At 70.2% G+C, this 56735-nt stretch carries 52 protein-coding genes, 1 other RNA gene, 1 pseudogene and 1 riboswitch; of the genes and pseudogenes, 29 read left to right on the top strand and 25 right to left on the bottom strand.

What is annotated here, in order from left to right:
- The first annotated feature begins 50 nt into the window (after positions 1–50).
- The 5 genes from H036_RS0118910 to H036_RS0118890 all read left to right on the top strand — a co-directional run bounded on the left by H036_RS0118910 (position 51) and on the right by H036_RS0118890 (position 4030).
- Positions 51–449: a homing endonuclease associated repeat-containing protein gene (locus H036_RS0118910; protein WP_017936378.1), complete on the top strand. Its 399-nt coding sequence runs from the start codon at positions 51–53 to the stop codon at positions 447–449.
- A 99-nt stretch (positions 450–548) separates the two neighbouring features.
- Positions 549–1076 carry a maltokinase N-terminal cap-like domain-containing protein gene (locus H036_RS0118905; protein WP_017936377.1) on the top strand — a complete coding sequence of 176 codons (528 nt, stop codon included), beginning with the start codon at positions 549–551 and terminating at the stop codon, positions 1074–1076.
- A gap of 50 nt (positions 1077–1126) precedes the next feature.
- Positions 1127–2878, top strand: a complete 1752-nt coding sequence (locus H036_RS23750; RefSeq protein ID WP_017936376.1) for a putative bifunctional diguanylate cyclase/phosphodiesterase — start codon at positions 1127–1129, stop codon at positions 2876–2878.
- Positions 2879–2913: 35 nt separating this feature from the next.
- Positions 2914–3474 (top strand): sugar O-acetyltransferase, encoded by a 561-nt coding sequence (locus H036_RS0118895; RefSeq protein ID WP_017936375.1) that lies wholly within the window; start codon positions 2914–2916, stop codon positions 3472–3474.
- 7 nt (positions 3475–3481) lie between these two features.
- Entirely contained in the window at positions 3482–4030 is a 549-nt protein-coding gene (locus H036_RS0118890; protein WP_017936374.1) for a TetR/AcrR family transcriptional regulator, read from the top strand.
- Positions 4031–4115: 85 nt separating this feature from the next.
- Here the strand turns inward: H036_RS0118890 and H036_RS0118885 are convergent, their stop codons facing one another.
- The 3 genes from H036_RS0118885 to H036_RS0118875 all read right to left on the bottom strand — a co-directional run bounded on the left by H036_RS0118885 (position 4116) and on the right by H036_RS0118875 (position 6890).
- The gene (locus H036_RS0118885; RefSeq protein WP_017936373.1) at positions 4116–5729 is read right to left on the bottom strand and encodes an APC family permease; all 1614 of its coding nucleotides are present in this window, start codon (positions 5727–5729) and stop codon (positions 4116–4118) included.
- A gap of 148 nt (positions 5730–5877) precedes the next feature.
- A complete protein-coding gene (locus H036_RS0118880; protein ID WP_026146170.1) occupies positions 5878–6189 on the bottom strand; it encodes an AzlD domain-containing protein in 312 nt (103 codons plus the stop codon).
- Positions 6186–6890, bottom strand: coding sequence for an AzlC family ABC transporter permease (locus tag H036_RS0118875; protein ID WP_017936371.1), 705 nt, complete (start codon positions 6888–6890; stop codon positions 6186–6188). The genes H036_RS0118880 and H036_RS0118875 overlap by 4 nt, the downstream gene beginning before the upstream one ends.
- Positions 6891–6982: 92 nt before the next feature.
- On the opposite strand from H036_RS0118875, the gene H036_RS24635 reads away from it, so the two are divergent.
- The 4 genes from H036_RS24635 to H036_RS0118855 all read left to right on the top strand — a co-directional run bounded on the left by H036_RS24635 (position 6983) and on the right by H036_RS0118855 (position 13082).
- Positions 6983–9013: a putative bifunctional diguanylate cyclase/phosphodiesterase gene (locus H036_RS24635; RefSeq protein WP_017936370.1), complete on the top strand. Its 2031-nt coding sequence runs from the start codon at positions 6983–6985 to the stop codon at positions 9011–9013.
- Positions 9014–9115: 102 nt separating this feature from the next.
- Positions 9116–11185, top strand: a complete 2070-nt coding sequence (locus H036_RS24630) for a putative bifunctional diguanylate cyclase/phosphodiesterase (RefSeq protein WP_017936369.1) — start codon at positions 9116–9118, stop codon at positions 11183–11185.
- A gap of 70 nt (positions 11186–11255) precedes the next feature.
- Complete coding sequence (locus tag H036_RS0118860; RefSeq protein WP_017936368.1) at positions 11256–12443, top strand: alpha/beta hydrolase; 1188 nt, start codon at positions 11256–11258, stop codon at positions 12441–12443.
- A gap of 30 nt (positions 12444–12473) precedes the next feature.
- On the top strand, positions 12474–13082 hold the full coding sequence (locus tag H036_RS0118855) for a TetR family transcriptional regulator (protein WP_017936367.1): 609 nt from the start codon (positions 12474–12476) through the stop codon (positions 13080–13082).
- Between the two features lie 78 nt (positions 13083–13160).
- Here the strand turns inward: H036_RS0118855 and H036_RS0118850 are convergent, their stop codons facing one another.
- The 3 genes from H036_RS0118850 to H036_RS23735 all read right to left on the bottom strand — a co-directional run bounded on the left by H036_RS0118850 (position 13161) and on the right by H036_RS23735 (position 14843).
- The gene (locus tag H036_RS0118850; RefSeq protein WP_017936366.1) at positions 13161–13640 is read right to left on the bottom strand and encodes a pyridoxamine 5'-phosphate oxidase family protein; all 480 of its coding nucleotides are present in this window, start codon (positions 13638–13640) and stop codon (positions 13161–13163) included.
- Positions 13641–13707: 67 nt separating this feature from the next.
- Complete coding sequence (locus tag H036_RS0118845; RefSeq protein ID WP_017936365.1) at positions 13708–14304, bottom strand: hypothetical protein; 597 nt, start codon at positions 14302–14304, stop codon at positions 13708–13710.
- A complete protein-coding gene (locus H036_RS23735) occupies positions 14301–14843 on the bottom strand; it encodes a hypothetical protein (protein ID WP_157417631.1) in 543 nt (180 codons plus the stop codon). The genes H036_RS0118845 and H036_RS23735 overlap by 4 nt, the downstream gene beginning before the upstream one ends.
- 213 nt (positions 14844–15056) lie before the next feature.
- Here H036_RS23735 and H036_RS0118835 point away from each other — a divergent pair, with 213 nt between their 5' ends.
- A complete protein-coding gene (locus H036_RS0118835) occupies positions 15057–15299 on the top strand; it encodes a DUF6458 family protein (protein WP_017936363.1) in 243 nt (80 codons plus the stop codon).
- Positions 15300–15394: 95 nt separating this feature from the next.
- Here the strand turns inward: H036_RS0118835 and H036_RS0118830 are convergent, their stop codons facing one another.
- The 6 genes from H036_RS0118830 to H036_RS0118805 all read right to left on the bottom strand — a co-directional run bounded on the left by H036_RS0118830 (position 15395) and on the right by H036_RS0118805 (position 24007).
- Positions 15395–18352: a bifunctional [glutamine synthetase] adenylyltransferase/[glutamine synthetase]-adenylyl-L-tyrosine phosphorylase gene (locus H036_RS0118830; protein ID WP_017936362.1), complete on the bottom strand. Its 2958-nt coding sequence runs from the start codon at positions 18350–18352 to the stop codon at positions 15395–15397.
- Position 18353: 1 nt separating this feature from the next.
- Positions 18354–19091, bottom strand: coding sequence for a type 1 glutamine amidotransferase (locus tag H036_RS23730; RefSeq protein ID WP_017936361.1), 738 nt, complete (start codon positions 19089–19091; stop codon positions 18354–18356).
- Between the two features lie 14 nt (positions 19092–19105).
- On the bottom strand, positions 19106–20446 hold the full coding sequence (locus tag H036_RS0118820) for a glutamine synthetase family protein (protein ID WP_017936360.1): 1341 nt from the start codon (positions 20444–20446) through the stop codon (positions 19106–19108).
- 26 nt (positions 20447–20472) lie between these two features.
- Complete coding sequence (locus H036_RS0118815; protein WP_017936359.1) at positions 20473–21204, bottom strand: hypothetical protein; 732 nt, start codon at positions 21202–21204, stop codon at positions 20473–20475.
- Positions 21201–21839 carry a SatD family protein gene (locus H036_RS0118810; protein WP_017936358.1) on the bottom strand — a complete coding sequence of 213 codons (639 nt, stop codon included), beginning with the start codon at positions 21837–21839 and terminating at the stop codon, positions 21201–21203. The genes H036_RS0118815 and H036_RS0118810 overlap by 4 nt, the downstream gene beginning before the upstream one ends.
- A gap of 71 nt (positions 21840–21910) precedes the next feature.
- Positions 21911–24007: an NAD(+) synthase gene (locus H036_RS0118805; RefSeq protein WP_157417629.1), complete on the bottom strand. Its 2097-nt coding sequence runs from the start codon at positions 24005–24007 to the stop codon at positions 21911–21913.
- Between H036_RS0118805 and H036_RS0118800 the strand changes: the two genes are divergently transcribed.
- The 8 genes from H036_RS0118800 to H036_RS0118765 all read left to right on the top strand — a co-directional run bounded on the left by H036_RS0118800 (position 23990) and on the right by H036_RS0118765 (position 32367).
- Complete coding sequence (locus tag H036_RS0118800) at positions 23990–24211, top strand: hypothetical protein (protein WP_017936356.1); 222 nt, start codon at positions 23990–23992, stop codon at positions 24209–24211. The genes H036_RS0118805 and H036_RS0118800 overlap by 18 nt on opposite strands.
- 90 nt (positions 24212–24301) lie before the next feature.
- On the top strand, positions 24302–25099 hold the full coding sequence (locus H036_RS0118795) for an ABC transporter ATP-binding protein (protein WP_017936355.1): 798 nt from the start codon (positions 24302–24304) through the stop codon (positions 25097–25099).
- Complete coding sequence (locus H036_RS0118790; protein ID WP_017936354.1) at positions 25099–27660, top strand: ABC transporter permease; 2562 nt, start codon at positions 25099–25101, stop codon at positions 27658–27660. The genes H036_RS0118795 and H036_RS0118790 overlap by 1 nt, the downstream gene beginning before the upstream one ends.
- 133 nt (positions 27661–27793) lie before the next feature.
- The gene (gene panB / locus H036_RS0118785) at positions 27794–28660 is read left to right on the top strand and encodes a 3-methyl-2-oxobutanoate hydroxymethyltransferase (RefSeq protein WP_017936353.1); all 867 of its coding nucleotides are present in this window, start codon (positions 27794–27796) and stop codon (positions 28658–28660) included.
- A gap of 254 nt (positions 28661–28914) precedes the next feature.
- The gene (locus tag H036_RS0118780) at positions 28915–29811 is read left to right on the top strand and encodes an ABC transporter ATP-binding protein (RefSeq protein ID WP_036489268.1); all 897 of its coding nucleotides are present in this window, start codon (positions 28915–28917) and stop codon (positions 29809–29811) included.
- Positions 29808–30596 carry an ABC transporter permease gene (locus tag H036_RS0118775; RefSeq protein WP_017936351.1) on the top strand — a complete coding sequence of 263 codons (789 nt, stop codon included), beginning with the start codon at positions 29808–29810 and terminating at the stop codon, positions 30594–30596. Before H036_RS0118780 ends, H036_RS0118775 begins: the two co-directional genes overlap by 4 nt.
- A 26-nt stretch (positions 30597–30622) precedes the next feature.
- Positions 30623–31759, top strand: a complete 1137-nt coding sequence (locus tag H036_RS0118770; protein WP_017936350.1) for a sensor histidine kinase — start codon at positions 30623–30625, stop codon at positions 31757–31759.
- Positions 31756–32367, top strand: coding sequence for a response regulator transcription factor (locus H036_RS0118765; protein WP_017936349.1), 612 nt, complete (start codon positions 31756–31758; stop codon positions 32365–32367). Before H036_RS0118770 ends, H036_RS0118765 begins: the two co-directional genes overlap by 4 nt.
- 115 nt (positions 32368–32482) lie before the next feature.
- On the opposite strand, the gene H036_RS0118760 is transcribed toward H036_RS0118765, so the two are convergent.
- From H036_RS0118760 to H036_RS0118750, 3 genes are read right to left on the bottom strand one after another with little or no spacing between them, the layout of a single operon-like run.
- On the bottom strand, positions 32483–32686 hold the full coding sequence (locus H036_RS0118760) for a hypothetical protein (RefSeq protein ID WP_017936348.1): 204 nt from the start codon (positions 32684–32686) through the stop codon (positions 32483–32485).
- 17 nt (positions 32687–32703) lie between these two features.
- Entirely contained in the window at positions 32704–32925 is a 222-nt protein-coding gene (locus tag H036_RS23725) for a hypothetical protein (protein WP_017936347.1), read from the bottom strand.
- 47 nt (positions 32926–32972) lie between these two features.
- Positions 32973–33380 (bottom strand): tetratricopeptide repeat protein, encoded by a 408-nt coding sequence (locus tag H036_RS0118750; RefSeq protein WP_017936346.1) that lies wholly within the window; start codon positions 33378–33380, stop codon positions 32973–32975.
- 59 nt (positions 33381–33439) lie between these two features.
- Here H036_RS0118750 and rnpB point away from each other — a divergent pair.
- An RNA gene (rnpB, locus tag H036_RS24650) (RNase P RNA component class A) lies at positions 33440–33829 on the top strand.
- A gap of 3 nt (positions 33830–33832) precedes the next feature.
- Here the strand turns inward: rnpB and H036_RS0118745 are convergent.
- The gene (locus tag H036_RS0118745) at positions 33833–34789 is read right to left on the bottom strand and encodes a DUF389 domain-containing protein (protein ID WP_017936345.1); all 957 of its coding nucleotides are present in this window, start codon (positions 34787–34789) and stop codon (positions 33833–33835) included.
- A gap of 165 nt (positions 34790–34954) precedes the next feature.
- Positions 34955–35428, bottom strand: a complete 474-nt coding sequence (locus tag H036_RS0118740) for a pyridoxamine 5'-phosphate oxidase family protein (protein ID WP_017936344.1) — start codon at positions 35426–35428, stop codon at positions 34955–34957.
- A gap of 265 nt (positions 35429–35693) precedes the next feature.
- Here H036_RS0118740 and H036_RS23720 point away from each other — a divergent pair, with 265 nt between their 5' ends.
- Positions 35694–37091 (top strand): hypothetical protein, encoded by a 1398-nt coding sequence (locus H036_RS23720; protein WP_198290024.1) that lies wholly within the window; start codon positions 35694–35696, stop codon positions 37089–37091.
- Between the two features lie 218 nt (positions 37092–37309).
- Here H036_RS23720 and H036_RS0118730 read toward each other — a convergent pair whose 3' ends face one another.
- Entirely contained in the window at positions 37310–37681 is a 372-nt protein-coding gene (locus tag H036_RS0118730; RefSeq protein WP_017936342.1) for a winged helix-turn-helix transcriptional regulator, read from the bottom strand.
- 84 nt (positions 37682–37765) lie between these two features.
- Here H036_RS0118730 and H036_RS0118725 point away from each other — a divergent pair, with 84 nt between their 5' ends.
- The 4 genes from H036_RS0118725 (at position 37766) to H036_RS0118710 (ending at position 42340) form a co-directional block, all read left to right on the top strand.
- A complete protein-coding gene (locus H036_RS0118725) occupies positions 37766–38743 on the top strand; it encodes a zinc-dependent alcohol dehydrogenase family protein (RefSeq protein WP_017936341.1) in 978 nt (325 codons plus the stop codon).
- 166 nt (positions 38744–38909) lie between these two features.
- The gene (locus H036_RS0118720) at positions 38910–39758 is read left to right on the top strand and encodes a nitrilase-related carbon-nitrogen hydrolase (RefSeq protein ID WP_017936340.1); all 849 of its coding nucleotides are present in this window, start codon (positions 38910–38912) and stop codon (positions 39756–39758) included.
- Positions 39759–39780: 22 nt separating this feature from the next.
- Positions 39781–41238: a dihydropyrimidinase gene (hydA, locus tag H036_RS0118715; protein ID WP_017936339.1), complete on the top strand. Its 1458-nt coding sequence runs from the start codon at positions 39781–39783 to the stop codon at positions 41236–41238.
- Between the two features lie 49 nt (positions 41239–41287).
- Positions 41288–42340, top strand: a complete 1053-nt coding sequence (locus H036_RS0118710; protein WP_017936338.1) for a TIGR03842 family LLM class F420-dependent oxidoreductase — start codon at positions 41288–41290, stop codon at positions 42338–42340.
- 9 nt (positions 42341–42349) lie between these two features.
- Here the strand turns inward: H036_RS0118710 and H036_RS25055 are convergent, their stop codons facing one another.
- The gene (locus H036_RS25055) at positions 42350–43237 is read right to left on the bottom strand and encodes a GH12 family glycosyl hydrolase domain-containing protein (protein ID WP_157417627.1); all 888 of its coding nucleotides are present in this window, start codon (positions 43235–43237) and stop codon (positions 42350–42352) included.
- 418 nt (positions 43238–43655) lie between these two features.
- On the opposite strand from H036_RS25055, the gene H036_RS0118695 reads away from it, so the two are divergent.
- From H036_RS0118695 to H036_RS0118685, 3 genes are all read left to right on the top strand, one after another.
- The gene (locus H036_RS0118695; RefSeq protein WP_017936335.1) at positions 43656–46472 is read left to right on the top strand and encodes a DEAD/DEAH box helicase; all 2817 of its coding nucleotides are present in this window, start codon (positions 43656–43658) and stop codon (positions 46470–46472) included.
- A 30-nt stretch (positions 46473–46502) separates the two neighbouring features.
- Complete coding sequence (locus H036_RS0118690) at positions 46503–47216, top strand: VIT1/CCC1 transporter family protein (RefSeq protein ID WP_017936334.1); 714 nt, start codon at positions 46503–46505, stop codon at positions 47214–47216.
- 115 nt (positions 47217–47331) lie between these two features.
- A complete protein-coding gene (locus H036_RS0118685) occupies positions 47332–47550 on the top strand; it encodes a hypothetical protein (RefSeq protein WP_017936333.1) in 219 nt (72 codons plus the stop codon).
- 88 nt (positions 47551–47638) lie between these two features.
- On the opposite strand, the gene atzF is transcribed toward H036_RS0118685, so the two are convergent.
- From atzF to trxA, 6 genes are all read right to left on the bottom strand, one after another.
- Positions 47639–49291, bottom strand: a complete 1653-nt coding sequence (gene atzF / locus H036_RS0118680) for an allophanate hydrolase (protein WP_017936332.1) — start codon at positions 49289–49291, stop codon at positions 47639–47641.
- A complete protein-coding gene (locus H036_RS0118675; RefSeq protein ID WP_017936331.1) occupies positions 49288–51291 on the bottom strand; it encodes a 5-oxoprolinase/urea amidolyase family protein in 2004 nt (667 codons plus the stop codon). The genes atzF and H036_RS0118675 overlap by 4 nt, the downstream gene beginning before the upstream one ends.
- Complete coding sequence (locus H036_RS0118670) at positions 51291–51923, bottom strand: DUF1989 domain-containing protein (RefSeq protein WP_017936330.1); 633 nt, start codon at positions 51921–51923, stop codon at positions 51291–51293. The genes H036_RS0118675 and H036_RS0118670 overlap by 1 nt, the downstream gene beginning before the upstream one ends.
- Positions 51920–52624 carry a DUF1989 domain-containing protein gene (locus tag H036_RS0118665; protein ID WP_017936329.1) on the bottom strand — a complete coding sequence of 235 codons (705 nt, stop codon included), beginning with the start codon at positions 52622–52624 and terminating at the stop codon, positions 51920–51922. The genes H036_RS0118670 and H036_RS0118665 overlap by 4 nt, the downstream gene beginning before the upstream one ends.
- Entirely contained in the window at positions 52621–54165 is a 1545-nt protein-coding gene (locus H036_RS0118660; protein WP_017936328.1) for an APC family permease, read from the bottom strand. The genes H036_RS0118665 and H036_RS0118660 overlap by 4 nt, the downstream gene beginning before the upstream one ends.
- Positions 54166–54213: 48 nt before the next feature.
- Positions 54214–54321, bottom strand: a riboswitch (guanidine-I (ykkC/yxkD leader).
- 97 nt (positions 54322–54418) lie between these two features.
- Complete coding sequence (trxA, locus tag H036_RS0118655) at positions 54419–54781, bottom strand: thioredoxin (protein ID WP_017936327.1); 363 nt, start codon at positions 54779–54781, stop codon at positions 54419–54421.
- Positions 54782–54992: 211 nt separating this feature from the next.
- Between trxA and H036_RS24625 the strand changes: the two genes are divergently transcribed.
- Both H036_RS24625 and H036_RS23705 read left to right on the top strand, forming a co-directional pair.
- Positions 54993–56201 carry a sensor histidine kinase gene (locus tag H036_RS24625; protein WP_017936326.1) on the top strand — a complete coding sequence of 403 codons (1209 nt, stop codon included), beginning with the start codon at positions 54993–54995 and terminating at the stop codon, positions 56199–56201.
- Between the two features lie 332 nt (positions 56202–56533).
- Positions 56534–56735, top strand: a pseudogene (locus H036_RS23705) (HNH endonuclease); the annotation flags it as partial.

Raw genomic sequence — 56735 nt, 5'->3', positions numbered from 1 at the left:
TGCCCGACATGTGCCCTCGTCCTCGGGTTCGGATCGTCTACGGTGCTGCTGTGCGGACCCCCGACTTCTCCGACGGCCAACTGCTGGACGGCCTGCGCGCAGCCGCCGCCGAGCTCGGCGAGCCCCTCACCAACGGCGCGTACGACGCCTGGCAGCGCGGGCGCGACATAGCCGCGTCACCGGCGCTGCTGATCCGTAGGTTCGGGTCGTGGCGTGGTGCCTGCGAGGCTGCCGGGCTCAGTGCCAACGCAACCCGCTCGACGAGCCGGCGCTGGTCCGACGAGGACCTGCTTTCCATCGTCGCCGCCTACCTGGCCGCCGACGGCGCGACGGGGTCGTTCGCTGGCTATGCGGCCTGGGCCAAGGCGCAGGAGGACGTGCCGAGCGGCGCGACGCTGCGCCAGCGCGGTTCCTGGGCCGAGCTGAAGAGACGCGCGCAAGCCACGTAGCGCCCGCTGATCCGCATCGAACCGTGGAGTGGGATGCGCACCAGGTGCGCATCCCACTCCACGGTTCTTGTCTGCTGGCCCGCCGCTACAGTTGCCGGCATGGCGGTCATCCACAAGGCCACGATCAGCCCGACCAAGGGCGAGGTCCTCGAGCGCATCCTCGGCGCGCCGGTGACGGTGCGGGGCGCCTACCGGTTCGACGACCCGGACGGCGAGGTCGGCGTCGAGGGCTTCATCCTCACCGTCGGCGGTGCGACGAGGCACGCCGTCCTGACCTACCGCGGCACGCCGCTCGACGGCGCCGAGGAGCACCTGGCCTGCACGATGGAGCACAGCGTGCTCGGCACCCGCTGGGTCTACGACGGGCTCGGCGACCCGGTCGCTCGCGGCTGCTTCGGACGCGCACTGCGCGGCCAGCAGTCACAGGCCGAGGAGGAGGTGTGGGACGGTGCCGAGCACCTCGACACCCGCGAGCCCACGGTCAGGATCGCCACCGTCGCGGGCCAGCCGGCCCCGGCCGGCGCCGTACCCGTGATCGTGACCGAGCTCGCCGAGCAGGACACTGCCGGTGCGCGACTCACCGCCACCTGGGACGGCGGTACGGCGGTCATCGCCACGCTCAGCTGACAGCGGTTTCCCGCACATCCTCGCCCTCGCACTGGGACACTGACCCGGTGATGGACCTCGAGCGCCGCTTCCTGGGCCCCACCGCCGTCGCCCGCAGCCGGGCGTGGCGCGATGCCCCGTCCGTGGCGACCATCAACGTGCTGCGCTGGACGGGCGGGAGCCTCTACCTCCTCGGTGGCACCATCCTCCTGGTCGCCGCCGCCGCAGGGCTCGGATCCGATCGCGTCGACGACCGCAGCGTCGTCACGATCGCGGTGGTGGCCGTCGCGATCGGCCTGATCATCATCGCGATCGGACGCCGATTGCCGCGTGGCGCCTACCACCTGGTCCTCGTGGCCGGCACCGGACTCATCTGCGGGCTCGTCCTGCTGGGCCACGGCGACCCGGCATCGATCGCGCTGAGCATGCCGTTCCTGTTCGTCACGATCAACGCGGTCTTCCTCTTCCCGCTCTGGCAGGCACTCGTCCACGTGGTGATCACGGAGACGGCCTGCACGATCTGCCTGGCGTCGGTGGGCATCACGGCCGGTGCGATCGTGCTCATCCAGGGCTGCACGATCGGGACGACCGTCGTGGTCGCCTGGCTGGCACGCGCCGCCAGTGCGGCCGACCAGGACTTCCTCACCGGGCTCACCAGCCGCCGCGGCTTCGACCGACGGCTCGAGGAGGTGCTGCACGGAGCCGACCGCGACGGGCGCAAGGTCTCCCTCGCGGTCCTCGACGTCGACCGCTTCAAGCAGATCAACGACACCGCAGGCCATCCCGCCGGCGACCGGCTGCTGATCGCGTGCGCCCGCACCTGGGGGCAGTCGCTCCCGCAGACCGCCACCCTCGCCCGGTACGGCGGAGACGAGTTCGCGCTGCTCCTTCCCGACACCACCCTCGGTCAGGCCGCGGACCTCGCCGACCACCTGCGCAGCCGGGCGCCGGACGACGTCACCGTCTCGGTCGGCGTGGCTGCCTGGACGGCGGGCGACTCCGGCTCGGTGCTGATCAACCGCGCCGACGTCGCGCTCTACGAGGCCAAGATGACCGGGCGCGACCGGACGGTCGCCTACGGCGATCCGCTCCGCGCCGCCAGCGAGCTCGAGGCGGCGATCGCGGCCGGCGAGCTGGTGCTGGCCTACCAGCCGGTCGTGCGCCTGACCACCGGCGAGGTGATCGGCTGCGAGGCGCTGGCCCGCTGGCAGCATCCCCAGAAGGGACTGGTCATGCCGGACCAGTTCATCCCCCAGGCCGAGCGGACCGGCGCGATCCGCTCGCTCGGCGCGTGGTCCCTGGCCACCGTCTGCCAGGCCGTCATGACCACCGACGGGCCGCGACGCTCGGTCGGCGTCAACGCCTCCGCGGTGGAGCTGCGCAGCCCGGACTACGCGGCGATGGTGACGGCCACGCTGGACGAGTGGTCGATGCCGGGCGATCTCCTGATCCTGGAGGTCACCGAGGGCGCCTTCGACGACGAGCAGCCGCAGGTGCTGACCAACCTGCGTGCCCTGCGCGAGCGCGGCGTACTCATCGCCATCGACGACTTCGGGTCCGGCTACTCCTCGCTGCGTCGGCTCGAGCAGCTGCCGCTCGACGTGATGAAGATCGACGGCGCGCTGATCAGCGCGATCCGTGACGACTCGGACGAGGCTCCCATCCTGGAGGCCATCGTCAGCATCGGACGCAGCCTCGACGTGCGGCTGGTGGCCGAGCGGATCGAGACCGCTCACCAGGCGGATGTGCTGTGCAAGCTCGGCTACGACCTCGGCCAGGGCTATCACTTCGGCCGACCGGTGATCGGTGAGCTCCCGCGTTGACGCGTCAACATCCACTCATGCGTACATTCGTACATATGAGTGAGAAGACCATGCGCGAACGGATGCTGGCCGGCGACCTGTACCTCGCCGACGACCCCGAGATCGCGGCCGACTCACGCCGCGCGATGAGCCTGACCCACCGGATCAACACCACCGACCCGACCGAGACGGCACAGATCCGCGCGCTGTTCGGCGATCTGCTCGGCGAGTACGGCGACGGCGCCGAGATCCGGCCGCCGTTCCGGTGTGACTACGGCTACCAGACCCGGTTCGGCGCGCGCTCGTTCGCCAACTTCGGCCTGGTCGTGCTCGACGTCGCCGCGGTGACCATCGGCGAGGACGTGCAGATCGGACCCAACGTGCAGCTGCTCACCGCCACCCATCCCCTGGAGCCCGGGCCGCGGCGCGACAAGTGGGAGGCGGCCGAGCCGATCACCATCGGCGACAACGTCTGGCTCGGCGGCGGCGTCGTCGTCTGCCCCGGTGTGACCATCGGTGCCGACACCGTCGTGGGCGCCGGGTCGGTGGTCACCCGCGACCTTCCGGCCGGCGTGGTGGCGGTCGGCAGTCCGGCCCGCGTCGTGCGGGAGCTGTGAGGATCGGGTGACCCGCCCCCGTCGATACGATCCCGACCGGAAGCGGCGCATCCTCGATGCGGCCCTCGCCGTGATCGCCGAGCACGGACGCGCGGGGACCACGCATCGGCTGGTCGCGGCGGCCGCCGACGTGCCACTCGGGTCACTCACCTACCACTTCGCCGGCTTGGACGACCTGTGCCGACAGGCGTTCGCGCAGCATGCCGAGCGACTCTCGACGGTGTACGCCGGGCACTTCGCCGGCGTCGTCGATCGCGCAGGCCTGCTCGATGCGGTGACGGCGCTGGTCGAGGGCAACGCGGGGGCGGATCCGGCCGACTGGGCGATCGCGTTCGAGCTCTACCTGGCGGCGCTCCGCGATCCCGAGCTCCGCACGGTGACGCAGGGCTGGATGGAGGCGAGCCGAGCGACCCTCGGGCGGTTCCTCGACCCCGAGACGGCGCGCGGTGTCGACGCCCTGATCGAGGGCATGGTCATCCACCACATGCTCGCCACCGAGCCGGCGCCTGCGGGCGAGGTACGGCGGGTCTTCGCCCGCCTCATCGCCACGCCGTGATCCCAGCCCCGTGGCCAGCACTCCCCCGCACCTCGGCCACCGGCGGTGGGCAGAGGGGCACGCGTGTGCCCCTCTGCCCATGCACTCAGCTGGGGCGCTCCGCGCCGCTGTCCTCCAGCCCGTCGTGCAGGTGGCGGCGCAGCGCACGATCAGGTCGCACCGCCGCGAAGAACACGGCGCCGATCAGGGCGATCACGAACATCACCACCAAGGTGATCCAGTCGAGGTTGAAGTAGGCGCGCGGAGAGCTCACGCCGGTCGGGAGCACGACGTTGATCAGCATCAGGGCCAGGTAGATCAGCGCGAGCCAGGTCACCACCCGACCCCACCGCCCCATCGTGAACCGCCCCTCGGGCACCCATCCGCGCGATCGGGCGATCACCGCGGCGATCACGGTCATCAGGAAGGACAGGTAGATGCCGCTGACGCCGAAGGAGACCAGCGCGACCAGGGCGTTGACCCCGCCGGGGTAGGTGATGAAGCCGAAGTGCTTGTCGGTGGCGGGCGAGGCGAAGACCAGCAGCACGAAGAGCGCGCTGACCACCGCGCCGGCGATCAGGGCATTGACCGGGGTCCCGAAGCGAGGGTGCACCCGACGGATCCAGGACGACCCCGGCAGCGCGTTGTCGCGGGCGTAGGAGAACGCCAGCCGACTGCCGGCACCCTGCACCGAGGTTCCGCAGGAGAAGAACGCGAAGATGATCATCAGCAGCAGGAAGTCCTGCACGCCCGACGGCAGCTGCCCCAGGATGGCCGGCACCCCGCCGGCGACCGCGTCGCCGACGCCCTTGGCTCCGTCGCCCGGGATCGCCAGCAGCAGCGCCGCGGTCAGCACGATCGAGGCGATGCCGCCCCAGATCACCGCGAGCCTCATGGCGCGGGGCACCTGGCGGCCGGCGTCCTTGGTCTCCTCGGAGATGTCGCCGGCGGACTCGAAGCCGTAGTAGATGTAGACCGGCGCCAGCACCGCGATCAGCGCCGCTCCCAGCCAGCTGCCGTGGAAGTTCAGCCCGAGTGCGTTGGCCGACGCGTGCGTCTGCCCCTGCGTCGAGAACAGGTAGCCCAGCCCGTGGTGGAAGCCGTGGATCGCCAAGATGATGGCGATGCCGAAGGTGCCGACGATCTCGACGTACACGCCGAACTGCGCGACCCGGCCCATCACCTGGGCACCGGTGATGTTGAGGATGGTCTGGATCAGCAGGAGCGCCACGGTGATCCACAGGATCGTGAGGTGGCTGGTCGGATCGAGGCCCCAGCCGAACCAGTTGTGGGTCAGGGCGGCGAAGTAGGTGACCACGCCGGTGTCGACCGCCGCGACCGTGATCAGCAGCGCGAGCCCGTAGAACCAGCCGACGAACCAGCCGTAGCCGGGACCGACGGAGAACTTGGAGTACTGGTAGAGCGCGCCCGCCACCGGGTAGTGACTGGCGAGCTCGCCGAAGACCAGCGCGACCAGCAGCATCCCCGCGATCGGAATGAAGTTGAGCCAGATGTACGCCGGACCGCCCGTGCCCAGTCCGAGCACGAACAGCGAGTAGATGCCCACCATCGGCGAGAGATAGGTGAACGCGACCGAGAAGTTGGCGAAGAGTCCGAGTACCCGCCGCAGCTGCGGCTGGTAACCGAGGCTCGCCAGTCGTGCATCATCGACGTCGTGCTCCGCTCCATCCGGCGCACGGTGCTGTCCCTGCTCGCCCATCGACCGCTCCTCTCTCGTGGCTGTGTGGCCGCGACGCCCGAGCCGCCGTCATGACATGTGACCAGCGTCACATGTGGCTGCGTGCTCACACCCTAGACCCGATCGGGCCGGGTCGCCGTTGCCATGGCTGGGCGTGTCCCGGGGTGCCTCAGCCCCATCCGGCAGCGCGCAGTGCGGCCGCCGTACCAGCGGCGAGCACGACCACCACGATGAACGGCGCCCGCAGCACCAGGGCCACCACCGCCACGACGAGCCCGGCCGCGCGCGCGTCCAGCACCAGCCGGGTGCCGGTGGAGAACGTCTGCAGCACGACCAGGGACGCGAGCAGTGCCGCCGGCAGCATCGCCGTCACCCGGATGATCCGCGGGTGGGCGAGCCAGCGGGGCGGGATGGAGTAGCCGGCCAGCTTGCAGGCGAAGGCGATGACGGATGCGGCTAGGACCGCTGCCCAGGTGCTCATCGTGCGCCCGGCCAGACCCACGCGATGACCGCACCCACGGCAGCCGCGGCGAGGACGGGGATGCCCTGCGGGACGGCCGGAACCAGTGCGGCGGTGACGACGGCGGCGACGATCGCTATCGCGACCGGCTCACGGGCCCGCAGCCGCGGCCACAGCAGTCCCATGAAGGCGGCAGACGCGGCGGCGTCCAGACCGAACTGCTTCGGATCGCCGAGGGCGTTGCCCGCCAGCGCGCCGAGGAACGTCGTCAGGCTCCAGCCCAGATAGATGCCGATGCCCGTCACCCAGAACCCCAGGCGCCGCAGCGACCGGTCCTCCTGGGCCACCGCCACCGCCGTGGACTCGTCGATGGTGAGCTGCGCGACGGCGTACCTGCGCCAACCGGTGGGCCGCATCGTCGGTGCCAGCTGCAGCCCGTAGAGCGCGTTGCGCAGGCCGAGCAGCGAGGAGGCGCCGACAGCGGCGCCGACGCTTCCGCCGCCGCCGAGGATGCCGATCAGGGCGAACTGGGAGCCGCCGCTGAAGAGCAGTAGCGAGAGCAAGCAGGTCTGCAGCACGCTCAGCCCGCTGGTGACGGACAGCGCACCGAAGCTGACGCCGTACAGACCCGTCGCCACCGCCACCGACAACCCCTGTCGGACGACAGCACGCCGGGCCTGGTCGGTGTGGTCGGGGTGGGGCGTGGGCCGGCTGTCGTTCATCAGAGCGCCATCATCGCCGTAGGTCGCGTCGCACTGGCATCGACCCACGCGAAACGCATCGGTGCGGACCTTCGGTGCACTAGCCTCCGGCCATGGCCCGCAGCTCCGACCCGCAGCGGGAACGTACGGGCTCGACGATCCAGCTGTTGCTGACACACGGCGTGCTCATCCTGATCCCCGTGCTCCTGCTCGGGCTCGGCCTGTCCCTCGGCATCCGGGGCATGGCGGACAACCGCGGCCTGGCCGAGGCCCGTTCGGAGGCGCTCCTGGTCGCGCAGACCGCGGTGGCGCCCCAGCTCGACGGGCAGCCGCTCAGCAAGGGCCTGTCCACCCGCGAGCGCAGCGCGATGATGCGGCTGGTGAGCCGCGCGGTCGCCGATGGGCGCGTGTTACGGCTGCGGCTGCGTGACGAGCAGGGTGAGGTGGTGTTCCCCCGAGACTCCACCGCCAAGGCGAAGGGCAAGGCCGGCGGCGAGCTCGGCGACAGCCATGAGGACGATGACGAGGTCGCCGTGGCCGCGAACGGTGGCGTGGTGGCGCAGCTGACCCACGTGAACGCCGATGCCGACGACACCGGTCCGCTCGGTCCGGCTGCGGTCGAGGTCTACCTGCCGCTCACCGCCGGCGAGCCGGCCCGGCAGATCGGAGTCCTCGAGACCTACCTGCCCTATGCGCCCATCCAGGCCGACGTCAGAGCCGGCCTGCACGTGCTCTACCGAGACCTGGCGCTCGGGCTGGCCGGCCTGTTCGTGGTGCTGTTCGTCATCACGCTCTCCGTCAGCCGCAGGCTGCGGCGCGAGCTCGCGACGAACGCCTGGCTGGCCGGCCGCGACGCGCTCACCGGCCTGCCCAACCGGGCCCTGTTCGTCCAGCACGTCGAGGGCGCCGCCGCGTGGTCCGCGCGAACCGGCCGACCGGCTGTGGTCGCGGTGATGGACCTCGACCACTTCAAGGATCTCAACGACACCCTCGGCCATCCCAGTGGTGACGAGCTGCTCGGTATCGTCGCCCGCCGCCTCGGCGCCGGTATCCGACGATCCGACACCGTCTCCCGCCTCGGCGGCGACGAGTTCGGCCTGGTGCTGCGCGATCCCCAGGACGCGCGAGGGGAGCTCTCCCGCCTCGCGGCGCTCGTCGCCACCGAGGCGGAGGTCGGCGGACTGCCGCTGTCGGTCGCGCCGAGCGTCGGCTACGTCCTGCTCAGCGACGACCGGATCTCGGCCAAGACGGCGATGCAGCGGGCGGAGGTCGCCATGTACGCCGCCAAGGCCGACCACACCGTCATCGCCGAGTACGCCGCCGAGCTCGAGCGCTTCGTGGCGGCAGACATGGAGCTGATCGCAGAGCTGCCGCATGCGCTCATCAGTGGCCATCTCGTCCTGCATTACCAACCGCAGGTGGAGGCGGCCTCAGGGGCTGTCGTCGCCGCGGAGGCACTGGTGCGCTGGAACCACCCGAGGCACGGGCTGCTGCCGCCCGGACGATTCCTGCCGATGGCCGAGCAGACCGACCTCATCGAGCGCCTGACCGCCTGGGTGCTGGACGCCGCGCTGTCGGACGCCTCCCGGCTCTCGGCCCACGGCAGACCGCTCCCGATCGCCGTCAACGTCTCGGCGCGCAGCGTCGTACGCGAAGACTTCGCCCAGCAGGTGATCGACGCCCTGCAGCGCGCCGATGTGCCCGCCGCCCAGCTGGTCGTCGAGGTGACCGAGACGGCGCTGCTCACCAGTCCCGAGCGTGCCCGAGACGTTCTCGAACAGCTCGCGCGGGCCGGCATCCACGTCAGCATCGACGACTTCGGCCAGGGCCAGACCTCACTGGGATATCTCGCGGACCTGCCCATCGCAGAGCTCAAGGTGGACCGCGGGTTCGTGACAGGCATGGCGAGCGACCGCGTGCGGACCGCCATCGTCGAGTCGGTGGTCGACCTCGGCCACAACCTCGGGATGCGCGTCGTCGCTGAGGGCATCGAGACCGAGGCGGACCTCGCCGCGGTCCGAGGCCTGGGCTGTGACCTCGCGCAGGGCTACTACATCGCTCGGCCGATGGCGTTCGAGGCCCTGGTCGAGCTGCTGGGCGGCCAGGAGCCGGTTGCGGTCTCCGGAGGCGTTGCGAAGCCCTGACCGGCGACGCGGACCGTCACCAGCCGAATTCCGCAGCTGTTCCGCTCGGCGCCACGGTGCGGCTCCACGGTACGGCGCCTTGCGTGCACTACGTTCCGCAGCATGGCCCGCAGCACCGACCAACGCCGCCGGCGAGCCGGCTCGCCGGCGCGACAGCTGCTGACCTACGGCGTACTGATCCTGATCCCGGTGATGGTGCTCGGTGTCTGCCTGTCGCTGAGCATGCGGGGCACCGCCAAGAGCCGTGGCCTCTCCGAGGCACGGTTGGCCGCGGTGCTCGTCGCGCAGACGGCGGTGGCACCCCAGCTGGACGGTCGGCCGCTCAGCGCCGGAATGTCGAGCAACGAGCGCGATGCCATGGCGCGGCTGGCCGGCGTCGCCGTCGCCGACGGTCACCTCCTCCGCCTGCAGTTGCGCGACGAGCAGGGGGGCGTGGTGTTCTCCTACGACCAGAACAGCAGACGCAAGGCCGCGAAGCCGCCCGCCAGCCTCGGCGGCGACGTGACGGCGGGTTCAGGCGACGTGGCAGCCGTGATCACCCACCTGAACGCGGACGGCAGCGGCTCCGGCAACGGCTCCGGCGCGGCTGGTCCCACCGCCGTGGCGGTCTCCGTCCCGCTCTCCGCCGGATCGCCGGCCCAGGAGATCGGCGTGGTCGACGCCTTCCTGCCGTACGGGCCGATCGCGGCCGATGTCACGGCCAGCCTGCACGCGCTCTATCGCGATCTGGCGCTGTGGATGGTCGGCCTGTATGTCTGCCTGCTCCTGGTGGCCTTCGTGGCCAGCCGCAGGCTGCGGCAGGAGGTGTCGGCTGACGACTGGCTCGTCGGCCACGACGCCCTCACCGGACTGCCCAACCGCGCGCTGTTCATGCGGCGCGTCGAGGAGGCAGTGACGTGGGTCGTCGGCGTCGACAGGACCGCCGTCGTGGCGGTGATGGACCTCGACAACTTCAAGGACCTCAACGACACACTGGGCCACGCCAGCGGCGACGAGCTGCTCGGTACGGTGGCACGCCGCCTCTCCGCCGGCATCAAGCGTCCCGACGTGGTGTCGCGACTCGGCGGCGACGAGTTCGGCCTCGTCCTGCGCGCCCCGCAGGATCCGCACGCGCTCCTGACCCGGCTCGCCGCGCTCGTCTCCGCCGAGGCCGAGGTGAGCGGGAGATCGCTGTCGGTGGCTCCGAGTGTGGGATACGTGCAGTTCAGCGATGGGCAGGTCACCGCTCAGTCGTTGATGCAGCAGGCCGAGGTGGCGATGTATGCGGCGAAGGCCGACCACACGGTGGTCGCCGAGTACGCCGCCGACATGGAACGCTTCGTGGCTGCGGACATGGACCTGATCGCCGAGCTGCCGCACGCGCTGGCCAGCGGGCAGCTCGTCCTGCACTACCAGCCGCAGATATCGACCAGGTCGCGGGAGGTCGTCGCGGCCGAGGCGCTGGTGCGATGGAACCATCCGGTGCACGGGATGCTGTCGCCAGCACGCTTCCTGCCGATGGCCGAGCAGACCGATCTGATCGAGCGCCTGACCGCGTGGGTGCTCGACCGAGCCCTCAAAGACATGTCCCGGCTCGCCGCGCACGACATGCCGATCCGGGTCTGCGTCAACGTCTCCGCTCGCAGCGTCGTCCGTGCTGACTTCGCGCAGCAGGTCACGGATGCCTTGGCGCGTGCTGAAGTGCCGGCCTCGAGGCTGGTGATCGAGGTCACCGAGACGGCGCTGCTCACCAACCCCGAGCGCGCACGCAGCGTCCTCGAGCAGCTGGCACAGACCGGCGTGCACGTCAGCATCGACGACTTCGGCCAGGGCCAGACGTCGCTGGGCTATCTGGCGAACCTGCCGATCGCCGAGCTCAAGATCGACAGGGCGTTCGTCACGGGCATGGCGACCGACCAGGTGCGCAAGGCGATCGCGCGGTCGGTGATCGACCTCGGTCACAACCTCAGCATGCGGGTCGTGGCTGAGGGCGTCGAGACGGTGGACGACCTGGAGGCGGTCCGCGGCCTCGGCTGCGATCTCGCGCAGGGGTACCACATCGCCCGTCCGATGGCGCTCAGCGCGCTGGCGGAGCATCTCACGGCGAACAGAGCGCGCAACGTGGTCGGGGGGCAGGCAGCAGCATCGATGGCGCCACCGGTCCCCGGGCGGCGAGGATCGGATCGCTGGTAGTCACGCCGTGGACAGCTGGCCGTCCGGCCCTTCCTAGGCTGACCGACCGAGCGGGCCCTAGATTGGCTGCATGCGCGGACACACCCTGCGACAGGCTGCCCTCGCCGTACTGACGGCCAACGCGGTCCGCCCGCTCAACTCCGAGGCCACAGCCGTGCCGGCATTCGCGGCCGGCTGGATCACCGGGGAGCTTGCGCCCCAGCTCCTGCTCGCCGGGCTGGCGGACACTGCGGTGGCGGTCGCCAGACGGCGGGCGACGCCCCTCGGACTGGCACTCGCGGCCGCGACCACCGCCGGCCTGGGTTACCTCACCTGGCGCGCGAGCGGCACCGGCGCTGCGTTCAAGGAGGTCCTCGACGAGACGCTCAGCGCCGTCGATCCGGAGCCGACCCTGCACGAGCAACGTGACGCCAGGACGTCGCTGCGCACGCTCGCCCGGCCGTTCGCTCTGGCCGATCCGCGGGTCGAGGTGATCCGCGACATCCCCTACACCAAGGGTGGCGTGAAGGCGCGACTTGATGTCTACCGACGCCGCGAGAACGATGCCGAACGTGCCGCCGGGGCCCCGGTGCTGGTCCAGATCCACGGCGGCGCCTGGACGATCGGGCGCAAGGAGGAGCAGGGCCTGCTCCTGATGAACCGGATGGCCGCCCAGGGCTGGGTCTGCGTCGCGATCAACTACCGACTGGCACCCAGGTATCGCTGGCCCACCCAGATCGACGACGTTCGCAACGCGATCTCGTGGGTGCGTGACCACATCGCCGAGTACGGCGGAGATCCGGGCTACCTCGTCCTCACCGGCGGCTCGGCAGGTGGCCACCTGGCGGCCCTGGCGGCGCTCACCGCGGACCCGCCGGTGGCCGCCTGTGTGCCGTTCTACGGCGTCTACGACCTTGCCGGCGACGACCCCTACGCGGTCTACGTTCGCCGGTTCCTGACCCGGCGCGTCTTCGCGGACGGCGCGACCATCGAGGACTTCCGCGAGGCGTCCCCGATCGAGCACATCACTCCCGACGCCCCCGACTTCTTCGTCATCCACGGCGACTCCGACACGATGGTCTCGGTGCGCCAGGCCCGCGCCTTCGTGGAGCGGTTGCGCGAGGTCTCCCGGGCCGGCGTCACCTACGCCGAGCTGCCCGGCGCCCAGCACGCGTTCGAGATCTTCGGCTCGATCCGCGCACATGCGGCGATCGGCGCCGTGCAGCAGTGGCTCGAGTGGCATCGCGAGCACGTCGGCGGCAGCACGGTCGCGGACTGAGAGTCGACCTGAATGCGACGAGGAACCACGGTGACGAGCAGGGGGTCGGCCGAGAGGCGCACGCAGACCGGATCAGCGGCGCAGCGCGAGCGTCGGAGGCGGATCCTTGATGCGACGATCTCGCTGGCCTCAGCGGGCGGCTTCGACGCCGTCCAGATGCGCACCGTGGCCGATGACGCCGACGTCGCGCTCGGCACGCTCTACCGCTACTTCCCCTCCAAGATCCACCTGCTGGTCTCGGCGCTCGGCCGGGAGTTCGAGCAGGCCGAGCAGCGCACCGCCGTACGCGCGATCCCGGGCGCGACCCCGCACGAGCGGGTGATGTTCATCCTGAGCCGCACCACCAAGGTGCTGCAGAAGCAGCCGTTGCTGACCGAGGCGATGGTGCGGGCGTTCATGTTCGCCGACGCGTCCGTCTCCGGCGAGATCCACGTCGTCGGCAGGCGACTGACCACCATGATCTCGCGCGCCATGACCGGCTCCCCCGAGCACAACGAGGCGACCGAGGAGGAGGCCGCTGTCGTCCGGGTCATCTCCGACGTCTGGCTCGCCGCCCTCGTCGGCTGGGTCTCCGGTCGCAGCGCCGCCGAGGACGTGGAGAAACAGCTGGACGTCGCGGTCAGGCTGCTGCTGCGCTGAGGTGGCTCGCCGGAGCCAGCCTCGTCCGTCGTACGGTCGTCGACGCTCGACCCCGTCGAGCCCGTGCCTGCTCTCGCGTCATCCCTGACCGGGAAGCGCGGACATCTTGCGGTGGTCCCAGCTGGCGACCCGCTCGGGCTCGATGACGACGCCGACCCGCTTGGTCGCCTGCTTGTCGATCAGCTGGTCACCGAGCTCCCCCAGATCTGCGCCGCCCGCCATCCGGCTCATCACCTGCTTGCCGATGGCGCGGATCTCGTCGTACTCCTCCACCAGGCGGGCGGTGCCGCGGATGCTGGCGCCGCGCAGCTCGGAGTAGTCGCTGCCGTCTTCGACCAGCGCACTGACCCGTGGATCCCGGCGCAGGTTGGTGATCTTCTGCGAGGCGGCATAGGTCCAGAAGGTGATGCGACCGGCGTCGTCGAGCGCGTAGAACAGCGTTGCCAGGTGGGGCGAGCCGTCCGCTCCGATCGTGGCGACCTGGACCTTCATCTGCTCAGCGAGGAACCGTCCGAGCTCCTGCTCATCGAGTCGTACGGTGTCACGTCCGGCGGCCATGCCCAACCTTCCTACCGCGCGGAACCGCGCGACAATGTGAGAACACGTTCTATCCTAACGGCGAGTCTCAGGCCGACGCCATGTCGTCGATCAGCCAGCCGCCGCCCTGGTTGACCAGGGTGAGAAGCGCCCAGGTCGGGCTGGCCACGCTGTCCTTGCTGTTCGTGGAGGTCGCGGCCCGGTCGACGAAGACCAGCACCCGCGCGCGATCCTCGGCGGCCGAGACGATCGAGACGGCGCAGTCGCCGCCCTGGCAGCCGTCCTTGCCCGACAGCGACGCCACCGACGCCTTGACGGTCACCTTCGCCTTGGCCTGCTGGGCACGATCAGCGGCGGGCGGCAGGCCCCGTTCATACTTCTTGCGCATCGCCGGGGTCATCAACTTCTCCGCGGCGGCGATGTCCTGATCGGCTTGGGCGGCCCGGTAGGACATCGCCGTCGCGGCCAGCTTCCCGGCCTGGGCCATGATCTCCGCACGGGCGGTCGCCGACGAGAGCTCCCCGTCGGGTGCGGCGGAGTCGTCGTTCGCCTGACGTACCCCGTGCCACAGTCCGGCGCCGGCCAGCAGGACCAGCGCCACGGTCAGCAGAGTCCCGCGCGGCGGCGTACGCCCTCGGAGCGGCTCGCCCTCCGGGGGCGCCGACTCAGCCTTCAGGTCGTTCATGACGCCCCTGCCAGGTCGGCAAGCTTCCAGGTGCCGCCGGTTCGCTGCATCGTCACCACGAAGCGGTACTGGTGGCACCGAGCACCGTCGTGCGGACAGGCCCTGGTGGCCTTCTGGCCCTTGGTCGCGGTGTTCTCCACGACCGCGTCTGCGGCGACCAGTGCCTTGGCGGTGCTACCGGCGAGCGAGTTCACGCCGACGTAGCGGATGTCGCCGGTCGAGACGGCCTTGGCCCGCTGCGCCGCCGCCTTGAGCTCGACGGCCGTGGCGGCGTACTCCTTCTTGAACGGGCCCGTCGAGAGCGACTCCATCGTCATCGCCTTGTCGTCCATGTGCTGGTAATCGACGTCGAGGAAGGCCAACACGGACCTCGTCGCCGCGGCCTGCACGTCGCCGAAGGCGTCGACCCTCTTCTCCGCAGGTGTCTTCCACGGCAGCACCTTGTTGCCCCCGAGGAGCACGATCGCCAGCAGGATCAGCACGAGCGCGAGCAGCGCGGCCAACGCCGCATTGATGCGGGAGATCACGCGCACCCTCACCGTCTTCCCGTCACCGAGATCTGTGAGCCCCGTCACGGCATCGTACGGCCCGAATCGCCGTGCGCCATCTGAATCGCCGAAGGGCCCGGAGCCGGGCTCTCGCAGCCTCGGAACCCGCGACTGTTTGACGGGGATCAGACCCGGGCACTGGTGGGCGCACACATCGGCGAATCACGGCCCGCGGCACGCGGGCACGACCTGAAGGAGACCGTCATGGGTTACGGCGGAGGAGCATTCCTACTCGCAGTCGGCCTCGTCCTGGCACTGGCCGTGAACAAGCAGGTGCAGGGCGTCGACCTGAACACCGTCGGCTGGATCCTCGCCGCCGTCGGTGCGCTGGTGATCGTGCTCTCCGCGATCACCTGGAACCGAGGCCGGGCCGGCCGGACCGTTGCCACCACCACGCACGCCGACGGCACTCAGACCGTGCAGGAGCGGCGCACCAGCGAGTACTGATCCACCTAGGGCTCGCGCCCACGACCGTGACAGTGGCGGCCACCCTCAAGGGTGGCCGCCACTGTCACGTTTCACGCGAGATCCGAGGGCTCGGTTCAGTCGCCCCAGAACACCCGGTCCACGATGCCGCTGGCCAGACGGGTCACCCTGAGGTAGTCGTTGACCATCTCGTCGCTCGCGTCCGCGGGATAGCCGAGGATCGAGGCCACCGCTCGACGCTCGGTGACGTTGGTGGGCAGCTGGTCCGAGGGCCGTCCGCGCACCAGCGTCACCGCGTTGCGAACCCGGCTGACCCGCCGCCAGGCCTCGCCCAGCCCTTCGGCGTCCTCGGGCGAGACCAGGTCCGCCTTCACGGCCGCCGCCAGCGCCTCCAGCGTTCGCGGCGTCCGCAGCCCAGGTACGTCGTGGGCGTGGCACATCTGCAGCAGCTGGACGCTCCACTCGATGTCGGCCAAGCCCCCACGCCCCAACTTGAGATGGGTCGCCGGGTCCGCACCGCGGGGCAGTCGCTCGGCATCCACCCGACCCTTGATCCGGCGTACCTCCCGGACGTCGGCGTCCGCGAGACCGCCGGCGGGATAGCGCAGCGGATCGATCATCGCGGTGAAGCCCGCGCGCAGCTCGGGATCGCCGACGACCGCGTCCGCCCGTAGCAGCGCCTGCGCCTCCCAGACCATCGACCACTTGGCGTAGTAGGCGGCGTAGGAGTCCAGGGTGCGCACCAGGGCGCCCTGGCGACCCTCGGGACGCAGGTCGGCGTCCAGTGCGAGCGCAGGGTCCGGGCCGGGTGAGTTGAGGAGCGCACGCAGCCGCTCCACGACGGCGCGGGCGAAGTTGGCGGCGGTCTCGGCGGGCACGCCGTCAGCCGGCCGATGCACGAAGAGCACGTCCGCATCGCTGGCGTAGGAGAGCTCGAACCCGCCATAGCGGCCCATCGCGACGACCGCCAGGCTGGTCGGCGGCGCGGTCAGACCCTGCTGCGCGATGACCTCCTTGACCACGGCGCCGAGCGTCGACTCCAGCACCGCGTCGGTGAGCCGGCTCAGGGCAGCACCGACCTGCTCGATGTCGAGCACGCCGGCCAGCTCGCCTGCGCTGATCCGGAACAGCTCGCGGCGTCGGATCCCCCGCACGACGTGTACGGCGGCAGCCAGGTCGCGGTGCCGGTCGACCACACCACGCATCTCGGCGAGCAGGCTCTCGAAGGCGGTCGGCTCCAGCGACCCTCCCAGGATCCGCACACCCTCGGGCTCCCGCTCCAGCAGTGCGGTGGTGTACCGCGAGGTGGACAGCACCCGGGCGAGCCGCTCGGCGATCATGCCCTCGTCGCGCAGGGCGCGCAGGTACCACGGGCTCTCCCCCAGTGCCTCGCTGATCCGGCGGAAGCCGAACAGGCCCATGTCGGGGTCCGGTCCGTCGGCGAACCACTGCAGCATCACCGGCAGCAGCGTGCGCTGCATCGACGCACTCCGGCTGACCCCGCTGCTCAGCGCCTCGAGGTGGCGCAGCGCCGCGGCGGGATCCGCGTATCCCAGGGCGGTGAGGCGCTCCTCCGCCGCGGCCAGGGAGAGCCGCGCCTCCTCACCCGGGATGCGCGCGACCGCTGAGAGCAGCGGTCGGTAGAAGAGCTTCTGGTGCAGCCGGCTGACAGTCATCCGGTGGAAGGCCAGCTCCTTCTCCAGAGCGCGTGCCGGCTCCTGGAAGCGTCCCATCGAACGGCCCAGGTGACGCAGCGACTCCTCGTCGCGCGGGAGGACATGGGTACGCCGCAGCCGTCGCAGCTGGATGCGGTGCTCCAAGGTGCGCAGGAACGCGTAGGCGGCGTGCAGTGCCTCGCCGTCCTCGCGACCGACGTACCCGCCCTCGGTGAGCCGGGCGAGCGCGCTCAGCGTCGCCGGCACCCGCAGCGAGGCGTCGGCCCGGCCGTGCACCAGCTGCAGCAGCTGGACCGCGAACTCCACGTCGCGCAGGCCGCCGACACCGAGCTTGAGCTCGCGGTCGGCGTCCTTGGCGGGGATGTGGTCGACGACCCGACGTCGCATGGCCTGGGTGTCGGCAACGAACCCGTCGCGCTCGGCGGCCCGCCACACCAGCGGGGAGAGCTGCTCGATGTAGGCGCGGCCGAGCTCCATGTCGCCGGCGACGGGACGAGCCTTGAGCAGCGCCTGGAACTCCCAGGTCGAGGCCCAGCGTTCGTAGTAGGCGACATGGCCGGCCAGGGTGCGGCTCAGCACGCCGGACTTGCCCTCGGGTCGCAGGGCCGCATCGACCTGCCAGATCGTGCCCTCGCGGGTATGCTCGGAGCAGATCCGCATCACCGTGCTGGCCAGCTTGACCGCGATCTCGTCCCCGGCTCCCGAGGAGGCGAGGGACGAGTCGTCGCGCAGGGCGTGCAGGAAGATCACGTCGACATCGGAGACGTAGTTGAGCTCGTGCGCGCCACACTTGCCCATCGCGACGATCGCCAGCCGGACCTGGTCGGCGCCGTCGATCTCGGTGCGCGCGATCGCCAGCGCGGCGTCCAGCGTCGCGGCGGCCAGGTCGGAGAGCTCAGCGGCGACGTCGTCGACGCCCATCGCGTGACCGAGATCGCGGGCGGCGAGCCGGAGCAGCAGGCGGCGGTACTCGACGCGGAGTGCGTCGCGGGCGGCCACGGGGTCGAGACCCGCGACAGCGTCGAGCAGATGATCCCGGAGGAAGTACGCCGCCGGCCGGGTCGAGCCCAGCATCGGGTCGCACAGGTCGCGCCAGTGCTCGGGGTGCCGCGCGAGATGGTCTCCGAGCGCCTCTGAGGCACCGAGCACCGAGAGCAGTCGCATCGCGGTGCCCTCGTCGTCGGCGAGCTCACGGAGCAGCTGCTCCCGGTCCGGCACGGCCTCGGCCAGTCGCACCAGCGCCGCCAGGGCGAGGTCCGGGTCTGCGGTGCGGCCGAACAGCGCCATCAACGGGTCGGTGACGCTTCCGAGGTCAGCGACCCCTGCTACCGCGGCATCGGTGTCGGTGAAGCCGAGCCGCAGCAGCAGGCCCTTGCCGGTCGTGGTCCGAGGGCTCACATCACTCCCACAACGCTCCGTTGGCGGCCGAGTGACCGCGCACCATCCTGGCGAATGCGTGGGCCAGCGGGCGCCAGGCCCCGGCCAGCTCCTCGCTCGCGGACCTGGTCTGGGCGACCACCGCTTCCCCCGTCAGGCCGGCGGCGGACAGCAGGCCGGTGTCGGTGGCGGCCCAGCTGGCGACCACGCCGTCGTCGACCTCGGGGTGGAACTGCACGCCCCAGACCGTGCGGGCGAGTCGGGCAGCCTGGACGTCGCCGTGCTGCCCGCGGGCGAGCACCTCGGTACCCGGGGGCAGCCCGACCACCACGTCCTGGTTCCAGTGCACCGCCCGGCCGTCGCCGGCGATCCGGTCCACCAGCGGATCGAGCAGCACCTCGCAGCCCCACCCGACCTCCAGGAGGCCGATCTGCGGGCCGGCCTCGCGACGACCGGTGCTGCCGCCGAGTGCGAGCGCCGCCAGCTGATGGCCCAGGCAGATGCCGAGCGTGGGCGTGCCGAGCAGGGCAGCCTCCCGGATCCGCTCGCGGGTCAACGGCAGCCAGGGGTACCCCTGGTCGTCATCGGCGTCCATCGCGCCACCGAGCACGAGCAGCCCGTCGTACTGACGCACGCTGGGCTGCTCGTCGCCGCGGTGGGCCTGGCGCACGTCCAGCCGGCAGCCGGCCTCCTCCAGCCAGGTGCCGAAGAGGGCCGGCGGGCAGGTGGCGTCATGCTGCACCACCAGGACGCGCGCCATCGTTCTGCTCCGCCCTAGAGGACCGGCAGCATCCGGGAGCGCTCGAAGGCGCTGACCTGGGCGCGGTACTCGGACCATTCCTGGCGCTTGTTGCGCAGGAAGAAGTCGTAGACGTGCTCGCCGAGCGTCTCGGCCAGCAGCTCGGACTTCTCCGCGACCGCGATCGCCTCGTCGAGGCCGCGGGGCAGCGGGTCGATGCCCAGCGACGCCCGCTCGCGGTCGGTCAGCGCCCAGACGTCGTCCTCGGCCTCCGGCGGCAGGTCGTACTCCTCCTCGATGCCCTTCATGCCGGCGGCGAGCACCGCGGCGAAGGCGAGGTAGGGGTTGCAGGCCGGGTCCAGGGTGCGGATCTCGACCCGGGTGGACTGGCCCTTGGACGGCTTGTACATCGGCACCCGGATCATCGCGGAGCGGTTGTTGTGGCCCCACGAGATGTGTGCCGGAGCCTCGCCCTCGGCGACGATCCGCTTGTAGGAGTTGACCCACTGGTTGGTCACCACGCTGATCTCCGGCGCGTGCCGCAGGACGCCAGCGATGAAGCGGCGACCGGTCTGCGAGAGCTGGTACTCGGCGCCGGCCTCGTAGAAGGCGTTCTGGTCACCCTCGAAGAGGCTGACGTGGGTGTGCATGCCCGAGCCGGGGAAGTTGGTGAACGGCTTGGGCATGAACGAGGCCCACACGTTCTGGCTCAGCGCCACCTCCCGGATCACGGTCCGGAAGGTCATGATGTTGTCGGCGGTGGAGAGCGCGTCGGCGTAGCGCAGGTCGATCTCCTGCTGGCCGGGACCGCCCTCGTGGTGGCTGAACTCCACCGAGATGCCCATCGCCTCGAGGTAGTTGATCGCCTCGCGTCGGAAGTCGGCGCCCATCGACTGGGCGGTGTGGTCGAAGTAGCCGCTGGAGTCGACCGGGACCGGCTCGACGCCGTCCTGCGGCTCGTCCTTGAACAGGTAGAACTCGATCTCGGGGTGGGTGTAGAAGGTCAGGCCCTTCTCGGCCGCCCGGCTCAGCGTCCGCTTCAGCACATACCGCGGGTCTGCGTACGACGGGCTGCCGTCCGGCATCACGATGTCGCAGAACATGCGTGCGGTGGCCGGCCCCTGGTCGACGCGCCAGGGCAGCAGCTGGAAGGTGCTCGGATCGGGCAGAGCGAGCATGTCCGACTCGGTCACGCGAGCGAAGCCCTCGATGGCGCTCCCGTCGAAGCCGATGCCCTCCGCGAACGCCCCCTCCAGCTCCGCCGGGGCGATCGCCACCGACTTGAGGAAGCCGAGCACGTCGGTGAACCACAGCCGCACGAAGCGGACATCGCGCTCTTCGAGCGCCCTCAGGACGAAGTCCTCCTGCTTACCCATGCGCGCAGCCTAGTGGGCGGCGGTCCTCAGTGAGCGAGCAACACCACCGTGGCGAGTGCGACCAGCCACGAGACGAAGCTTCCAACCAGGAAGTACTCGGTCACCGCGGCGATGTCGAGGTCCTTGCGGGCGGCCTGCAGCTCGGGGAAGCGGAGCAGGCCCTTGGCCGCCACGACGACGCCGGCCGCGGTGTAGTCGCCGGCGAGCCCGAGGCCGAGGATGACCAGCCGCTCCATCGGGCCGAGCAGGCGCCCGCCCTTGAGTCGCGGCGCGGGCTCGCGCGCACCGGCCTGGGCGGGGTTGATCGTCTGGGTCGCCAGCAGCACCAGCCGGACCAGCACGTTGCCGGTCGAACCCTGCACGAGCAGACCGCCGGCGAGCAGGAGCGCCCGGTCGGTCGACATGGAGTGCAGCAGCGGGATCGGGGTGGCACGCAACCACGCGCCGATCGGTCCGTCGTGCGGGTGCACCCAAGGCGTGGTGAGCAGGGCGAGCGCCAGCGCCGCGGTCGCGAAGGTGAGCGGCAGCCATGCCCGGTCGGCACCGAAGCCGACCCGGACCACGAACCCCCACCCGACCACCGCCACAGCGAGGACGAGCAGCGCCAGCACGTCGCGGGCGCCCTCGAAGCCGGCCAGCGCACCGACCGCGACAGTGCTGGCGGCCGCGGCACTCTCCGGCAGCCATCGGACCGGCCAGAGCGCGTGCGCGAGGTCGGCCAGGCCGAAGCCGATCAGCAGCAGCGCCAGCCAGGTCATCGCACCCTCCCCAGGCTCCTGTCGACGTCCACCAGTACGGCCAGGCCGTCGCGGCGTACGCGCTGGGACACCGCCGAAGGGCTGATCCCGAGGTCGTCGGCGAGGTCGCGCTGGCTCATGCCGCGCAGCATGCCAGCGAGCACCGACAGTGAGACCGTGCCCAAGCGACCCAGCAGCTCGTCGCGGGCGGTCAGAGCGGCGTCGAGCGCGGCCGGATCGGGAGCACCGATGCTGTCCTCGGCGGGGAGGTAGCCGGTGCGTAGTCGACTCCGGGCGGCCTCACGCTGCTGCCGGGCGACCCGCTCGATCGCCTCCCGGGCCGACCACCAGCCCGGCCCGTCCTCGACCCGGGGCGCGTCGCTGAGGGTGCGTACCTCGCCCCACCCGATGCCGTGCCGCACGTCGACCTCGGGGGCGAGCAGGAGCCGCAGCCGCAGTGTCGCGCGAGTGGCGTCGCCCACGGCGGCGAAGGCGCCCTGGTACTCGTCGCCCACGGTGACACGCAGCGGCGTCACCGGATCGAGCTCGTCGTTGACCCGGGTCAGTGCCTCGACCAGGAGTCGATGGAGTGCATCGCGATCCGCCAGCCGGCGGGATCCGACGACATCACCGATGAGGGTTGCCAGTGCCACCATATGAAGAGAATAGCTTCATCTTTCCAATATGAAGGCATTTCCTTCATTTTCCTGAAAGGAAGCAATTCACCTCACCCCTGCGGCACGCGTGCCTCGAGTTCCGCCAGCCACACCGACGCGCTGGCGTCCGACGGCATCCGCCAGTCGCCGCGCGGCGACATCGTCCCGCCGTTGCTCACCTTCGGCCCGTTCGGCAGCGCGGAGCGCTTGAACTGGTTGGCGAAGAAGCGCTTGATGAACACCTCGAGCCAGTGCCGGATCTCACTGAGCTCGTACGCCGTCCGCCGAGCCACGGGGTAGCCCGCCGGCCAGTCGCCCTGATCCGCGTCGTGCCAGGCCTGCCAGGCCAGGAAGGCGATCTTGGAGGGGTTGTAGCCGTGTCGCACCACGTGGAAGAGGGTGAAGTCCTGCAGCGCGTAGGGCCCGACCATCGCCTCGGTGGACTGCGGCGTCTCCCCCGGCACCAGCTCCGGGCTGATCTCCTGCTCCACGATCGTCTCGAGCACCGCATTGGTCTGCACGTCGAACCGGTCGGTGGAGACGACCCAGCGGATCAGGTGCTGGATCAGCGTCTTCGGCACGCCTGCGTTGACGTTGTAGTGCGACATCTGGTCGCCCACGCCGTAGGTGCACCAGCCCAGTGCGAGCTCGGAGAGGTCGCCGGTGCCGACCACGATCCCGCCGCGCTGGTTCGCCAACCGGAAGAGATAGTCGTAGCGCAGGCCCGCCTGGACGTTCTCGAACGTCACGTCGTACACCGAAGGATCGACGGTGCTCGAGCCGGCCGAGGCGCCGAAGGCGTGGCCCATGTCCGTGAGCATCTGGGTGGCGGTGGGCCGGATGTCGAGGGTCTCGTAGGTCGTCCCGAGCGACGACATCAGCGCGTTCGCGCTGGCTAGGGTGCTCTCGCTGGTGGCGAATCCCGGCATGGTGAAGGCCAGGATGTCGCTGCGCGGACGCCCCAACCGGTCCATCGCGTCGGCAGCCACGATCAGGGCGTGGGTGGAGTCGAGGCCGCCGCTGACGCCGATCACCACCTTCGTACTCGGGCCGATCGAGCGCAGTCGCTGGACCAGCCCGCTGACCTGGATGTGGTAGGCCTCGTAGCAGTCCTGGGCCAGTCGCGCCGGGTCGTCGGGCACGAACGGGAAGCGGTCCACCTTGCGCTGCAGCCGGGTCGCGACCAGCGGCGGCTCCAGCTCGAACTCGATCACCTCGAAGGTGTCGACGTCACCGGTCTCGCCGCTCAGCGTGCGCCGGTTGTCGTCGAAGGTGCCCATCCGGATGCGCTCGGCACGGATCCGGTCGAGATCCACGTCGACGACCGTACGCCGCGGACCGTCCGGGAAGCGCTCGCTCTCCCCCACCAGCTCACCGAGCTCGTAGACCATCGTCTGACCGTCCCACGACAGGTCGGTGGTGGACTCACCCTGGCCCGCGGCGGTGTAGACGTAGGCCGCCTGGCACCGCGCGCTGCCGCTCTGCACCAGCAGCCGACGCGCCTCCGAGCGCCCGACGGTGATCGGGCTGGCGCTCAGGTTGACCAGCACGGTGGCACCGGCCAGGGCGGCCCGCGCACTGGGCGGCACCGGCACCCACATGTCCTCGCAGACCTCCACGTGGAAGGTCAGGCCCGGCACGTCGGTGGCGCGGAAGAGCAGGTGCGGGGAGACCGGGACCTCGGCTCCGCCGATGGCGATCGTGGAGTCGAGGTCGTCGCCGGGTGCGAACCAGCGCCGCTCGTAGAACTCGCGGTAGGTCGGCAGGTAGGACTTGGGCGCCACCCCGAGGATCTCGCCGCGATGGATGATCACGGCCGCGTTGAGGATCCGGTTGCCGTGCAGCAGCGGCGCGCCGACGACGATCACCGGCAGCAGCTCCTCGCTGGCCACCGCGATGGTCTGGATGGCGGCGACCACCGCGTCGAGCAGCGGCTGCTGAAGGAACAGGTCCTCGACGGCGTACCCGCTCAGGCACAGCTCCGGGAAGACGGCGACCGCCGCGCCGTCGTCGTGGCAGGCCCGGACCTGTTCGAGGACGGTGCGGGCGTTGGTCGCCGGATCGGCGATCGCGACCGGGATGGTGCACGCCGCGACCCGGGCGAATCCGTGCGCGTAGGGCGAGTAGAAGTCCACGAGGCGAGTGTAGGGATGGAAGAGTTGCCGCATGAGCGACGAGGGCGCGATCGCCCCGACCCTGAGGCGCCGTACACCGCCGTCATCTTCACCTCGCTGCGCACCGAGGCCGACGCGGCCGCCTGGAAGCAGGTCGCGGCACACCTGGTGGCGCAGAGGCGCGGCCAGGAGGCCTGGTACGCCGACTACCGGGTGCGGGTCGCCACCGTCATCCGCGACTACGGCCCGCCGCGCTGACCGGACCGGCACGGGGCCGGGGGTCGGCACGGGCCGAGATCAGGGGGATTCCTGATCGCGCCCCAGCCATATCTGGGGTTGGCTGGACCCATGACGCTGGAAGCGACGACCGAGACCACCCGAGACGCAGCCGCTCGGGCGGTCGACCTGCGCAAGAGCTACGGCTCCGGCGACTCCGAGGTGCACGCCCTCGACGGTGTCTCCGTCGAGTTCGAGCGCGGCGCCTTCACCGCCATCATGGGTCCCTCCGGCTCCGGGAAGTCGACCCTGATGCACTGTCTCGCGGCGCTCGACGCGCCGACCGCGGGCCGGGTCGTCGTGGACGGCACCGACGTCGGATCGCTCAATGACAAGGCCCTGACAGCGCTTCGGCGGGAGCGGATCGGCTTCGTCTTCCAGGCGTTCAACCTGATCCCGACACTCACAGCGCGGGAGAACATCCTGCTCCCGCTCGACCTGGCCGGCACCAAGCCGGACAAGGGCTGGTTCGACACCGTGATCGAGGCCGTCGGTCTGGCCGACCGGCTCGGTCACCGACCGGCGCAGATGTCGGGGGGCCAGCAGCAGCGGGTCGCGTGCGCCCGCGCGCTGGCCAGCAGGCCGGCGATCGTGTTCGCGGACGAGCCCACCGGCAACCTCGACTCCGCGTCCGGCGCCGAGGTGCTCGCGTTCCTGCGCCGCAGCGTCGACGAGTTCGGCCAGACCGTCGTGATGGTGACCCATGACGCCATCGCGGCGTCGTACTGCGACCGGGTGATCTTCCTCGCCGACGGCCTGATCGTCGACGAGCTCGATCGCCCCACCCGTGACGACATCCTCGCCCACATGACCGCGCTGCAGGACGCCGCGTTGAAGACGAAGGCGGCGACCGACGGGACGGGCACCTGATGTTCAGGCTCGTCCTGCGCAACCTGCTGGCGCGCAAGGTGCGGCTGGTGATGAGCAGCCTGGCGATCGTGCTGGGCGTCGCCTTCCTCTCCGGCGTGCTGGTCTTCAGCAACGGCCTCTCGAGCACCTTCGACTCGATCATCAAGGGCTCGACCCCGGACGCGACCGTCCGGGCGAAGGGGCTCGACTCCTTCGACGCCGGTACGACCGGTACCTCGACCGCGACGATCAGTCCCGCCGCGGTCGCGAAGCTGGCCGCACTGCCGCAGGTCGCGGCGGCGGACGGCAGCGTCGACGGCAACGGGATGAGCCTGCTCGACGACCACGGCGACCTCGTCGGCGGCACCGGCGCTCCCACACTCGCGTTCAACCACACCGGCGGCGTCAACATGGCCGGCGAGCCGATCACCGTGCTCGAGCAGGGCACCTGGCCGGGGCCGGGACAGATCGTGATGGACGCGGGGAGCGCGAAGCGGGCCGGCTACCACGTCGGCGACACCGTCTCCGTGCTTCCGCCGACCAGCAGCACCCAGCTCAAGGCCACCCTCGTCGGGACGGCTGACTTCAACGGCGGCTCGACCGCCGGCTCGACCCTGCTGATCTTCGACACCCCCACCGCGCAGAAGATCTTCCTGGGCGGCAAGGACGCCTTCACGTCGGTCTCGCTGACCGCCGCCCGAGGGGTGTCCCAGACCGACCTTGTCGCCGCCGCGAAGAAGGTGCTGCCGAGCGACTTCGAGGCCGTCACGGGCGACCAGGTCGTCGACGAGTCGCAGGACGCCATCAGCCAGCTGCTCGACGTGATCTCGGTCTTCCTGCTGGTCTTCGCCCTGATCGCGGTGGTGGTCGGCGCCTTCATCATCGTCAACACCTTCACCATCCTGGTCGCCCAGCGGACCCGGGAGCTCGCCCTGCTGCGGGCGCTGGGCGCCACCCGGCGCCAGGTCACCCGCTCGGTGCTTGCGGAGGCGCTGGTGATGTCGGTGGTCGCCTCCACCATCGGCATCGCGCTGGGCTGGGCGCTGGCCCGCGGCCTCGCCGCGGTCTTCCGCGCCGCCGGCCTCGACATCTCCGGCAGAGTGCTGACGTTGGACGCATCCTCGGTGCTGATCAGCTACGGCGTCGGCATCATGGTCACCCTGCTCGCCGCCTGGCTGCCGGCCCGGCGCGCAGGCAAGGTCGCGCCGGTGACGGCGATGCGCGGCGACCTCGCGCGTACGGCGGCACCGCTGCGGACCCGGGTCATCGTCGCGACCGTCCTGTTCGCGGTCGGCGCGGTGCTCGCGGCGGCCGGCTTCCTCGGTGCGCCCGGATCGCAGGCCGCCTGGGTCGGCGTCGGCGCCCTGGTGTGGGTGCTCACGCTGGCCGCGACCAGCTCGGTGGTCGGACGCCCGGTCCTGGTGCTGTGCCGGACCGTCTTCGCGCGGCTCTTCGGCGCCTCGGGCCGGCTCGCGGGCGAGAACGCGCTGCGCGACCCTCGGCGTACGGGAGCGACCGCGTCCGCCCTGATGATCGGGCTCGCCCTCGTCTCCACGATCGGCGTGCTGGCCGCGTCGCTGAACAACACCGTCGACGACATCGTCAACAAGGAGTTCACCTCCGACTTCCTGGTCCAGTCGGCGACCTTCGCACCGTTCCCGACGTCGATCGGCGACCAGATGGCGACGGTGCCGGGCGTGGCGACCGTGAGCCGGCAGCAGCTGGTCAGCGCCGACATCGTCGACCACGGCAACCTCGACACCGGGCAGACGACGACGCTGTCCGGCCTCGACGACGCGTTCACCGGGATCTATCGGCTCGAGATGAAGTCGGGCACCGAGCAGCTGAGCGGCAACGGCGCCGTCGTCGCCAGTGATCTCGCCAAGCAGCGCGGCTGGAAGGTCGGCAGTGCCTTCGAGCTCGCCTTCCCGGCCGGGAAGACACTCGATCTGACCGTCACCGGCATCAGCAAGCCGAGCGAGATCACCGGCCCGATCAGCGCGCGGCTGGCCCTGATCGACCAGGCGGGCCTGCAGCGGCAGGACACCACCTTGAGCATCATGCTCGCGCCCGGCGCGTCGGCGGCGACGGTGCTGCCCGAGCTCAAGAAGATCACCGATGCCGCCAAGATCGTCGACGTCTACGACAAGGGCAGCTTCGCCGACCAGATCCGCGGCCAGGTCAACCAGCTGCTCTACATGATCTACGGACTGCTGGCGCTGGCGATCGTGATCGCCATCATCGGCATCGTGAACACCCTCGGCCTCTCGGTCATCGAGCGGACCCGTGAGATCGGGCTGCTGCGAGCGGTCGGGATGAGCCGTGCGCGGCTGCGCCGGATGATCACCCTGGAGTCGATCGCGATCGCGGTGCTCGGCGCGGTGATGGGGATGGCGCTGGGGCTGGTCATCGGCGTCCTCCTGCGCCAGGCGCTCGCCTCGAAGCTGACCTCGCTCGGGCTGCCGCTGGGCCAGCTCGCGCTCTTCCTCGTCATCGCGGTGGTGGTCGGCATCCTGGCCGCGCTGCTGCCCGCGGCCCGCGCCGCCCGGCTCAACGTGCTCGCCGCGATCACCTCGGAGTGATGCCTCGTGCGCAGTATCGACCGCGTCGTGGAGTGACGAGGACCACAGCGCCTCGCGGCCCCTCCCAGACCTAGGCTGGACGCGGTCCGTGGACTCCACCGGGGAGCCGCGAGATGACGAGGAAGGCAGCTCCATGTCGAGCGAGCAGCACAGCAATCAGGGCGAGCAGGCGCCGTACGGCGCCCCCGCGACGGACGCACCTCCGGTCAAGAAGGTGCGCACCCACCACCTGCGGGAGTGGAAGCAGAGCGGCCGCAGGTTCACCATGCTGACGTCGTACGACGTCTTCACCGCCCGCGTCTTCGACGAGGCCGGCATCGACACCCTCCTGGTCGGCGACTCGGCCGGCAACACGGTGCTGGGCTACTCCACGACCCTGCCGGTCACCCTGGAGGAGATGATCATGCTCGCCCGGGGCGTGGCCCGCGGCGCGAAGCGCGCGCTGGTCATCGGCGACCTGCCGTTCGGGACCTACCAGGCCAGCCCCGAGCAGGCCTACCACTCCGCCGCGCGGCTGATGAAGGAGGCCGAGGTGGCGGCGGTCAAGCTCGAGGGCGGCGTGGAGATGGCGCCGCAGATCCAGCGGCTGACCCAGGGCGGGATCCCGGTGTGCGCGCACATCGGCTTCACCCCGCAGAGCGAGCACACCCTCGGCGGCTACCGCGTCCAGGGCCGCGGCGACGCCGCCGAGCGGATCCTGCGCGACGCCCACGCGGTGCAGGAGGCCGGCGCGTTCGCGGTGGTGATGGAGATGGTGCCCGGCGACGTGGCTGCCCGGGTCACCAAGGAGCTGGAGATCCCGACCATCGGCATCGGCGGTGGCAACCAGACCGATGGCCAGGTGCTGGTCTGGCAGGACGCGTTCGGCCTCAACGACGGCCGCACGCCGCGATTCGTGAAGAAGTACGCCGACCTCCACGGTGTCCTGCTCGGCGCCGCCCAGGAGTACGCCGCGGACGTCGCCTCGGGTGCTTTCCCCGGCCCGGAGCACACCTTCTGACGCGAGAGGACACCTTCCGCCCGTCGAGAGGTCACCTTCCGCCCGTCGAGAGGTCACCTTCCGCCCGTCGAGAGGTCACGTATCGCGGGTTGAGTGGCCACTCAACCCGCGGAAACTGACCCTTCGACCACCCGAAACTGACCCCTGGTGCCCCCGAAGGTGACCTCTCGACGGGCGCAGCGCTGACAGATGTCACCCCGACCTCGTGAGTGTCGACAGGCGCACACGAGGTCGGGGATCGCCAGACTGGAGCCATGACAGTTCCAACGGTGCGCCTCGACGGCGTCACCAAGACGTTCGGCAGCGTTCAGGCCGTGAACGGGATCGACCTCGAGCTCCAGCAGGGCGAGGTGGTCGCGTTCCTGGGTCCGAACGGCGCCGGGAAGACGACCACGATCGACATGATCCTGGGTCTCTCCCAGCCCACCAGCGGCACCGCGGAGGTGCTCGGTATCAAGCCGCGGGACGCGATCGCCCGTGGCCTGGTCAGCGCGGTGATGCAGACCGGCGGCCTGCTCAAGGACCTGACCGTCCGCGAGACGGTGACCTACACCGCCAGCCTCTTCGCCGACACGCTGCCGGTCGACGAGGCGATCGAGAACGCCGGCATCACCCACATCGCCGATCGCAAGGTGGGCAAGTGCTCGGGCGGCGAGCAGCAGCGGCTGCGGTTCGCGATGGCCCTGCTCCCCGACCCGGCGCTGCTGCTCCTGGACGAGCCGACCACCGGCATGGACGTCGAGGGCCGCCGCACCTTCTGGAACTCGATCCGGCGCGACGCCGACAAGGGCCGGACGGTCCTGTTCGCCACGCACTACCTCGAGGAGGCGGACCAGTACGCCGATCGCATCGTGCTGATCAGCAAGGGCCGCAAGGTCGCCGACGGGACGGGCTCGGAGATCCGCGCCCTCGCCGCCGGTCGCACCGTGCGCGCCACGGTGCCGGGCCTGAACGGGGCCATCGAGCAGGGCCTGCGCAATCTCGGCGGCGTCGACCAGCTCGACGTCCGCGGCGACCAGGTCCTCGTGCACGCCAAGGACAGCGACGCCGTCGCCCGCTACCTGCTCACCGAGACGGGCGCGCGCGACCTGGAGATCACCAGCAAGAACCTCGAGGATGCGTTCCTCAGCCTGACCGGAGGCGACCAGTGAGCACCACGACTTCTTTCGACATCGAGGCCCGCCGGGTCCCGCGGCGGGGCGGGTTCACCCTCACCCTGCTCGGACTCGAGCTCAAGCGGATGCTGCGCAACCGCCGTACCGTCGTCTTCACGCTGATCCTGCCTGCCGCACTGACGCTGATCTTCGGCGGTCAGAGCGGCTGGGACGAGAAGTCGGGCAGCGGCAACGTCGCGGCGTACATCCTGATCTCGATGGCCCTCTACGGTGCCGCGCTGACCGCCGCTGCGACCGGCTCGATGGTCGCCCTCGAACGCGCTCTGGGCTGGTCGCGGCAGCTGCGGCTGACCCCGCTCAACCCGGTGGCCTACATCCTCGTCAAGGCGCTGGTGGCGCTGTGCATGGGTGGTCTGGCGATCGTCGCGGTCAACGTGGTGGGCAAGCTGGAGAACAAGGCCGAGATGCCGACCCACGTCTGGATCACCTCGATGGTCCTGACGCTGTTCTGCACGCTGACCTTCGCTGCCCTCGGCGTCTTCATCGGCTACGTCGTGCCCGGCGAGAACGCCATGCAGATCCTCGGCCCTGGCCTGGCCATCTTCTCGTTCCTGGGCGGCGTCTTCATCCCGCTGGACCAGTACTCCCACCCGGTGCAGATGGTCGCCTACTGGACCCCGATGTACGGCGTGGCCGAGATCGCCCGCTCCCCCCTCACCCACGAGCTGCCGTGGTACGCGATCCTGAACGCGGTCGCGTGGTTCGTCATCTTCGTGGCCGGCGCCGCGTGGCGGATGAGCAAGGACACGGCGCGCGTGTGAGTGCGGGTGTGACTACCGTTCTCCCCGTGAACGAGGAGCGCGTCGCAGGCCTCGACGTCCCTGTCGGGCAGGCCTTCCCCTGGGCCTCCCAGCAGCGTCGGGGCCTCGGGCCGTGGGTCGGTGCGATCTGGCTGGTCTTCATGGTGCCGACGCTCGTCGACGGCTGGCGGGCCCGCGGGACGCTGCACGGCGTCATCGGGATGATCGCCACCGCGGCGTTCATGGTGCTCTACGCCTCCAGCTTCTTCGGCACCGACCGGGTGCGGCTGCGGATGATCGAGCGGCCGCCGCTGCGCCTGGCGCTCGGCTACATCGGTGCGCTGCTCGTCCTGGGCGTCGTCGCGACGATCGCGCTCGGGGCCAACGCCACCGCGACCGCCGTCTTCATCGCCGCCGCCGCGATGATGTCGCTCCCGATCCGGCTGACGATCGTGCTCGACATCGTGATGGTGACGGCGGTGATCGTCGCCGGTCAGCTCGAGGACTGGCCCGGTCAGGGCGGCGTCGCCTTCGGCGCGCTGATGGCCTCTCTGGCGATCCTCGGCATGCGGACGGTGGTCAGCCGCAACGTCCAGCTGTGGCAGGCGAACGCGCAGAACACGGTGCTCGCCGTCGATGCCGAGCGCAACCGGTTCGCCCGCGACCTGCACGACATCCTGGGGCACTCGCTCACGGTGATCACTGTCAAGGCCGAGCTGGCGCAGCGGCTCATCGACGTCTCCCCCGAGCGGACCAGGCACGAGCTGGCCGACCTCGAACGGCTCTCCCGCGACGCGCTGGCCGACATCCGGCGCGCGGTCGAGGGCTACCGCGAGCTCACCCTGCCTGGCGAGCTGGCCCGCGCCCGCGCCGCGCTCACCACCGCCGAGATCACGCCGAACGTCCCGCAGGCGACCGAGATCGTGCCGACCGAGCTGCGCGAACTGTTCGCCTGGTCGGTGCGCGAGGGCGTCACCAACGTGATCAGGCACTCCGGCGCTCGGAACTGCGAGATCCGGCTCTCGGAAGCCTGCGTCGAGATCCGCGACGACGGCAACGGCCCCTGCGGCGACCACGAGGGGTCGGGCCTGACGGGGCTGCGCGAGCGCGCCTCCGCGGTCGGCGCCGTCGTCACCACCCGCACCCTCTCCCCCGGCTTCTCCCTTCAGGTGGCTCGCCCATGACCTCCATCAAGCTCCTGCTCGCCGACGACCAGGCACTGGTCCGGGGAGCGCTCTCCGCGCTGCTCAGCCTCGAGGCCGACCTCGAGGTGGTCGCCGAGGTCGGCAGCGGCACCGAGGTGGTGCCGGCGGTGCTGGCACATCACCCGGACGTGGCGCTGCTCGACGTCGAGATGCCCGGCCTGGACGGCATCAGCGCCACCGCCGAGGTGCGGGCCGCCTCGCCGGACACCAAGGTCCTGATCGTGACGACCTTCGGCCGTCCCGGGTACCTGCGACGGGCCCTGCAGGCGGGCGCGAGCGGGTTCGTCGTCAAGGACACGCCGGCGGCGCAGCTGGCGGACGCCGTACGCCGGGTGCACGCGGGGCTGCGGGTCGTCGACCCGACCCTGGCGACCGATTCGCTGCTGGCGGGCGAGTCACCGCTGACCCAGCGTGAGACCGAGGTGTTGCAGGCGGCCAGGGACGGCTCCAGCGTCGCTGTCATCGCGGCGCGGCTGTTCCTGTCCGAGGGCACGGTGCGCAACCACCTCAGTGCGGCGATCGGCAAGACGAACGCGACCAACCGCACCGAGGCGGTCCTGGTGGCCGACGGGAACGGCTGGCTCTAGGCGGGTGCGGGGCGCGGGACCCAAAGTGCACGGTGACAGTTCGCGGTGCGAGTGACAGGACGCAGCTGTCACTCTCTCCCAGAACTGTCACCGTGCGGTCGAGCCGCGGCGCGGACTAGCCGCCCCAAGGGTTGATCCGGTCGGGGTCCTTGCCCTCCTCGCGGTCCATCTCGTCCCACGCCGCGTTGCGCTCGGCGGCCTTGTCCAGCGCGTGCTCGGCCTCCTCGCGTGACGGGTAGGGACCGAGCCGGTCGATCGGCGGACAGCCGTCAGCCCCCTCGACCGCGTGGTGCTTCACGCAGAACCAGAACTTGTCCATGGCTCGAACCTACCGGTTCACCACAGCCACAGGCCGCCGACGACCTGCGCGACTCCCCACACCACGAACCCGCCCGCAGCCGCCCACGCCGCCTTCACCGGCGCCGGCTCGAACCATCGGCAGGCGCGCGCGAAGAGCACCAGCCATGCCAGGACGAGGACAGCCACCGCCCACCAGGGCGAGATCAGGACCCCCGCCAGGATCAGGAAGAGCAGGCAGCTCAGCGCGCCGATGCCCACGGCGACACCTTCTCCATGGGGGCAACCTACTGGGCCGCTGCTCGGTGCTACTCGGCGGAGCGCGCCACCTGCTGCTCCACGCGGAACACCGCCGCCTGGTGGTCCCAGTCGCCGCTCATCACCGCGGCGAGGCGCAGCGGGCCGAGGGCCTCGGCGTACCTGCTCTGGCGCTCGAGCGCCCGGCCGAGCGCGTGCTGGGCCCACACGTCGCTCGGGTCCTCCTCGACGAGGCCACGCAGGACGTTCTCGGCCTTCTGCAGCTGGGCGCGCTGGAGGTAGGCCCACGCCTGCAGCGTGCGCAGGCCGGTATTGCGCGGGTCGTCTGCCAGGGCGGGCTCGATCAGGTCGAGGGCCTCGCGCGGGAACCGGCGGCTCAACAGGTCGTGAGCGGTCCGGTACGCCGACTCCGGGCCCTGCCCGGGGAAGATCACGACGGGTGCCATCAGCTCGTTCATGGGCCGTTCAACGCCTGAATGTGGCTGCGCATTCCGACGCGGTAGGGTGTGGCCGCGGACGGGCTGGCCGGGCGACCGCGTTGCTTCCTGCTTCGGCAGGGAGCGCCGAGGAAAGTCCGGGCTCCGTAGGGCAGGGTGGTGGCTAACGGCCACCCGGGGTGACCCGCGGGACAGTGCCACAGAAAGCAGACCGCCGCCACGCCGACCGAGCTTGTCGAGGTCAGCGAGGCGGTAAGGGTGAAACGGTGAGGTAAGAGCTCACCAGCGGTCTGGGTGACCAGACCGGCTAGGTAAACCCCACCCGGAGCAAGACCAGACAGTGCTCGCCTGAGGGCTGCCCGCCTGAGAGTACGGGTAGGTCGCTCGAGGCCGCCGGCAACGGCGGTCCTAGATGGATGGTCGCCGGCTCGCAAGAGTCACAGAACCCGGCTTAAAGGTCAGCCCGTCCGCACCTACCCGTGATGTCGTGCGAGGACCCGTCGGCGATGGCGAGCCACCCGACTCCAGACGACCTGCTGGAGTTCGAGTGTCAGCCACCCGGCGAGAACCATGCCGGATATGTTCAAAGCCAACTGCGCGGCACTGCCCAGCACCTCGTGGCGAGCCCCGAATGCGATGCCCAGTGCGACGTTTCCGGCCGCGGGGACGGTGGTGACGGAGATGAACACCCCTGAGAGTCCGCCCACCTTGGCGCTGGTGAGCGAGAGAACACCTGCCGCAGCGGCGATCAGGGCGACGATGAACGACCACTTGTCCGGGCTGTAGATGAAGCTCGTGCCGGGCCGCTTCCCTGTCACGTCTTGGGCCGTCACCCAACCGAGCCCCCGAGCAGCGAGCGCAGCGACCGTGCTGGCGGCAATCGAGACCGTGAACCCCACGACCAGCGTGCGCGCTGCCCCCGCGAAGAGGCGACGACGGCGTCGGACAAGGGCGAGACCTAAAGCCGCGATCGCCACGAACTCCGGGCCGAGCACCATCGCACCGATCACCAGGATCTGGGAGTCGACGACGATGGCGATAGACGCCAACAGGGTCGCGAGCGTCATGAACGCCAAGTACGTCCAGTTCAGCTCGGTCTCCTCGTAGGCGCGCTGTGTAACCTCGGGCCACACCACGGCATCGGCGCCCGCCCCCGGGGTCCGACGCTCGGAATCCAAGCCGGCACGAGAGATCCAGGTCGTGACCGGTTCGATGTGGATGGTGCCGAACTCGGGGATGCCGAGTGCTGAGAGCCGGTCGACGACGTCATTGGTGGCCTCGCGGGCAACATCCGCTAAGACGATGTCGCCCTCTGGAACCAGCGAGGCGCCGCGCATGAGTGCGAGCTGACTGACCGCAGGATCACCAGCGAGCACCTCGACGACTCGGTCGGTCAGGTTTGTGGGCGAGGTGACGCGCAGATGCTCCACGGTCGGGCATCCCCTCTCAGGTCGGGCTTCGAGAAGGCCTCAGTCTCGTGGACGCTCGCGCAAGTGGGCCAGGGGTCGGTCGCGATGGCGAGCGACAGCACGAAGCCGCCGGCGAGTGGATGCCGGCGGCTTCGAGAGTTCCGCGGTGGTGGTGGCGGTGACGCACTACACGTCGACCTGCCCGTGCTCGGCGTCGTAGGTGTCACCGCTGAGCTTCGTCTTGGCGAAGCTGATCAGCGAGGCCACCTTGCCACCCGGAGTGTCCCAGTACTCGCCGTGCTCGACGTCGACGCGCAGAAGCACCGCGTTCGGATCGTCCGGGCCGCCCGGCAGCCACGCCTCGGCGAAGGTGTTCCAGAGCTCCGCAAGCTTGTCGCGGTCGTCCACGACGGTGGCCCGACCATACGCAGCGACCCATGCGGAGCGTGATGAGAAGGTCAGTGAGACCCGCGGCTCCTGCTCGAGGGCGCGGACGTGGGCGGTGTCGCGGGCGCTGATGAACCACAGCTCGGCGCTCGGGTCGACCTCCTGCCGCGCCATCGGGACACTGCGCGGGCCTTCGGCACCGAACGTCGTCAACATGGCGATCGGCATGTCGTCGAGCAGCTCGACCAGCTTCTTTGTCTCGTCGTCAGTCATACCGATCCGTACCCAGCTGTGGCCGACCGGATGTCTCGCGTCATGTGGTGCGTGCTGGATCCGGCGTAGATGCTGTTCTAACGCCCATGCGTCGTTGGGCAGACGCGAAGGGCGCCATTCCGCCGCCTGCGGGCGCGCTATCCCGCCGATGGTCGATGGCGACCACCGCGGCTAACAGGTGCGGCAGGCACGCGAAACGGCTGACCAGGACGACAGACCACGATACGGTCACGTCACTGCAGCGAAGCGTGGAGGAGCGGGTTCAGTGGCCGAGGAGTCATGGCACGAGGCTCGTCTGATTCCGACCTCAGGGATCAATGGAGCCGAAGAGCAAGAGCGCCGGGCAACGTCTGCCTTACTTGCCGTCTTGTCGGCAGTGCGCGAATACGGTCGCGGCCTGCTCAAGCCCCTTGGTGCGCCGGCGGGAACGGTCGAGTGCTACATCGAAGTGCCGTTCATGCTCGGCGAGAAGCGGCTTTATCCCGACGGACTCATTCGTGTGACACGAGGCGGCAGGTCCTGGACCACTCTCGTCGAGGTGAAGACCGGCGCCAACAAGCTGCAGTCGGAGCAGCTCGAGAACTACCTCGACATAGCACGCGAGCAGCGCTTCGACGCCGTCTTGACGATCTCTAACGAGATCCCCGCTGTCGCTGGGCAACACCCCACCAAGGTGGACAAGCGCAAGGTACGCAGCGTCGCCCTGCACCACATCTCATGGACGCAGGTACTGGCCGAGGCCGTTATGCAGAAGGAGTTTCGTGGGGTCGCGGATCCCGACCAAGCGTGGATCCTCGGAGAGTTGATTCGCTATCTCGAACATCACAAGTCTGGCGCTCTTGAGTTCGACGATATGGGTGAGACCTGGGTTCAGGTGCGTGACGCAGTTCTCGCCGGGACGTTGCGCCCGGCCGACAAGGGGATCACTGAGGTCGTCTCACGATTCGACGCGCTCCTGCGGTTTGCCAGTCTCCGGCTAGGACGGCAGCTCGGCACCGAGGTCATCCCTGTCCTCACGCGCAGAGAACTCGCCGAGCCGGCGCTCCGTGTGCAGGCGCTGACGACCATGCTCTGCGCAGACGGTCAGCTGGCCGGAACGATCCGAATCCCAGACACGGTCGGACCATTTGTTGTGACGGCCGATCTGCGCGCGAACAAAGTCACCTGCCACGTCGATATTGAAGCCCCTCGCGAGGGACGTCCGACGACACGGGTGAACTGGCTGGCCCGTCAGCTGAAGAATGCACCCGACTCAAGCCGAATTGAAGCCTTCGTCGCACACGGACGTGGCTCATCCGCTGCCGAACTCTTGGCGGCAGTACGCGCCGACCCCAGCGCGCTTATCAGCGATCCAGCCAAGGAGCTCCGCACCTTCAGGATCGCGACATCTGTGCCGTTAGGTTCGAAGCGGGGGCGCGGCCGCGGGGCATTCATCGATTCAGTGCTCAATGGCGTCGAGGGGTTCTACGAGGACGTACTCGGCAACCTGCGCTCGTGGTCCGCAGCTCCACCAAAGCTTCGCCAGCCGTACCCGCCGACCGAGGACGTTGACGACTCCGTCCCAGCCGACCTTGCATCGGTGGATTACTCCTCGCAAGATGACTCGCCTGCTGGGAGCACGAATGACTCTGCCGTTGGCGGGAGCACCGCGGCGATCGAGTAGACGCTCGCGCAGCGGCGTCGTGACCGAGGCGCTGGACGCGAACAGGTACGAAGGAGCTCTTCATAGCAACTGGGCTGACCGGCAGCCCGTCAGCGGCCGGCACCAGGACGGGTGCGTGCGACGTTGGGATGTCGCCACGATGACACGTTGTTGATCATCGCCGCAGGACTGCCGCGAGTCTGTGTGTGTGCCTATCTGCCCACTGCACCGCCTTCCGCCTAAGGCTGGCGAGAGATGGCCGCCTCGGCCGACTCTTGGTAGTCGGCGACTGCCCCACCGTGGTCGCGTGCCCAGTCGTTCAGCGCCTCGATCGGGTCGATGAGCGTCTTCCCGAGGTCGGTGAGGCAGTACTCGATCCGCCTGGGTGCCTCGACGTGGCGCTCGACCAGACCGTAGTCCTGGAGCTGGCGCAACGTCTGGGTCAGGACCTTGCGCGAGATGCCGCCGACCAGACCGCCGAGCTCGCCGTGGCGCCGGGGACCACCGCTGAGACCGAAGAGGACGAGGGCTGCCCACTTGTCCGCGAGGATCTCGGTCGCCAGCCTCGCGGGACAGTCGGCCAGGACCGAGGGCCCTGCGGTGTCATGCATGGAATCGAAGGTACCAAGAGGTACCTATCGGCTCCGTAGCGTCTTTGGTGCTCACCAGCCCCAGATCGACACGGAGGAATGACCATGGCGCGCGTCGTCGTATTCGACCAGTTCGGCGGACCGGACGTCCTGCACATCATCGACGAGCCGGTACCGCAGCCTGCGGCCGGAGAGGTACGGGTTCGGGTGGAGGCGTTCGCCGTCAACCCCCTGGACGCGATGATGCGGGCCGGTAGCTCGCCCGCTCCGGTCAGCCTTCCCGGCGCACGGCTCGGCGTCGAGGGAACCGGCACGATCGATGCGGTGGGCTCCGGGGTCACCGGCGTGCAGCCCGGCGACCCGATCATCATCACCGCCGTCCCGGACGCAGCCGTCAACGGCAGCTACGCCGAGTACCTCACCGTGCCGGCGAGCCGGGTCATCCCTCGGCCGGCCGGACTCGACGTACGCCAGGCCGCTGCGATCTGGGTGGCGTACTCCACCGCCTACGGCGCGCTCGTCGAGAAGGCGGGTATGAGGCCGGGGGATCGGGTCCTCGTGAACGCGGCGTCGGGCGGCGTCGGGCGTGCCGCCATCCAGGTGGCCAACCAGGTCGGTGCGGTGCCGATCGCCGTCACGCGGAACGCCACGAAGGAAGCCGAGCTGCTCTCCTTCGGCGCCGCCTCGGTCATCGCCACGGACCGCGAGGATCTCCTCGAGGCGGTCCTCGACTTCACCGGCGGCAGCGGCGCCGACATCGTCCTCGACCTCGTCAACGGTCCCGGCCAACGGGAGCTGGTCACGGCGGCTCGCCCCGACGCGGTCATGGTCGCCGCGGGCTTCCTGGATCTCCGCCCCACCACCCCGCCGGAAGCGCCCCTGACGTTCCACCGCTACCGGGGCTTCGAGCACACCCTCGACAGTGCCGTCGTCCGGCGCATGGCCGCCTTCATGGAGGCAGGGGTGCGCCTCGGGTCCCTGGTACCCACCGTCGGCACTGTCCTGAGCATGGACGATGTCGCCGAAGCACACCGTCAGCTCGAGGCGGGCACGGGCGCCGGCAAGACGGTCGTCGTGATCTAGAGCCCGAGATCGACGCCGTGATGTCGCCACGGTTACAAGTTGAAGAGCGACGCAGAAGGCACTGCCGCTTGTCGGTGGGAGTGCCTATGGTGATCATCCACGGCACGCCACCAGACTCACAGCGACGACCCGGAGACGGGACGTCATCTCGTCGAAAGGCCGAACGATGTCGATTGTCAAGGTTGCCATCTCGCAGACGAAGTGGACCGGCGACAAGGAGTCCATGCTCGACAAGCACGAGCAGTTCGCCCGGGACGCCGCCGCGCAGGGAGCCCAGGCGATGTGCTTCCAGGAGCTTTTCTACGGCCCCTACTTCGGCATCACCCAGGACAAGAAGTACTACCGGTTCGCCGAGGCGGCCGACGGACCGATCGTGCAGCGCTTCGCCGCGCTCGCCAAGGAGCTGGGGCAGGTGATGGTGCTGCCGATCTACGAGGAGGCAGAGGTCGGGATCTACTACAACACCTCGGTGCTCGTCGATGCCGACGGCACGATCCTCGGCAAGTACCGCAAGAACCACATCCCGCACGTGGAGAAGTTCTGGGAGAAGTTCTACTTCCGGCCCGGGAACCTCGGCTATCCGGTCTTCGAGACAGCGATCGGCAAGGTCGGGATGTACATCTGCTACGACCGGCACTTCCCCGAGGGCTGGCGTGAGCTCGGCCTAGGCGGTGCGCACATGGTCTTCAACCCCAACGCCACCAAGCCAGGCCTGTCCAACCGGCTGTGGGAGGTCGAAGGACCGTGTGCGGCCGTCGCCAACGGCTACTTCGTGCTGCAGCCCAACCGGGTCGGCCTGGAGGACAAAGAGTACGGCGAGGAGGCGGTCGACTTCTACGGCACCAGCCAGGTGATCGATCCGCGGGGCAACTTCGTCGGTGACCTCGGCTCCTCGGAGAAGGAGGAGCTGCTGGTGCGTGACCTCGACCTGGGCATGGTCCAGGAGATGCGCGACGACTGGCAGTTCTATCGGGATCGCCGGCCGGACACCTACACCCGGATCCCGCAGGCGTGATGACGGCCGCGAGAGGACAGCGATGAGCACCACCCTGATCACCGGCGGCACCGTCGTCAGCGCGACCGGGCGCACGGAAGCCGACGTACTCGTGGACGGCGAGACGATCGTCGCGCTGATCCAGCCCGGCGCCACGCCGTTCGGCCCGATCACCGCCGACACCACCGTCGACGCCACCGGCAAGTACGTCATCCCGGGGGGCGTGGACGCCCACACCCACATGGAGATGCCCTTCGGCGGCACCTTCGCCAGTGACACCTTCGAGACCGGCACCCGCGCGGCGGCCTGGGGCGGCACCACCACGATCGTCGACTTCGTCGTGCAGTATCCCGAGCAGAACGTCCTCGACCAGTACCACCTCTGGCACGAGAAGGCCGCCGGCAACTGCGCCATCGACTACGGCTTCCACCAGATCCTGTCCGACGTGCAGGACTCCAGCCTGACCGCGATGGACGAGCTGATCGCCGAGGGAGTGACCAGCTTCAAGCTGTTCATGGCCTACAAGGGCGTCTTCCTCTCCGACGACGGCCAGATCCTGCGGGCCTTCCAGAAGGGCGCCGAGAACGGCGCGATGATGATGATGCACGCCGAGAACGGCGCCGTGATCGATGTCCTCGTGCAGCAGGCGATCGCCGCCGGCCACACCACTCCCTACTGGCACGGCGTCACCCGCCCGTGGCAGGCCGAGGAGGAGGCCACGCACCGCGCGATCATGCTCGCCGACATCACCGGAGCACCGCTCTATGTCGTGCACGTCTCCGCCAAGCAGGCCGTGGAGCAGATCGCGACCGCGCGCGATCGCGGCCTCAACGTCTTCGGCGAGACGTGTCCTCAGTACCTCTACCTCTCCCTGGAGGAGCAGCTCGCGGCGGTGAGTGAGCAGTGGGGCGACCTCGAGGGCGCCAAGTGGGTCTGCTCGACGCCGCTGCGCTCGCGCGCCGAGGGCCACCAGAACGCGATGTGGCAGAGCCTGCGCACCAACGACCTCCAGATGGTCTCCACCGACCACTGCCCCTTCTGCATGAAGGACCAGAAGGAGCTGGGCCGCGGCGACTTCTCCAAGATCCCCAACGGCATCGGCTCGGTCGAGAACCGGATGGACCTGATGTATCAGGGCGTCGTCGCCGGCGAGATCACGCTGGAGAGGTGGGTCGAGATCACCTCGACGACGCCGGCCCGGATGTTCGGCATGTACGGCCGCAAGGGCGTCATCGTGCCTGGCGCCGACGCCGACATCGTCGTCTACGACCCCGCGGGCCACACCTCGATCGGGGTCGGGACCCTGGCGGACGGCACCCCATCGGGCCGCGGCGGCCATCACATGAACATGGACTACTCCGCCTGGGAGGGCTTCGAGATCGACGGCCATGTCGACCTGGTGATGTCGCGCGGATCCGTCGTCGTCGACGACAGCGGATACGTCGGCCGCAAGGGCCATGGGCAGTACGTCAAGCGTGGCCTGTCGCAATACCTGAGCTGACCCCTCGACAAGCTCGGGGACCGAACCCTCGGGGCCGAAAGGAACACACATGGACTTCGGAGTCGTCCTGCAGACCGACCCACCGGTGTGGCGCACCGTCGCGCTGGCCAAGCGTGCCGAGGAGTTCGGGTTCAGCCATGTGTGGACCTTCGACTCCCACCTGCTGTGGATGGAGCCCTACGTCATCCACAGCCAGATCCTCTCCGAGACCCGGCGGATCACCGTGGGGCCGTTCGTCACCAACCCGGCCACCCGCGACTGGACCGTCACGGCGAGTGTCTTCGCCACCCTCAACGAGATGTACGGCAATCGCACCGTCTGCGGCATCGGCCGCGGCGACTCCGCCGTCCGGGTGCTCAACGGGAAGCCGACCACGATCAAGGAGATGCGCGACGCCACCCACGTCATCCGCGAGCTGGCCAACTGCCGCCCCGTCGAGGTCAACGGCTCCACGCTGCAGTTCCCCTGGGCGACGAGCTCGCGGCTGGAGGTCTGGATCGCCGCCTACGGTCCGCTGGCGCTCAAAGCCGCGGGCGAGGTCGGCGACGGCTTCATCCTGCAGCTGGCCGACCTCGACATCGCCTCCTGGATGATCGCCACCGTCCGGAAGGCAGCCGCGGACGCCGGCCGCGACCCGGAGTCGCTCACGTTCTGCGTCGCGGCGCCGGCGTACGTCACCGACGGGTCCGCCGAGGCCCGCGCACACGCGATCGACCAGTGCCGCTGGTTCGGCGGGATGGTCGGCAACCACGTGGCCGACATCGTGGCCAAGTACGGGGCGTCGACCGGCTCAACCACCGGAGACGCAGTCCCCGCGGCCCTGACCGACTACATCAAGGGCCGCGAGGGCTACGACTACAACGAGCACGGCCGCGCCGGGAACAGTCATGCCGGCTTCGTGCCCGACGAGATCGTCGAGCGCTTCTGCCTGATCGGCACGGTCGAGGAGCAGGTCGCCAAGCTCGACGCGCTGCGCGCGATGGGTGTCGACCAGTTCGCCGTCTACCTCCAGCACGACGCCAAGGAGGAGACCCTGGCCGCCTACGGCGAGCACGTCATCGGACAGGTCAACCGTCACGTGGCGGCCAAGACCGAAACGTAGCCGTCACGTTCACTTGTCGACGACGCTGAAGTTGCTGAAGTCCCAGTGCCGGGAGACTCCCCCGGTCGAGACCGTCTCGACGCCGTACGAGACCTGTCCCACCGTCGGGTCCGCCGTGGTCAGCTTGCGGCCGGCGGCGTCGTTGATGAAGGCCTTGAGGTCGAAGGTGCCCTGCGAGATGTCGTTGACGTCCGTGGGGACGTAGGCGACGTAGTCAGGGCGCGCGTAGTAGACGTCCCAGGTGTGCCCCGCCAGCGATACGTCGGAGGCAACCTTGGATCCGGCCGGCGCCTGACCCTCGTTGTGCGTCCAGATCATCAGCTCGGTGTCACCGGAGCTCGAGATGCCGTTCAACCAGATGTCGAAGGCGTCGTCGTAGATGCACGAGGAGCAGTCGGCCGGATCGGTCTGCGCGAAGGTCGACTGCAGCTGGGTGAACGACGAGAGCTTCGGGTCCTTGGAGAAGTCACTGCCCGCACCCCAGTCGTGGTAGATCTTGCGCATCGACGGGTACGCCTGGACCGCCCCGCCGTGGTTCGTGACCGCCGCGTCCACGGTCCAGTGGCTGGTGGAGTAGACGCACATCGTCTGCCTGTACTCGGGGTAGATGCCCCACTCCTCAGCCGAGGCGTTGTAGTTGTTGCCCAGGTCCTCGGAGCCCTGACCGGTCGCGTTGCCGGCGGTCGGGAAGAACGCGGCGATCGCATTCGCCGCGCACGGGCCGCCGGTCGGGGTTGTCGTCCGCGTCGGGGCCGACGTGGCGGAGGCGGTCGACGGCGTCGGAGACGACGTGACGCTCGCCGGTGGCGAGTCGCTCGGAGTCGGCGTCGGCGTATCGCTCGCGCTGGGAGGGGCCGTGACGGTGACCGTCGCGGTGGCTGTTGGCGCGGATGTCACGGTCACCGTCTGGTTCGGGACGCTGCACTGCACCGAGAACGTCGTCGTGGTGGCGCCGACGTCCAAGGACGGCGACGCAGTGCAAGACGCGGTCGACGTCGTGTCTTCTGCCTGCGCGATGCCGTAGGCAGCACTACCGCCGGCTACCACCAAGACGCTGACGATCACCGCAGCTTTGGAGATTCTGAACTTCACGTTCGACCCACTTCCCTCGAGTCCCACCGGTTCGTTCGGATCTGGATTCCGCCCCGCCGGCGACGCGCTGCTTGCGCTCGGCACCGGGGCCAAAGGAGTGGTGCCCCCTCATGCACCTCATAACCAGGCACCTCCCCCACATCGGGTAGCCGAACCTGAAGGGGTTGCGCGAGCGGTGCCCGGATAACCTGACGACCCGGCCCGCCAGGGCACCAGGAGGCGCATGGGGGGCGACGTGGGGATCGACCGTACGGCGGACAGCAGCGGCGGACTCCGCCTTCGAACCCATCAGCAACGCGCACTCGCCGGCCTCGAAGCAGCCTGGGCGGCCGGACGGCAGCGGTGCTGGGTCGTGCTCCCGCCGGGCGCGGGCAAGACCCTGGTCGGTCTCGAGACGGCGCGGCGCATGCTCCGCGACGGCACCGCCCAGCGGGTCGCCGTACTCAGCCCCAACACCGCCATCCAGGGTCAGTGGGTGCGGCAGGCTGGCGCGATCGGCCTGGAGGCCGGCGACGACCGCGCGCTGGCGACGGCGCTGACGTCGCTGACCTATCAGTCGCTGGCGGTCTTCGACGCGGACGCGGAAGTCTCCGACGACGGCAGGGGCGCCCCGCTCATCTCGCGGCTGCACGAGAACGGGCGGCTGCTGATCAAGCAGCTGCAGGAGGCCGGGCCGCTGCTGCTGATCCTCGACGAGTGCCATCACCTGCTCGAGGTGTGGGGACGGCTACTCGCCGAACTGCTCGACCTGCTCCCCCAGGCCCGCGTGCTCGGCCTCACGGCCACCCCGCCGGCCGCCCTGACGCGGAGCGAGGCGGACCTGGTCGCGGAGCTCTTCGGCCAGATCGCGTTCGAGACCTCGATCCCGGCGGTCGTCCGCGAGGGTGACCTGGCGCCGTTCGCCGAGCTGGTCTGGCTGACCGAGCCGACCCGGACCGAGCAGGACTGGCTCGCCGAGAGCGCGGAGCGGTTCGCCGAGCTGATCGCCGGGCTCAGCGACCCGACGTACGGGAGTGTGCCGTTCCTGACCTGGCTCGAGCGACGGTTCGTGCAGCGCGCGGGCGACGCGCCGAGCTGGGACGCGCTCGCCCGCTCCCAGCCGGAGCTCGCCCTCGCCGCGCTGCGCGTGCACCACGCCGGACTGTTGGCGCTGCCTCCGGGCGCGGTGATCGCCGAGGAGCACCGGCGCGACCCCACCTCGGACGACTGGGTCTGTCTCATCGACGACTGGGTCAAGGGCGCGCTGCTGCGCAGCGCCGACCCCGGCGACGAGCGCGTCCTGTCCGGCGTACGCCGAGCGCTACCGTCCGTCGGCTATGTCCTCACCAAGCGAGGCGTACGCCGCGGGCGATCCCCCGTCGACCGCGTCCTCGCACGCTCGGAGTCGAAGGTGACGGCGACCGCGCAGATCGTCTACCAGGAGCGGCTCGCGCTGGGCGATGACCTGCGCCTGCTGGTGCTGTGCGACCACGAACGTGCCTCCGCCACGCTGCCCGCCGACCTCGACGGGGTGCTCTCCGAACAGGCTGGCTCGGCCCACGCCGCGATCGCCGCGCTCCTGGCCGACAGCTCGGGCAGTCCCGACGCCCTGCTCGTCACCGGCGCGACCGTCGCTGGGGCATCGACGACGCTGGAAGCGCTGAGGGACCAGATCGCCGCGACGGACCCCACACTCGCCGGCAGGCTCGCGATCGAGCACGGACCCGACTACGCGCGCCTGGTCGGACCTTGGACCAGCCGCGGCTGGGTCGGCCACGTCACCCGGTTCTTCGAGGCGGGCGGCTGCCACGTGCTGGTCGGCACCCGCGGTCTGCTCGGCGAAGGCTGGGACGCCCGGCGGATCACCGGCATCGTCGACCTCACCGCCGTGACCACCGCAACGGCCGTGGTGCAGACCCGTGGCCGCGCGCTGCGGATCGATCCTGCGCGCCCCGACAAGGTCGCGATCAACTGGTCTCTCGCCTGTGTCGCGGCCGGCCACCCACGCGGCGACAACGACTGGCAGCGGCTCGTCCGCAAGCACGACGGCTACTTCGGGGTCGACGACGACGGCACCGTCGTGGACGGCGTCGGGCACATCGATGCCGCATTCTCGCCGTACCAGCCCCCGCCACCCGCCGACTTCGACGCCCTCAACGCGCGGATGCTGGTGCGCTCCGAGGACCGGCACGGGATCCGCGAGCGCTGGCACATTGGTGAGCCGTACGACGACGCGCCGACCCGGACGATGCGCATCCGGCCCGACGGACCTGCGCGGCTGGGCAGCGTGACCGCGCCCCAGACCGTGGTCGTCCGTGAGAGCGCACTGGAGCTGCGCGGACCGTTGCCCGACCTGCTGCCGACGCGGATCGCGACCGGCACGGGCTGGACGCTGACCGCGGCCGCAGCGGCCGGCTGGGCCATCACCGCGACAGCGGCGCCGGGACTGGCCCTGGCGAGCGGCCTGGCCACCGGCCTGGCCGTGGTCACGGCCGTCCCCGCGACCATGTGGCGGGGACGTGCGCTGCGCGCTGAGGGTCACCGCCGGGTGGTAGTGGCGGCCGCGCCCCTATCGGTCACCCAGCTCGCTGGAGCCGTCGCCGACGCACTGCACGCCGCCGCGCACCTGCCGGTCGGCGCCGATCGCCTGCGGGTGGAGGTGGAGCCCGACGGCGAGTATCGCGTCGGCCTGACCGACGTCGACGAGGCCGGATCGGCAATCTTCGCGGCCGCGCTGGGCGAGGTGCTCGCGCCGCTGGCATCGCCCCGCTACGTCATCCCGCGCTGGGTGGTGACCCAGCGCGAGCGGACCGGCCACGAGCTGGCCCGGATCGGGGCCACCGGGGAGATCACGCCCGACGGCGAGGTGTGGCACGCCGTACCGTCCGTGCTGGGCGCCAACGCAGCCGACGCCGAGCACTTCGGGCGCGCCTGGGACCACTGGATCGGTGGCGGTGCCCCGCTCTACACCGGCTCGCCGCAGGGCGCCGGCGTCCTGACCGCGCAGCGGGGTGCCGACCCGTTCGCGGTGACGACGGTCATCCGGCGGCAGTGGTCCTGACCCGCCCGGGATCAGCGGATAATCGGAGCCATGACGTCGACCGCCGAGCCACGGCCGGGGCTTCTTCCCCGGCTGCGGTCGGCAGTCTCCGACCGTGAGTCCCTGCGGCTGTGGCGGGTCGTGGCCAATGACGGGATCATCGCGACCGCCGGCATCCTCGAGGGCTTCGCCGGGGCAGGAGCTGGCGACCACGCCCTGCTGATCGCTGCCACGGCCGCCACCATCGCCGGCATGCTCGTGGCGGGTGGCTCGGAGTGGATGGAGGCCGCGGACGAGCGCGAGGCCGAGCTGACGACCGCCGAGGAGGAGGCCGCTCAGCTGGCACGCGACCCCGAGGCCGAGTGGGCCGAGCTGGTGGCGCACTACGAGGCGCGCGGCCTGACGTCGGAGCTGGCCCGTGCGGTGGCCGACCAGCTCATGGCGCACGACCCGCTCGCCGCCCAGCTCGACGTGGAGCACGGCATCCGCGAGCTCACCTCGACGCGAGACACCGTTCGCACCGGCGTGGGGTCGGCCATCGCCTACGGGCTCGGCGCAGCGATCCCGTTGCTGATCACCCTGCTCGTGCCCTACAACGTCGAGAAGTGGGCCATCGCGGCGGCAGTGGCGATCTCGCTGACCCTCACCTCGATCATCGGTGCGCGCACGGGCCGGATGAATCTCGGCCCGACGCTGCTCCGGACCCTCACGGTCGGGGCGGCGACCATGCTGGTCAGCTACGCCGTGGGTCAGCTGGTCTTCTGAGCGTGCCGCTCGGGTGCCTCGGAGGCCGTCGGCACGTCGGCGATTGGCTCATCCGCGACGCGCTCGGTGCGCGACTAATCGTCACTCAGGCCTCCGGGGGCGCATACTCAGAGTGATGGCAACCTCACTTCCGCAGCGACGGCACCTCGCGAGCAGTCCCTTCAAGGCCAAGGCCGAGCCGATCATCGAGACGTTCGAAGTGGGTGACATGGTCTCGCACGACTCCCACGGCATGGGCCGGGTCATCAGCGTCGAATCGGGCGCGGTGACGGTCGACTTCCGCCCGCAGATCATCCGGATCGTCAGCCCGTACGCACGGCTCGGCAAGCTCTAGATTTTCGCTGTGTCGGGATAGTCCGGGGCGGAAATCAGGGCTACTCGCTGGTAACCCATGATGTGTGCCCCGGACTATCCCGACGCCGTCATCGCGAGCCCAACCAGGCCCGCCAGCCGCCGTACTCGGTGATCTCGCGCGTCGGGTCGACACCGTCGGCGCTGCAGATGAAGCCCGTCACCGTGCGGCCGTCGGCGAGCTCGACCGGGCCCAGCCCGAGCGGCGCGGCGATGGTGGCGAGGAAGCCGCCGACGCTCGCGATCGGCAGCGACCACAGCTCCACCTCGAGGCCGCCGCCAGACCCAGCGGCGCCATCGGCCGCAGACCCAGGCACCCGGGTGAGGCCGGGGCGTGGGAGCGGGCCGTCGACGAGGTACATCCGATAGTCAGACGCCGTGCTGGTCAGCTCGAGAAACACACCACCGCGCGCGACCAGATCGGGGTTGAGCGGCTGGCCGCCGAGGTGCGCACCCGCCACCGCCACGACCATCCGCTCCTCGCCCGCCCCCGGCACCGACCGCCCGGACAACACGGAGGCCTCCGAGGGCACCGTCTCCCCGAGCCACCGCGCCGCCAGCCCGGAGACCAGCCGGTCCCCTCCTGCCGGCGCCAGCAGCTGTACGCCGAACGGCAGCCCGTCGCCCCGTGCCGTCCCCGCGAAGGCGATGGCACACAGGTCGAGCAGGTTCGTCATGTTGGTGAACCGCCCGAGCGCGCTGTTGGCGCCGACCGGGTCGGCCGCCACGTCGGCCAGGGTCGGGTGCGTCGGCGTCACCGGCAGGAGCAGCACGTCGGCGACCTCCCAGGTCTGCCGGGTAGCGCGATCGAGCTCGGCCAGGCGGTGCAGCCCGCGGAAGGCGTCGACCGCCGACGCCGGCGTCGCACCGGCCACGATCGAGCGCACCGTGGGATCGACCGCCGGGTCGTCGTCGAGCGCGTCCCCGAAGGCCAGCTGGCGCTCGGCGACCCACGGCCCCTCGTAGAGCAGGCGCGCTGCCTCCAGGAAGGGCGTCACGTCCACCGAGACGGTGCGGAAGCGTCGTGCGGCGTCCGCCTTCGTCGCCTCCCACGCCACCTGGTGCTGCGGATCCAACCCGAGGTCGCCGCTCGGGACGGCCACCACCGGCGTGATGAGGGCCGGCCGCTGCGTGAGGACCCGACTGTAGGGATCCGCCTCGTCGTAGGCCGCCATCGTCTCGAGCACGCGCGCAGCCTGGGCCACCGTGCGGCTGAAGATGGTCACGCAGTCCAGCGAGCGGCACGCCGGCACCACGCCGGTGGTCGAGACCAGGCCGCGCGAGGGCTTCAGCCCGACGATGCCGTTGAACGCCGCCGGGACGCGCCCGCTGCCGGCGGTGTCGGTGCCCAGCGCGAAGTCGACCTCCCCCGACGCCACCGCGACCGCGCTGCCCGAGCTCGACCCGCCGCTGACGTGCGCGGGCGAATAGACCGAGTGGCAGGCGCCGTACGGCGAGCGGGTGCCGACCAGACCTGTCGCGTACTGGTCGAGGTTGGTCTTCCCCACCGGCGCCGCGCCGGCCTCGAGGAGCCGTTGGACCGCCGTCGCCGAGGCCGCCGCCGGGCTCGTCCGCCGCGGGTCGCCGGCGGTGGTCGGGACCCCGACGAGGTCGATGTTGTCCTTGATCGCGAAGATCAGGCCGTCCAGCGGCCCTGCGCCCGCGACGAAGCCGGCCGCCTCGTCGAGTCCCCACCGCGTGATGTAGGTCGGCTGGTCGCTCATGACACCCACCTCTCCCGCTCGGCGTCGAACGCCGCGCGTCGCCTGCTCCGGACGGACCGGATCTGGTCGGCCGCCTCGTCCTCGATCGCGCGCACCTCGGCGATCGAGAAGGTCGCCGGCCGGGTGCGGAGATCCGCCCGACCCGCCTTGATCTCCGCCCGCAGCCGAGCGAGCTCCTCGGCCGGGACCGGTTCGAAGCGGATCCGGTCGAACTGCCGCAACAGCCACGGCTGCGGATCCCGATCCGGCTGCTCGGCGATCAGGCGCCACACCGGGACCGTGCGGCCGACCAACTGGTAGCCACCGGGACCCTCCATGCCGTAGACGCACAGGTAGATGCCGCCGATACCGACAGCGTTCTGCGGCGTCCAGGTGCGCGCGGGGTTGTACTTCGTGGTCACCAGCCGGTCGCGCGGATCGATCGGCACGGCCACCGGTGCGCCGAGGTAGACGTCCCCGAGCCCGACGACGAGGTACGTCGCCCGCGAGACCACGTCGAAGACCTCGTCACGGGCGTCGAGATCGTTCACCCGGCGGATGAACTCCACGTTGTCGGGACACCACGGCGCATCTGGTCGCACCGATGTCGCGTAGCGCCGCATCGCCTCGTGTGCCTCCGGGTGGTCGAAGGCGATCGGCAGCGTCACCTCCCGCACGGGGAGCACCACCGTCTCCGGGTCCTCAAGATCTGCGGTGAGCCGCACGAGGCACGCAGCCAGGTCCGCGAGTGCCAGCCGGTCGTCGTCGACGGCCACCAGCAGCGATCGCACGCCCTCGACCACCTCCGTCATGCCCGTCGGCGCCTCGGCGCGCAACGCACGGGCGAGCAGGTGGATCCACACCCGCACCGTCAGGTCGAGCTCGGCCGAGCCGGCCTCGACGAGCAGGTGCCGATCCCCCGAACGTCGGATCGTGTACGCCGGAGCGCTGCCCGCGGCTGGCTCGTCCGCCAGCGGTGCCGGACGCTCGGTCCCGGTGGCCGGCAGGTCGGCGAGGATCGCCCGGTGCCGGCGCCGCGGCTTCATCACTCCGGCACAGGGACGCAGTGCCTCAAGCGCGTCGCGGCGTACGGCGACCGCCTCCTCCGCGACCTCCGGCACGACCGGGAGCAGCCGCACCGTGTCACCGGGACGCAGCTGGCCGAGCATCCACAGGTCGGCGCCGATCACCACGGCCGGCACGACGAAGCCGCCGAGCGAGGGACCGTCCTTGCCGACGATCACGGGCGTGTCTCCCGACAGCATGATGCCGCCGACCGGGTAGGCGGAGTCGTGCAGGTTGGAGGGGTGCAGCCCCGCCTCACCGCCGTCGGTGCGTGACCACTGGGGCGTCGGCCCGACCAGACGGATGCCGGTGCGGTCGGCGCGGTGGTCGACCTGCCAGGTGGTGCCGAACAGCTCCTCGAGGCCTGGAGCGGTGAGGTACTCCGGCGCGCCGTGCGGCCCCGCGATCACGCGCAGCGTCCACACGTGATCCATCGGCGGCAGCAGCTCGGCCACGTCCACCGGCGCCAGCAGGTTCTCCTCGCCGCCCAGAGGCAGGAGGTCCCCGTCCTGCAGGGGACGACCCTCGAGGCCGCCGAAGCCCCCGAGGATGAAGGTGGCGCGGCTGCCCAGCACCCGCGGCACGTCGATCCCACCGCGGACGGCGACGTAGCCGCGCATCCCGGCGCCGGCGATCGGGCCCACGTCGAGGACCTGGCCGGCCCGGACGCGGCGTACCTCGCCGACCGGCAGCGGCCGCCCGTCCACGGTGGCCTCGTGCGCGCCGCCGCCCACGCAGACCAGCCGGTCGGCCTCCAGCCGGATCACCGGGCCCCGTACGACGCACTCCAGCCCGGCGGCCAGGTGCCCGTTGCCCACGGCGGTGTTGACGAGGGTGAAGCTGAGCTGGTCGTAGGCGCCGGACGGCGGGACGCCGACCGACCAGTAGCCCGGACGGCCCTCCGCGTCCTGCACCGTCGTCTGGACGCCCGCGTCGAGGACTACCAGCGCAGCCATCACGACCACCAGCCCAGCAGCTGCACGGGCGTCGGGTCCCAGCCGTTGCACGGGTTGTTGAGCTGCGGGCAGTTCGAGAGCAGCACCCAGATCTCGCGTGAGGCGGTGAGCTCCACGTACTTCCCCGGTGCGGAGAGGCCGTCGTCGAAGTGCAGATCGCCCTCCGCCGAGACCGGCACGTTCATGAAGAAGTTGATGTTGTGGCCCATCTCGCGCGGTCCGATGCCGGCGCCCGCCCCGTAGGCGAGGAACGTCTGCCGGCACGCGTGCTGGTGTCGGGTGTGCTCGCCGTACCGGATGACGTTGGACTCCTGCGCGCAGGCGCCGCCGATGGTGTCGTGCCGGCCCACCGTGTCCTCGGTGATCACCGCCAGCTCGTCCAGCCGGGTCGAGAGCAGCCGCGAGCCGGTGGTGAGGAAGACGGCGCCCTGCTCCCGGATCGTGTCGAACGCGGAGTACTTGTTGCGCACGTCGGCGGCGTCGAAGAGCAGCGTGTCGGCTGCCTGGTTGCCGTGCAGGTCCACGATGCGCAATCGCCCGCCGGCTGGCACCCGGACCAGAGCGCCATCGCCCGCCTCCACCGTGAGGTCGAGCGTCGCGGCCGTGGTGGTGGGAATCTCGGTCACGGTCATGCCAGCACCCTCCTGCTCATCTCGAGCGCGCGGGCGCTCTCCTCTCGCCAGTTCCACGACGGATCGGTGTCCTGGGCGACGGTCGCGGCGACCTCGACCGACACCTGCACCGCCGAGGGGGCGTACTCCCCTGGATCGAGCGGGTGCGGCGCCGTGCACAGCACCAGCAGTACGTCGTGCTCGGTCCGCAGTGTGACGCTGTCCCCGGCGCGGGCGTGGCCTGGGACGAACGTCATCGAGGCACGGGCGTCGCCGGCGATCGCCACCTTGGTGAAGAAGTTGACCGGAGCGTGCAGGTCGCGTTCGTCGAGGCCGTGCTTGGTCAGCTCGCTGACGAGTCCGGTCCGGGCGCTGCGCCGCCAGTCGTTGCGATCGGCGGCGTACGACGTGGCGCCGAAGCGCTCCAGGTGGGCCTCGGAGCCGAACCCGGTCAGGCAGTCGTGCCAGTCGAGACTCGAGGCGACCACCGATGCCAGTGCGAGCCCACGGTCGGACATCAGCACCATCGGCGCGGTGATCCGGGCCGACATCTGCGCCTTGAGCGTGTCGGGGATGTTGAGCCGGTCGACCCGGTCGGCGTTGAGCAGCAGCATGCTGCAGTTGGCACGGTCGCCGAGGGCTGTGAGGGTGACCAGCCTGCCCGCCGAAACGGGTGCTGACCAGGCGGCCCCACCGGGCATGTCGTGGAGGTAGAGGCTCATGCCGGCTCTCCCTCGCCGAGACCGTCCGCGAGCGAGAGCCCGCAGGCGCGCCGGTACGTCGCCCGCTTGCTGCGGTAGGCGAGGTAGCCGATCCCGTAGGTCAGCACCAGCACCACGATCGGCAGGTAGTGCACCACCCAGCCCGAGCCGGTCGGGTCGTAGACCTCGGCCCGCGGCAGGCCGAGGTTGATCGCCATCAGGAGCTGGAAGACGACCGCGATCGCGTTGACGACCGTGCCGGTCCTGCCGAGGCTGAAGAGCGGCTTGCCGTCCTCGTCGAGGCCCGGGGTCGGGAAGCGGCCGCGCAGCCGCGCGTTGAGCATCGGCACTGTCACCATCAGGTAGGCGATGTAGAGGAGCATGATGCAGACGCTGGTGAGCGCGAGGAACAGACTGGCGTTGCCGATGTTGACCACCAGGAACAGTGCCGCGCCGACGCCCGGGATGACCGTGGCCAGCAGCGGCGTACCGAACCGCGGCGAGACGCGCGCGAGCTGGGTGGATCCTGGAAGCACCTGGTCGCGGGCCATCGAGAAGATCATCCGGGCCGCGGCGGTCTGGATCGCCAGCGTGCAGACGCTGACCGCGAACGCGACGTCGATGAGCAGCAGCTTGCCCCAGAAGGTGCCGAGCTGGGTCGTCAGCACGTAGGGCAGGCCGTAGAGGCCGAGGTTGCCGTCGGTCAGACTCGGCGCGGCCATCAGGGCCGCCACGATCACGAACGCACCTGCGACACCTGAGATGACTACGGCCCGCACGATCGTCCGCGGCGTGGTGGCCCGCGGCCGGTGGGTCTCCTCGGCGAGCTCGCCGGCGCTGTCGAACCCGACCAGCACGTAGGCCGCCATCAGTGAGGAGACGAGCAGCGGGATCGCGTAACCGGTCGAGCTGTCCAGGCCGGTGTGGTGCAGCACCACCGACGGACCGCGCTCGTGGTGCACGAGCAGGAGGATCACCAGCAGCACGATCCCGATCAGCTCGCAGGTGACGCCGACGCTGTTGACGACGGCGGTGATGCGCACCGAGAGCGCGTTGAGCAACGTCGTGAGGGTCAGCAGGATGACGCCCAGGACGACCGCGTTCGCGGCACCGTCCTTGCTGGCCACCGCCGTGTCGGACCCGACCAGCTGGAAGCCGCTCCAGACGGTGGGGAGCACCACCTGCAGCGCGATCGCCGCGGCGGCGAGGGTGATGATCTGGGCGATCACCATCGTCCAGCCGGCGAACCAGCCGACCGTCGCGCCGCCCAGGCGTCGTGACCACTGGAAGACCGCACCGGAGAGCGGGTAGCGCGCGGCGAGCTCGGCGAAGCAGAGCGCCACCATGAGCTGACCGGCGAAGACCACCGGCCAGGTCCAGAAGAACGCGGTGCCGCCGAAGGAGAAGCCCAGCCCGAAGAGCTGGAAGACCGTCGTCATGATCGAGACGAACGAGAAGCCGGCCGCGAACGACGCGTAGGGGCCGACCCGGCGGGTCAGCTGTGGGGTGTAGCCGAAGGTGGACAGGTCAGCGGCGCTGACCTTGTCGTGGTGTCCGGACATGGTGCCTCCGTGGGGAGTGCCCGAACGCACGGCGGCCCGGGCCTGTCGGCCTCCCGGGCTTTTCTCCCGCCGTGGAGCGCTGCGTCGCCTTCGTCGCCTCGCCTGCCCCTCTCGGACCAGGCCTGCCGAAGCAGCGGAACCCTAGGGGCGCCCCGCCACCTGGACGGGTCACGACTATGACACCGACGCCGGGTTTCAGGGGACGTCGCGGTAGGTAACGAGTGTGTGAACCGCCGCTGGGATCCAGCAGGCGTCAGTCGCCCTGCTCCTCAGCCGCTGCGACAGCAGCGTCGACGTCGAACTCGACCACAGCGTCGATCACCTGCTTCAGCGCCTCCGCCGGGAGCGCGCCGGGCTGGGAGAAGACCAGCTTGCCCTTCTTGAAGGCCATCAGTGTCGGGATCGAGGTGATCTGCGCCGCCGCGGCGAGATCCTGCTCGGCCTCGGTGTCGACCTTGCCGAACACGATCTGCGGGTTCTCCGTCGAGGCCTGCTCGAAGATCGGCGCGAACATCCGGCACGGGCCGCACCACGACGCCCAGAAGTCGACCAGCACGATCTCGTTCTCGATGACCGTCTGCTCGAAGTTTTCGGACCCCAGGGTCGATGTCGCCATCACTGTCTCCTCGACTGACGCAGGCCCGTCGCCGGCGCTCACAGGTGCAACCTTCCCGCGATCGTCCTTGTTCCGTGCAAGCATGCGTGCAGTTGAACATCCGGAACGCAGAACTTCCGAGGCATCCGGTCGTTACCTTGGTACGACGCCGGATCTTGCCGACGCGATGGGAGGACAGCATGATGTTGTTCCTGGATGCGGGCCGGACTCCGTGAGGAGCCCGGCGGACCCGAGCGACTCCCCCGGCAAGGCCGGCGCCTATCTGAACTGCTGGCCCCCGGAGGAGGACCTGCTCGCCCTGTGCGAGCTTGCGGCACAGCTGTGCGAGGCGCCGATAGCCGGGATCGACCTCTTCCACGAAGGCAAGACTCAGACCATCGTGCTCTACGGCGCGATCCCGGAGGCCGGCGACGCCGACGCGCCGCTCAGCGCCGCCACCCTCGCCGACGGCGAGGACGTCTACCTCGAGGACGTCCGGGAGGACCCTCGGTACGCCGCGGCCTGTCGCGACGTACGCCTGGGCGACGGGCACATGTATGCCGCCGTCCTGCTGCGCGACCCGCAGGGCATCCCGGTCGGAACGCTGAGCGTCACCGACCCACGCCCCGATCGGCGAGCGGAGCGTCGGAAGAACACCGTGGTGCAACGCCGCCGCATGCTCGCGACCCTGGCGCGGCAGGTGATCGACCTCTTCGAGCTCAGCGTCCGCACCGAGGAGCTCGCTCGGATCAACGCCGAGCTCGAGCGTTCCCAACGGCACCTCGCCGCCTTCACCTCGCAGGTCAGCCACGATCTGAAGAATCCGCTCACCGCCACCCTCGCCTGGGCCGAGCTGATGGCCGAGCTCCCCGCCGTGGCAGGTGACGCTGACGCCTCGGACTACCTGCGACGCTGCGTCGCCTCCGGCCGGCGGATGCTGACGATGATCGAGGAGTTCCTCGAGTACGCCGGCATCGGCGGCTCGCTCGACCGGCGGCAGGTGCCGATCGGCGACGCGATGTCGGCCGTCGTCCAGGACCTCGGCGAGATGGCCGATCGCGGCACGATCCGTTGGTCCGGTGTCGACGTCAACGCAGACCCGGTCCAGCTCCGCGCCGTCCTGCAGAACCTGGTGGTGAACGCACTCACCTACACCCAGGCCGGCGTCCGCCCCGAGGTCGAGGTGACCAGCCGCGACACCCCGCTCGGCATCCAGCTCGTGGTCGCCGACAACGGATCCGGCATCCCCCCGCGCTTCCGGGATCAGGTGCTGCTCCCGCTGGCCAGGCACCGCACCGACGTACCGGGGATTGGCATCGGCTTGGCGACCTGTCACCGCATCATGGCCGACCACGGCGGCACCCTGGAGATCCGCGATCGACGCGGCGGGGGCACAGCCATCGTCGCGACGTTCCCGCATGCCCGAGGGGTCACGGTATGACCGTCGAGAGGTCAGTTTCTGCGGGTTGAGTGGTCACGCCCGCCGAGCTTGTCGAGGCGCTAACGCCCGCCGAGCAACGCCCGCCGAGCTTGTCGAGGCGCCCCCAGTACGCGGGGCGGCTGAAGACAAACGAGAAGCGCAGGCCAGCCCCAGCGTGGTTGCGTGTCTTGGCTGGGTTGGGTGCCTTCGTATCGGTTGCGTCGGGCCACCAGGCGTGTGATCGGGTACGGCGAGGATTTAGCGCGGCATGTCCGCGGAAGAGGGTTGTGCTGGCTGATTTGAGTTGATATCGTTCGAATACGTGTTCGAAGCGATTCTCTCGGGTGGTGACCATGCATCAGATCCAGACCACCGTGGTCGCGATCGATGCCGCCCTGAGTCAGGCGGTCGATGCGAATCCGATCTTCCTCTCCACCACCGACAAAGCCGCCACCATCCTCGACCTGCGGCGGCTCCGGGCCCGTCTCGAAGAGCTCGAACTACGGGTTATCGCCAGCGCCCAGGACGTGGCCGAGGAGATCGGCGCACGTGACG

Origin of the sequence: Nocardioides sp. Iso805N, from assembly GCF_000364605.1 — a bacterium.
Taxonomy (GTDB): Bacteria; Actinomycetota; Actinomycetes; order Propionibacteriales; family Nocardioidaceae; genus Nocardioides.
The sequence above is the reverse complement of the archived record's forward strand: the minus strand, read 5'-3'. Positions and strand labels throughout refer to the sequence as shown.

Coding starts and splice junctions, on each gene's coding strand:
- H036_RS24635 (WP_017936370.1), top strand. CDS start 6,983: ATGGCCCGCAGCTCCGACCCGCAGCGGGAACGTACGGGCTCGACGATC.
- H036_RS0118660 (WP_017936328.1), bottom strand. CDS start 54,165: ATGTCCGGACACCACGACAAGGTCAGCGCCGCTGACCTGTCCACCTTC.
- H036_RS0118675 (WP_017936331.1), bottom strand. CDS start 51,291: ATGGCTGCGCTGGTAGTCCTCGACGCGGGCGTCCAGACGACGGTGCAG.
- H036_RS0118875 (WP_017936371.1), bottom strand. CDS start 6,890: ATGAACGACAGCCGGCCCACGCCCCACCCCGACCACACCGACCAGGCC.
- trxA (WP_017936327.1), bottom strand. CDS start 54,781: ATGGCGACATCGACCCTGGGGTCCGAAAACTTCGAGCAGACGGTCATC.
- H036_RS0118885 (WP_017936373.1), bottom strand. CDS start 5,729: ATGGGCGAGCAGGGACAGCACCGTGCGCCGGATGGAGCGGAGCACGAC.
- H036_RS0118820 (WP_017936360.1), bottom strand. CDS start 20,446: ATGGGTAAGCAGGAGGACTTCGTCCTGAGGGCGCTCGAAGAGCGCGAT.
- H036_RS0118720 (WP_017936340.1), top strand. CDS start 38,910: ATGTCGATTGTCAAGGTTGCCATCTCGCAGACGAAGTGGACCGGCGAC.
- H036_RS0118685 (WP_017936333.1), top strand. CDS start 47,332: ATGGCAACCTCACTTCCGCAGCGACGGCACCTCGCGAGCAGTCCCTTC.
- H036_RS0118835 (WP_017936363.1), top strand. CDS start 15,057: ATGGGTTACGGCGGAGGAGCATTCCTACTCGCAGTCGGCCTCGTCCTG.
- H036_RS0118800 (WP_017936356.1), top strand. CDS start 23,990: ATGGAAGAGTTGCCGCATGAGCGACGAGGGCGCGATCGCCCCGACCCT.
- H036_RS23750 (WP_017936376.1), top strand. CDS start 1,127: ATGGACCTCGAGCGCCGCTTCCTGGGCCCCACCGCCGTCGCCCGCAGC.
- H036_RS0118750 (WP_017936346.1), bottom strand. CDS start 33,380: ATGAACGAGCTGATGGCACCCGTCGTGATCTTCCCCGGGCAGGGCCCG.
- H036_RS0118695 (WP_017936335.1), top strand. CDS start 43,656: ATGGGGGGCGACGTGGGGATCGACCGTACGGCGGACAGCAGCGGCGGA.
- H036_RS0118760 (WP_017936348.1), bottom strand. CDS start 32,686: ATGGACAAGTTCTGGTTCTGCGTGAAGCACCACGCGGTCGAGGGGGCT.
- H036_RS0118690 (WP_017936334.1), top strand. CDS start 46,503: ATGACGTCGACCGCCGAGCCACGGCCGGGGCTTCTTCCCCGGCTGCGG.
- hydA (WP_017936339.1), top strand. CDS start 39,781: ATGAGCACCACCCTGATCACCGGCGGCACCGTCGTCAGCGCGACCGGG.
- H036_RS0118815 (WP_017936359.1), bottom strand. CDS start 21,204: ATGACCTGGCTGGCGCTGCTGCTGATCGGCTTCGGCCTGGCCGACCTC.
- H036_RS0118665 (WP_017936329.1), bottom strand. CDS start 52,624: ATGAGCCTCTACCTCCACGACATGCCCGGTGGGGCCGCCTGGTCAGCA.
- H036_RS23730 (WP_017936361.1), bottom strand. CDS start 19,091: ATGGCGCGCGTCCTGGTGGTGCAGCATGACGCCACCTGCCCGCCGGCC.
- H036_RS0118805 (WP_157417629.1), bottom strand. CDS start 24,007: ATGCGGCAACTCTTCCATCCCTACACTCGCCTCGTGGACTTCTACTCG.
- H036_RS0118780 (WP_036489268.1), top strand. CDS start 28,915: ATGACAGTTCCAACGGTGCGCCTCGACGGCGTCACCAAGACGTTCGGC.
- H036_RS0118740 (WP_017936344.1), bottom strand. CDS start 35,428: ATGACTGACGACGAGACAAAGAAGCTGGTCGAGCTGCTCGACGACATG.
- H036_RS0118790 (WP_017936354.1), top strand. CDS start 25,099: ATGTTCAGGCTCGTCCTGCGCAACCTGCTGGCGCGCAAGGTGCGGCTG.
- H036_RS0118905 (WP_017936377.1), top strand. CDS start 549: ATGGCGGTCATCCACAAGGCCACGATCAGCCCGACCAAGGGCGAGGTC.
- H036_RS0118895 (WP_017936375.1), top strand. CDS start 2,914: ATGAGTGAGAAGACCATGCGCGAACGGATGCTGGCCGGCGACCTGTAC.
- H036_RS0118730 (WP_017936342.1), bottom strand. CDS start 37,681: ATGCATGACACCGCAGGGCCCTCGGTCCTGGCCGACTGTCCCGCGAGG.
- H036_RS0118765 (WP_017936349.1), top strand. CDS start 31,756: ATGACCTCCATCAAGCTCCTGCTCGCCGACGACCAGGCACTGGTCCGG.
- H036_RS0118795 (WP_017936355.1), top strand. CDS start 24,302: ATGACGCTGGAAGCGACGACCGAGACCACCCGAGACGCAGCCGCTCGG.
- atzF (WP_017936332.1), bottom strand. CDS start 49,291: ATGAGCGACCAGCCGACCTACATCACGCGGTGGGGACTCGACGAGGCG.
- H036_RS24630 (WP_017936369.1), top strand. CDS start 9,116: ATGGCCCGCAGCACCGACCAACGCCGCCGGCGAGCCGGCTCGCCGGCG.
- H036_RS0118880 (WP_026146170.1), bottom strand. CDS start 6,189: ATGAGCACCTGGGCAGCGGTCCTAGCCGCATCCGTCATCGCCTTCGCC.
- H036_RS0118850 (WP_017936366.1), bottom strand. CDS start 13,640: ATGGCCGCCGGACGTGACACCGTACGACTCGATGAGCAGGAGCTCGGA.
- H036_RS0118710 (WP_017936338.1), top strand. CDS start 41,288: ATGGACTTCGGAGTCGTCCTGCAGACCGACCCACCGGTGTGGCGCACC.
- panB (WP_017936353.1), top strand. CDS start 27,794: ATGTCGAGCGAGCAGCACAGCAATCAGGGCGAGCAGGCGCCGTACGGC.
- H036_RS0118845 (WP_017936365.1), bottom strand. CDS start 14,304: ATGAACGACCTGAAGGCTGAGTCGGCGCCCCCGGAGGGCGAGCCGCTC.
- H036_RS0118725 (WP_017936341.1), top strand. CDS start 37,766: ATGGCGCGCGTCGTCGTATTCGACCAGTTCGGCGGACCGGACGTCCTG.
- H036_RS0118810 (WP_017936358.1), bottom strand. CDS start 21,839: ATGGTGGCACTGGCAACCCTCATCGGTGATGTCGTCGGATCCCGCCGG.
- H036_RS0118670 (WP_017936330.1), bottom strand. CDS start 51,923: ATGACCGTGACCGAGATTCCCACCACCACGGCCGCGACGCTCGACCTC.
- H036_RS0118860 (WP_017936368.1), top strand. CDS start 11,256: ATGCGCGGACACACCCTGCGACAGGCTGCCCTCGCCGTACTGACGGCC.